The sequence below is a fragment of the Chlorogloea sp. CCALA 695 genome, from assembly GCF_003003885.1.
Classification (GTDB): Bacteria; Cyanobacteriota; Cyanobacteriia; order Cyanobacteriales; family Chroococcidiopsidaceae; genus Aliterella.
The window spans coordinates 1-45,364 of sequence record NZ_PVWN01000035.1; the positions used below are offsets into that span (position 1 = coordinate 1).

Genomic DNA, 45,364 nt, shown 5'->3' on the forward strand with positions numbered 1-45,364 from the left:
GCTAGACTTGGTAGTCTTGGCTGGGTTAGTTATGTACGGACTGTTTACCGTGATTCACTAACCAACGAATCGCACTCGTAGTCATTATTAAGGCGGCTTCCAACAAGGTTTGATTTTAGTATTCCCATTTAGAAACAACTAATTACTACACTCGTAAATTATTTTTGTGCTGCTTGAAATTTTGTGGATATGCGCCCTAGCAAAGTAAATTTTGGTGCTACCTTACGACTAATGCGATCGCACTTCACTATAATATGACTGCCCTTATCCTCAACTTAAGTCCCACAATTGAGCTAACCGACGAGCAGTTTTTCCAACTGTGTCAAAACAATCAAGAGTTGCGAATTGAACGCACAGCACAGGGAGAACTAATTATTATGCCTCCTGCAGGATGGGGAAGCGGAAGCCGGAATGCAAGACTAACCGCCCGTTTAGGTAATTGGACAGACATTAATGGGACAGGAATAGCTTTTGATTCTTCTACAGGATACAAGCTTCTTAATGGTGCAAACCGCTCTCCTGATGCTTCCTGGATTAGCCGAGAGCGCTTAGAAGCGTTAAACCCAGATCCAACGAGATTTATGCCTATGGCTCCCGATTTTGCTGTAGAGTTGCGCTCTGCAACCGATGGATTACGGGCGACACAACGAAAAATGCAAGAATATCTTGATTGTGGTGTGCGTTTATGTTGGCTTATCGATCCGCAAAATCAGCAAGTAGAAATTTATCGGTTAGGGCAAAATGTAGAGGTGCTAAAGTCGCCCTTAAGCTTATCAGGAGAGGATATATTACCGGGATTTGTGCTGGAGTTGACAGGAATTTTAGATTAGTTTTTTCTAAGGCAAATATTTCTGTACTACACTCCAACCCGTTACCGATACCCAAACTAGCCCAGCAAGTAAAGTAATATTTGTGCCAATGTGCAAACTCCATGCCCAAGGCTTGACATGAATCAAAGTCGCACTTGCGCCAGATAGCAACACTAGCGCCACAACTACTAACCCCGCTACATAATGGGACGAATGACCTAGAGAGCCAAAATGCCCTAAAGTCCCTACAATTCCAATCGCCAGGAGTAGTAAAACTAAACCAACTAAACTAGCACCGAGTATGTAGTGCAAAAACTTTAACCAACTAGGTTGAGCTATAGACTTGGTTCTAGTCCTAAACATCCAAACCCCTGTCACCGCTAATAGCAAATAAGCCAAAACAGAAAAGCCCATTGCCCAAGCGGCTATTTTCCACAACCAAATAAACGAAGGTAGGTTCAACCTTAATAACCCAATTAAAACTTAAGCGTAATGTACTCTAATAGCTACGTTACCTCACTTTTCAATTTTTTAAATTATCTAAAAGCAGGTTTTAAATTTAACAAACGGGCAGCTAACTCTAGCAACCCGCAAGTAATGGAATAAAGTTTCTCATTTTAGGTAATTTTTAAGAAACGGTAGTTAAATTCTCATGTTTTGCAGTAGCTAAACCTTCATTGGCGGCTTCTGTAGCTTGCCCATTTAATTGTTGGATAAAAGCGCTGCTGTCTTCTTCGTCCATCGCCAAGCGATCGCACGGAATATTATCTGATAAAATCGAACTTGCCATCATGCCTGTATGAATCTCTAATACTGCTTGGGATGGCGCTTCAAATACTAACCGTTGTCCAGGAAAAACTACCCGCTCAAAATACCAATTTCCTGTATTAGAACTACGAGCTATTTGGATCTTGCTTGTAGCATTCACGTAGCAGCAGACAATCCGATTTGATTCATCTGATGGTATGGGATCGATTATTTGAGCCATAACTGCTAACTAGCTTATACGCCGCTTCTTAAAATTACCTTTTTAAGCTAACACTCGCGATCCCCATCGACTGTAACCTCTACTACCAACTACCTCATATTTGGTAATCTACTTCTTAAGGTAGAGAGACAGAATATAAATATTATATTAAGCTTCTGCAAATTTATCTATAGGTAATTGACGAATTAAAGTATCGGTGTTAAGTGGTGAAGAAAAAGTTTGTTTTTTAGCAAATTCTTAGAAAAATTTAAACAAAATTCCCTCTCGCCTGAGTAAAGTAGATGTTATCGTAAAGTTATATGAATAAAATTCAGAAAACCTGTAAGTAAGTGATGTTTCATGAGCTTACAGAAGTGAAAGTATAAATTAAATCTGTAAACCAGCAGAGAAACATTTGGCAAAAAGGCAATCTGTCTGAAAAAGAGTGTGCTGCTGGCTGAAAATGGAAACTAGGACTAGATAGAAGTTAAAAACCACAATGGAAAACCGCATTCTCTACGTTCGCCTTCCGTGCAATCCTATCTTTCCGATTGGGGTTGTTTATTTAGCCGATGGCGTACATAAGCAATTTCCCGAAGTCCAGCAGCGTATTTTTGACTTGGGAGTTGTGCCACCACTGGATTTTAATACGGCTCTAGATGAGTGTGTAGATGAGTTTCAGCCAACGTTATTAGTATTTTCGTGGCGAGATATTCAAATCTACGCACCAGTGGGAGGACGCGGCGGAAATCCCTTACAAAACGCCTTTGAATTTTATTATGCCAGCAATCCTTTAATTAAATTACGAGGAGCTTTTGGCGGATTAAGACTTGCAGCTTCTTACTATACCGAACTGTGGCGCAATCAAGGCTTAATTTCCAGAGGATTAAAACGCGCTCGAAAGTATCATAAAGAAGCTCGTGCGGTAGTTGGTGGCGGTGCAATTAGCGTATTTTACGAACAGTTGGGTAACAAATTGCCCAAGGGAACAATTGTATCGGTAGGTGAAGGGGAAACGCTGTTAGAAAAGCTAATTAAAGGGGAAGACTTAAAAAGCGAAAGGTGCTATGTAGTAGGAGAAGACAAACCACGCGATCGCCTAATTCACGAACAACCCACCCCTATAGAGAAGACTGCCTGCAATTACGACTATATAGAAAGTATCTGGACAGAATTTCAATACTATTTGCAATCGTCAGACTTTTACATCGGTGTACAAACCAAGCGTGGCTGTCCTCATAACTGTTGTTACTGCGTTTATACTGTAGTTGAAGGCAAACAAGTACGCATTAACCCCGCCGATGAAGTTGTCGCCGAGATGCGGCAATTATACGATCGCGGTATTCGCAATTTTTGGTTTACAGACGCGCAATTTATCCCGGCTAGACGTTACATAGATGATGCGGTAGAATTGCTCCAAAAAATTGTCGATTCTGGCATGAATGATATTCACTGGGCGGCTTACATTCGCGCCGACAACTTAACCCCCCAGCTATGCGAATTGATGGCTAAAACCGGGATGAATTACTTTGAAATCGGTATTACTAGCGGTTCTCAAGAGCTAGTGCGTAAAATGCGGATGGGCTATAATCTACGGACAGTTTTAGAAAACTGCCGCGATCTGAAAACCGCAGGCTTCAACGATTTAGTATCTGTTAATTACTCTTTTAACGTTATTGATGAGCGTCCCGAAACCATCCGCCAAACAATAGCTTATCACCGAGAATTAGAAAAAATCTTTGGTGCGGATAAAGTAGAGCCAGCAATATTCTTTATTGGACTTCAACCCCATACTCATTTAGAAGACTACGCCCTTAAAAAAGGTGTACTTGAGCCAGGGTACGATCCTATGAGCTTAATGCCTTGGACAGCCAAAAAACTCTTGTGGAATCCCGAACCATTAGGATCGTTCTTTGGTGAAGTTTGCTTGCAAGCATGGAGGCAAAACCCGAATGACTTCGGACGCGAAGTTATGAATATACTAGAAGCTAAACTAGGCAAATCCGAGCTAGAAGAAGCTCTCAGCGCTCCGATAGCTAATGATAAACAGCTAGTTACAGCATCATAAATTTTTTGTTCTCGGCGGTTCGTTTAATAAATTCCCAATATGTTACAAGGTTCAATTTTACAAAAGTTAGCAGTAGCCCACGCTGAAAAAAGACCCCTGAATTTTGGGGTCTACTACAAAAACACTCTAGTTGCTTTGTGTCACGCTTTAGAAGATTGTATTTTAAGCTGTAGTGAGCCTCCCTTAGTAATTACAGCTTTTCAACGGGGCAAATGGTATCTCCAAGAAGCAGATAGATACAACGAATTAGCTCAAAAATCCCGGCAAGTAGCAATAATGGCGGCTCCCGACGCGGGATTTACTGAACATCCTACAAGCCAGTTAGCAAATGTAGATGTATTAGGAATAGACCCCAGTGACCCTGTAGCGCAAGAATGGCACTTAATGATTTTGGGTTCTAGCTATACAGCAATGGTACTGTGTCAAGAATTATCTGAGGCAGACTACGGTACAGCCGGAAAACCAGCTACAGATTTAGAACGAAAATTCTATGGTTTTTGGACATTTGAGCCTGTATTGGTGCAAGAAACGGTGGAAATTGCGATCGCGCATATGCAAACTTACAACCCCGAACTCGCTCAAAAACTAACTAACCAAGTAAAAGAAATAGTCGCCGCCGCGCCAAATACAGAACAAGAGGACTTAGGCTCGATTGTTTCCTGCGTCGTTGATTATTTACAGACCAGTGAAGCTGATAGTACAGGGAAGCACCAACAAGCTCTAGATAACAACTTAGTTTCTAACGAACTTCAGGCATTTTTACGTTTAGCGCAACTAATAGATAATGCCGATACCAATAACCAAATGACCACCGCCGAAGTAGCTGCTTTAGCTGAGACTGTCGGGCAAATGATGGATTTACCAGCTTGGCAGCTAAAACGCTTGCGTCTTGCAGGATTGCTGCATAGGGTCGCACCTTGTACAGTGAGCGTTGAGTATGGAGAAGCGCCTAGTTGCCCTTTAATGCCCGCCGCGCAGATATTGCGGACAATGCCCCGGATGAGTGCGATCGCTCGTATTATCACCCATCAAAACGAATTGTGGAACGGTACAGGACAACCAGGCGGCTACGCAGGTGAGGAAATTCCTTTAGAATCAAGGATTTTAGGCTTAGTTACCGCTTTTCAAAAGCGCGTCACCGACTTACAAGCAGCGCACCATAGCGGCGATTCGGTACTAATGCAGGTATTAGCAGAGTTTAGAGCCAAGCAAGGAGAACATTGGGAGCCAAAGCTTGTAGATACTTTAGAACTGTTAGTGATGGGACTGCAACAAGGTTTAAATTTACCCGTCGTTTTACCAAAAATCAGCGCTGGGATGTGGTTAATTGATGCTCAAGGTACGGATGTGCCAAATTTCAATGATAAGAGAGTAAAAAGCAGTGGATATTGAAGCCATCCGTAAAGGAAAAGTTGTACATTTACCAGGGGCTAATTTAGAGGACGAAGATTTCTCTAATTTGGACCTAACAGGGATAAACTTCGCTGGGGCAAATTTAGTTGGGGTCAATTTTTCTGGTTCAAAACTAGAAAGAGCGCGTTTAGACGGAGCAAATTTACTGGGAAGTCAGTTTTTAGGAGCCGACTTGAGGGCAAATTTGTTAGGCGCAAATTTGATGCAAGCAGATTTGAGTGGTGCAGATTTGCGCGGTAGCAACTTAAGAGGTGCAAATTTGATGGGAGCGAAATTATCGCAAGCATCGTTTGCGGGAGCTTTTTTAAGTGGTGCAAACTTAATGAGTGTCAACTTGCAAGGTGTAGACTTTCGGGGCGCAGATTTGCGCGGAGTCAACCTTAGTGGGGCAAACTTACATGGAGCAAATCTCAGTGGGGCAGATTTGCAAGGGGCGTTACTCCAAGAAGCCAATTTAGAAGAAGCTGATTTACGCAATGCTAATTTATCCGGGGCAAATTTAACCGGAGCAAATTTGTTGTGTGCGGAGTTGGAAGGAACTAATTTAGCTGGAGTCAATTTTACAGGCGCTTGTTTAGTGGGGACGGTAGCTTAATTCGCGAATGCCGAGACAAAGCCTCGTTCGGCGAGCTTCGCAATATCAAAGGATATATAGGCGAAGTTCTTACATACATGATATATATGAGAAGTAGGTAAATTGTACAATTTGTACCTTCTGAAGGAAACTTTATCCCGCAACCGTTGCGCCCTATTCAAAGCATAAAAAGTAATCATATGATTAGAACTAATCTTAGTGAAGCTCGTGATAATCTGTCAGATTTAGTTAACCGTGTAGGTTATGGTCAAGAGCGAGTAATGCTTGAGCGACATGGAAAGCCAGTAGCAGTAATAGTTAGTCTTGAAGATATTAATCGCCTAGAAGCTTTTGAAGATGCTAGTGGCTCTGCGTTGCTTAAACTTAAGCAAGAAAAAGATGAACTTATGCTCTCGCTGTTTCTAGATTTGCTAATGGATAAGGCTTTACAAAATTCTGAGGAATTGGAAAGTTACACAGAAGCTATGGCATCTGAAGATGATGAATTGATGGCAGGAGTGGTGCTTGATTCGTAATGAGTGGCAGATTTACTTCATTAAACGGCTATTTGGCAAACAACGCCGTGATTTACAAGCAGAAGTTCGCCACTTGAAACAGACTTTGCCTTCTGAAGACTACTTGAGTCACAGCCAGGTAAAACTTTACACAGCGATTATGGTTTCCATCAAAGAAAGAATTCCTGAAGACCCTTTCGCTGAATATTTTGCTTTATCTGGTCCACTCAAGAAGTACGGGCGAGTCAAAAAAATGGGATTGCCTAAGCGCTACCGCCTTTTCTTTCGTGCTTTGCAAACTCCAAATCACAAAGCAATCTTCATTCTCTGGCTAGGCTACCCCCGTAAAGCTGGAGATAAAAACGATTGCTATAGAGCATTTACCAAAATGGTTGAGCGAGGCGACTATCCAGAGTCCCTTGACGAGTTGCTACTGTTGAGCGACGAAGATTAACTGAAGCAGATGTATCATTGATGGTGAGATGCGCTACTTCCTAATTATCCCAGCCATAATACTTAAAAAGCCTATCCCTACTAATCCAGCTAAGGGATTTTGATTAACTCCTGTAACCCAGTCGGGGACTTGCCCAGAATACTTAATCAATTGACCGACGTTGATAATATAGTAGCCCCAAATTAAACCGCCATGAATGCCAATCGATAAGCCTAAGCGGTTTTGACAACGGCGTTTTGCCAAAACTAGCATTAATCCCAATAACAATAAACCGGGAAATTGCGGCGCTGTGCGTATCATTTCTGATAGGGGTTTAATAAAATGCAAGCAGGCAAATATTGAAGCATTTACCCAAATTGCCGCTTTTGCGTAATCGCGCTGTAATTCATCGAGCAGCCAACCGCGAAATAATAATTCTTCTGCAAAACCAGTTGCGATCGCAACTAACAATCCTTCTAAAACTATTTTTACTTGTATCCCTTGCTGCCAATGCAACCAACCTAACAATCCTTCTAAACTAAACAAGCTCAAAACTGTTATTAAGCCAATTCCCAACCCTACTAATAACTCTTTACCATTAGCCCTGCTGCCTACTAACCCGTAATAACGCAATAGTTGAGGTTGACGATAAACGTACTTTCCCCACAGTTTCAGCAGTAAAATAAACTCAGCATACAATAACACAATTGTCAAGATACTAGCCAAATTGCGATCGCCTACATAAGCGTAGATAGGTAAAGCAAAGGGCAACCATAACAGCAGTAACCCTAGTACAAATATACCCAACCTTAGCGGGGCTGGGTAAGAGGCGATCGCAACAATGTTAATTTGCTTCAACCTTACTCGTCTGGCTCAATGGTGCTTTGTAAACCGTGATTATTCATAGTTTCACAGTAAAACTCCGCGTGTTCTTGAGCGCAAGTAATAACCAAAGCAATGCCATTACTATGAGCTTCCATCATAATACTGACTGCTTGAGGCTGAGTAATGCTGCTTACAGTCTCCATTAAGACTTTTACTACGAATTCCATGCTATTAAAGTCGTCGTTATGCAATAAAACGCGATACCGAGGCGCTATTTTACGGACAGTTGAAGGCTTTAGTATGGTTTCAACAGACACAGGTTTCTACTCTTTTGTTACTTAATTACAACTAAATAGTTGTCAAGCTGTAGCTCAACACTCATTAACTTATTTTATAGCGTATCTATAGCAATGGGCGATCGCACCGTAAATAAAGGCAGAAAAATCTAGAATAAAGCAAGTGACCCAAGCCTGTCACTACGAGGAAGAATTAAAGATGAACTCTAAAACTAATTTTCAACCGTTACAAATTGTTTGTTTAGAACATCTTACTGCTTGTTTATATGCCGAAGTTATCCAAGTTGTAGAATCGCGTCAAGTTTGCTGGGTGCGTCCTTTACTTCTAATACAACATTCCACCGGGGATCAATCCGTTATAGACTTGCGCTCAACAATCGACTTGCTTTGGTCTTTAGCTTCTTTTCGCCCTGCCTTAGACACAGAAATTTTACCCTTTTTAGCTAATATATTTACCTCAGCACCGCCGCTACAGTCAAGCGCTCATGCCCGCCAACAGCTAAACTCTTTTGTACAACAGCTTTGGCAATCACAAAAAAACGAATCTCAACACAATAAACTATCTTCCGTTGACCAGTCCTAAAAAAAACTCCAAATATTCCCCCCCTTTTTGACCAATCTCAAAAAGAATTTTCAGATATTTTCCCCCTTTTTCAAGGGGAGACAAAAAGCGGTGTAGCTATGCTTCCCGCTTTATTGTCGTGGGTTAGGGAGGATATCTATTTTAAACCACCTCTTCCGAGTAACGAATCCCCGCATCTTTCATGCGCTTAATTGCCTCGTGCATCCGCTCATCGGGTACAGTAAGAGCAATGCGGAAAAAGCCCTCTCCTGACTCGCCGTAGCCATTACCAGGGGGGACAATAATCCCGCACTTGTCTAATAACAAAGTTACAAAATCTGTAGAAGTATATCCTTGGGGAACTTTAGCCCATACATACAACGTAGCTTTAGGCGCTTCAATATCCCAGCCTAAACTCTGCAATCCTTGGACAATGATATCACGCCGCTTTTGGTAAACTGACATCACCGCTTGCAATTCGGCTTCTGTAGTAGAGTAAGCTGCGATCGCGGCTTTTTGTACAGCCTTAAATACCCCAGAGTCTACATTTGTCTTTACTTGTCCTAAACCTTTAATCCCGTGACTAGAACCCACGACAAACCCCACTCGCCAGCCTGTCATATTATAGGATTTAGACAAGCTATGAAACTCAATTGCTATATCCTTTGCCCCAGGTACTTGTAAGACGCTAGGGGGCTTGTAGCCATCGTAAGCCATCTCTGAGTAGGCGTGATCGTGACATAGCAATATATCGTATTTTTTGCAATAAGCTACCAACTGTTCAAAAAATTCTAGTGTAGCCAATCCCCCTGTAGGATTATTGGGGTAATTTATCCACAACAACTTAGCTTTACGGGCTATTTCTTCGGGAATTGCGGCTAAATCTGGTAAAAACTTGGCGGATGGTAATAATGGCATCCGATAAAAATCGCCGCCAGCAAAAATTGTTGAAGTGCGATACACCGGATAGCCAGGATCAGGAATTAATGTATAGTCTCCAGGTTCTACAAAAGCCAAAAATGTATTGTGGATTGCTTCTTTAGAACCAATAGATGACACAACTTCGGTATTTGGATCTAATCCTGTAACCTTAAACCGCCGTTCCATCCATTTTACTACCGCTTCTCTAAATTCTTTTGTTCCTTGGTAGGGAGGATAGTTGTGCGTACTAGAGTCATCAATTGCCTCGTGCATCGCTTGGACAATGGGTTGTGGAGTAGGTTTATCTGGATCTCCTACTCCCATATTAATAATATCTACTCCTTTGGAAACCATTTCGTCGCGTTTACGGTCTATTTCAGCAAATAAATAAGGAGGTATTTTTTCTAAGCGTTTAGCGAACTGCATGGCGATTTAGCAACAAATTACTATAAAAAATACAAGCTTTTGGTATAAATAAGCATCAGTTTTGGCTTACTTTGTTTCTTCAAAGGCTGACGGGTTATAGCTGATGGCTACTAACCAGTGGAAGCACAATACCACAATTTACGCCTTGCTCGCTTTGGGGTTTAAGTTTCTGGGCGATCGCTTATATTAAGCCCACCACAACTAAAAGCAGTTCATACATCTATCTTTAGATAGACTTGTCTTTTCCTTATATCATGTATCTTTTGTCAAAAACCTACTAACATTACTTCGTTTACTTGAATAGCTCAAACAAGCCACTATAGACTAAGTCTACAAACATAATTGAAAATAAAAATAGGTGGAGAAACTTTAAATAAACTGTCCGATTTATGTATTCTTTATAACCTACACGGATTGTTGGTTTACCTCTAAAGATAGATTTAAACAGAAAATTTTCAGTGCTGTAAGCTTTTAAAACCTATGGTTTACCACATTCATATCACTTATAGACCTATGAAAAAGTTTTGTATAATTCCACACTTTTAACTTATGTAAAATTAGATAAACTATAGCAGTAAGTAGAAGGAAAAAACTCCAACTACTGGTCGATACTAAGATCGATTGCTTTTGGTGAAATAGAACTTATCTAATCAAGTAGTAAACCCACTAAATAAAAAATAATGTCAACGACAATTGCCTATCCGGAAATTACAGTTATTTGCCCTCATGGTGCTGTAAATGCGTCGAACGCCGGAGATTTTCAGCAAGAAATGACGAAAGCAGTCTTGCAAGATAAGGGTTCTAGCGTACTGGTAAACTTAGAGCAAGTAGAATCATTAGATAGTGCGGGTTTGATGGCATTGGTTTCAAGTCTTAAGTTAGCTCAGTCTTTAGGTTCGCGTTTTAGCTTGTGTGGTGTATCGCCAGCTATTCAGATTATTTTTGAACTAACCCAGTTAGACAGAGTATTTGAGATATTTGAAAACACTACCGCCTTTAAAAAAGCTTGTTCCTAAATTAACTAATGCTAAGGTAAAGCTAAATAGCTGAAATTAGCCAAAGTGGTTGCAGTTAAAGAATTATTAACCGATGGGATTCTCAAACCTGCTCGTTATTTAGGTAACGAGTTGGGATCAGTTCATAAAGATTGGGATAAAGCCGTAGTGCGTTGGGTGCTGACGTACCCAGAAGTGTACGAAGTCGGAGCGTCCAACCTTGGGCATATTATCTTATACAGCATTTTAAATGCTCAACCGCGTCAACTGTGCGATCGCGCTTATCTACCCGCGCCCGATTTATCAGCAAAGTTACGCGAAACTGGTACGCCTTTATTTGCGGTAGAGTCCAAGGAATATCTAACTAAGTTTGACATTTTAGGTTTTAGTTTGAGCTACGAACTAGGCGCAACCAACATTCTAGAGATGTTGGATTTGGCGGAAATTCCCCTGACGTGGCAAGAAAGACAGCAAAGCTCTTATCCGTTAATCTTTGCAGGTGGACAAACCGCAACTTCAAACCCCGAACCCTACGCAGATTTTTTTGACTTTATTGCCTTGGGTGATGGGGAAGAATTATTACCAGAAATTGGCTTAGTCTTAGAGCAAGGTAAGTTAACAAATTTAAGTAGAGTTGAATTACTGCTTGAATTAGCACAAGTACCAGGCGTGTACGTGCCACAGTTTTATAAAATGGCTGAAGATGGCTCAGTGCATCCCCTCCGCCCCGATGTCCCCGAAAGAATTTTGCGGCGTGTAGCAACTCCTATGCCTGCTTATTCGATTGGTTTAGTACCTTATGTCGAAACAGTACACGATCGCCTTACCGTAGAAATTAGACGCGGTTGTACTCGCGGTTGTCGTTTCTGTCAGCCAGGAATGCTCACCCGTCCGGCACGAGATGTAGAACCAGAGCAAGTAATAGAAGCAATTGAAGAAGGAATGCGGGCTACGGGATATAACGAATTTTCCTTGCTATCGCTCAGTTGCTCAGATTATTTAGCTTTACCCGCCGTTGGGGTAGAAATAAAAAATCGCCTTAAAGATGAAAATATATCCTTATCTTTACCGAGTCAAAGAGTAGACAGATTTGATGAAAATATTGCCAATATCTTAGGCGGTACTAGGAAAGGTGGACTGACTTTTGCCCCCGAAGCTGGTACTCAAAGGCTGCGGGATGTTGTTAATAAAGGCTTAACTAACGAAGAATTGCTCCGGGGTGTAAAAACGGCTGTAGAGCAAGGCTGGGACAAAATTAAGCTGTATTTTATGATCGGCTTACCTGGCGAAACTGATGAGGATGTATTGGGCATTGCGGAGACGGTGCGGTGGTTGCAACAAGAATGTCGAAATATAGAAAGAAAAGAAGTAACGGGGGATGATAAATCATCATCGCAGCGCCGCTCTGGGGGCGGTAGAAAGGCTTTAAGCATTAATTTGACAATTTCTAACTTTACGCCAAAACCCCATACGCCGTTTCAATGGCATTGCGTGACAGATGCGGAGTTTGAGCATAAAAAATGGCTATTAAGGTGCGAATTTCGCTCAATCAGAAATTTGAAGGCAAATTTTACCGACGTGCGGATATCGGCGATGGAGGATTTTGTTGGTAGAGGCGATCGCCGTCTTGCGCCTGTAATTCGTCGTGCTTGGGAATTGGGCGCAGGGATGGATTCATGGTTTGAAAGTGTCGATAAGGCTTTTGGGGCGTGGGAAAGAGCGATCACTGAGTCGGGTTTAGGATGGAAATATCGTCAAAAAGAAGAAGACGCGGCGACACCTCAAACTAATTTAGATCGGCGCTTACCTTGGGATCATATTAATACCGGAATTAGTAAAGAGTGGCTAAAAGCAGATTTAGAAAAAGCATTAGCCGCCGCTATCGTACCAGATTGCTCTTTTGATGAATGCTCTCATTGTGGCGTTTGTAGCGTAGATTTTGGTCACAATGTAGTTGTAGATGCTCTACCTATTCCCGAATTTGCCGGGGATTTTGTCCCAAATACCGATAGATTGCAACGAGTGCGATTGTGGTTTGGCAAGTTAGGAGATTTAGCTTTAATTAGTCACTTAGATTTGCTGCGCTTATTTGATCGCGTATTAAGACGAGCATCGCTACCAATTTCTTTTAGTGGCGGCTTTCACCCCAGCCCCCGCATGGCGATCGCTATGGCATTACCATTGGGAGTAACTAGCAGTGGCGAAGTTATCGACTTTGAACTAACTCAAAGTGTTGATTTAGAGGAGTTTAAACAAAAAATCAGCCAACAGTTGCCAGCGAATTTACCAATTTATAAAATAGCCGAAGTCGATTTAAAAGCACCGTCTTCAGCAAAATTACTAACCCAAGCGGAGTATTTGCTAACAGTAACAAGTACAAACCCAAGTCAATGGCAGCAATGGATAGAAGCAATTAAAACTACTGATGCTATTTGGTTAGAACATACTACCAAATCTGGGAAACTTCAGACGATTAATTTGCGAAGTCGCTTACTGGATCTAGCTTTAGTTTCCACAACTCCCGACGTATTACGTTATACAGGGGTTTGTCAAAATGACGGTACGCAACTAAAACCAGAACACGTAATATTTATGCTGGAGCAAGTAGCAAAGCAAGAATTTTCTTTACTGCACATCCACCGCGATCGCCTTGTGATAGAAAATTAGAGAAAAATATCCTTCGTACTACTTTCTTAATTGATTTTTGCCCTGCTTAGGCTAAACTTGTATCTATAGCAATTTTTAGCGCTCAATTTTCTGCTGTAGCTCATTGGGAGCAATCGGGGCGGAAGCAAAAATAATTGCAGAACAGTTCCAACAACTCTTTTGCATAAAAGTTAAGGCGAACTGAAAATTCTCTGTTATTTGTTGCTTTTGAGTAGCTTGGCGATCGCTATTGAGTGCCGTTAACTTTTTTAAAGGTCTTGAAGATTGTATTGCTGACTCCTAAAAGCCAGGATACTGCATAAAGATTAATTACAGATGCTCAATGCCCGTTGTTTACTATGGTAAGCAACTGTTGTGCAATAAGCCCCCACTTCAAAGGTAGTTAGCACTAATGTGTTATTTGCCTTTGACCTAAACCCCTAGTTAAATTCCAATTGCAATTATCAGCAGCATCAATATTCAGGCTTGTGAAAGCGAGACAATCTTCACGGCTATGAAACATCGCTGCTAAATTTGAGGAAATTGAATGCCAAAACAAATTATTATCGCCGAACAGCACCACATAGCTGCGGTTTTTAGCGAAGATCAAATTCAAGAACTTGTAGTAGCTACTGGTCATCATCAAATTAGTGATGTTTATTTAGGAGTAGTAGAAAATGTATTGCCGGGGATAGATGCGGCTTTTGTCAATATTGGCGACTCGGAGCGAAATGGATTTATTCATGTTACCGATTTAGGGCCATTACGACTCAAGCGGACAGCAGGAGCAATTACAGAACTATTAGCTCCCCAGCAAAAAGTATTAGTTCAAGTAATGAAAGAGCCAACGGGAAATAAAGGCCCAAGGCTGACTGGAAATATTACGCTCCCCGGTCGTTATGTCGTATTAATGCCCTTTAATCGCGGTGTAAACCTTTCAAGGAGAATTAGAACTGAGAACGAACGCAACCGTTTAAGAGCTTTAGCAATCCTCATCAAACCGTCGGGAATGGGTATGTTAGTGCGTACCGAAGCGGAGGGAAAGCCAGAGGAAGCAATTATTGAAGACTTAGAAATATTGCTCAAGCAGTGGGAGACAATTCAACAAGAAGCGCAATCGACACGAGCGCCAGCTTTACTAAAACGCGACGATGATTTTATTCAGCGCGTACTCAGGGATATGTATGGCGCAGATGTCAACCGGATTGTAGTAGATTCCAATCTAGGCTTAAAAAGAGTCAAGCAGGCTTTAGTTAATTGGAGTGGTGGGAGTGTTCCCCAAGGGTTGCTAATCGATCATCACCGCGATCGCACCTCCATATTAGAATACTTCCGCATCACTGCCGCAATTAAAGAAGCCCTGAAGCCACGAGTAGACTTGCCTTCGGGGGGTTATGTGATTATTGAACCTACCGAAGCTTTGACGGTGGTTGATGTCAATTCTGGCTCGTTTACGCGCTCGGCTACCGCTAGAGAAACCGTACTATGGACAAACTGCGAAGCGGCGACAGAAATAGCTAGACAACTGCGGATGCGGAATATAGCAGGAGTAATTATTGTTGATTTTATCGACATGGACTCCCAAAAAGACCAACTCCAAGTATTAGAACACTTTAATAAAGCGCTCAAAGCTGATAAAGCAAGACCCCAAATAGCCCAGTTATCAGAATTAGGTTTAGTCGAACTTACCCGCAAGCGCCAAGGACAAAACATCTACGAATTGTTTGGTAGCACCTGTCCAACTTGTGGCGGCTTAGGGCATATAGAACATTTACCAGGAGAAGCCGACAATCGAGAAAAGGAAGTAGTTACAACTCCAATTAGAGAAAGAATATCTTTAGCTGAAATTCCAGAGAGATCGCCTATAGTCATCCCGGCAACAAATCGGGAGTTTCGCACACCTACCCCCAAGCTACCAGAACCAAGAGAAAATTATCTAGATACCGCCGAAGCTTTCACCAGCAGCGAGCGCCCTTCTGTAGTTAATATTAGCGATCGCTCTAGCTTTCAAGAAGATAATGAAAGCGATCGCCGTACTCACCGCCGTCGCAATAGTCGGATTGAAGCAGAGGAAGCCCAAGAAAATAGTTTAAATTTGGTTAACGATATCGAACCAGAAATAGACATTGAGGAGCAAGAAGAAGCTCAAAGCGATCCTGAAACAACGTCTATTACAAGTAAAGTTAGTTGGATTGAAAGAGCCGAGCGCACTAAGCCTGTAAAACCAGAGCCAATCAAACCTATCGTTACACCGCCGGAAATTGTGACTGTAGAAATGAGTCCAGAACAGCAAGATATTTATGCACTCATGGGAGTGTCGCCCTTGGTGCTATTAAATCGTCAAGTAAAAAACTCCAAAAGTGCGATCATTAACGTTATTTTGCCAGGACAAACGGTAAAATCTGCGGTGGTTGAAACCCAGGACGCAACAGATATCTTAGCACCAGAAGTAGTGATTGAATCAGATAGCGATCGCATAGAGCAGTTAGTTCTACCAATTACACCCAGCTTAGAACCTGCGATCATTGCTCCAGAAATTGCCCAAATTCCCACTATAGAAGCAGTGGAGGATTACCCGATACAGGAAGACGTTAATAATTCGGTAGAGGAGACTGTCAGCACAGAACCTCTAGTAGAAGAACCACCCCGTCGCCGCCGTCGCCGTTCTTCAGCTACAGAATAGCTAGAAGCAAATAGCTGTTACCCAAGTGCTAGCAGCTATTTTATGAAAATTATGAAACGAGCATTTATCGGGTTAGAATTTGATACGGAGCTCGCCCTTAGCTTAGATGGAGAAAGTTTAGTTGTTGCTGGTGTAGATGAAGTAGGTAGAGGGGCTTTATTTGGCCCAGTGGTAGCCGCCGCCGTCATATTGCCTACCTCTGTTTTATCAGAACTTGTGGAGGCAAAAATTAGAGATAGCAAACAATTATCTGCTTACCGTCGAGAAGAATTAGCCAAGAAAATTTGTAACTGTGCTTTAGCTTGGGGTGTTGATTCAGCTTCTAGCGCCGAAATTGACCAAATCAATATTTTACAAGCCTCCCTATTAGCGATGAAACGGGCGGTACTCAAGCTAAAGGTAAAGCCGCAATTGTGCTTAGTTGACGGCAATCATGCTATCAAAGACTTATCAATTCCTCAGCAAACCTTAGTTAAAGGAGATGAAAAGTCTATAGTTATTGCCTCAGCGAGTATTGTTGCCAAAGTTTGGCGAGATGACTTGATAACTCAATTGGCTAAAAAGTATCCTATATACGATCTAGCCGCAAATAAAGGTTACGGTACAGCACGTCATCTCCAAGCCCTTAAAGAGTACGGAGCCTCACCCTTGCATCGGAGGTCTTTTCGTCCGTGTCAGGTAGAAGGGGCGGCATTGGGGGGCAAAAGCGGCGCTTGATGTGTGTCAGCTTGCTCGACTTGGGCGTTTACCCAATTTCGGTAGTCAGCTAAAAGTTGATGTAGCAATCGCTGCTTAATTGTTAATAAAACACTTTTAAGTAAACCGTTACCTGTTGCTTCTACTAACGAGCTAGGCATCATTGATAAAGGCATGGGCAATTCAACCTCTACCTTCAAATCCGCCTTACCTCTAAGCCGAGTTTCGCCGTTGATTTGCTCCGGCGATAGGTATCCTTGTAAGTCCAAATTAAAACGCTGGTTGATATACTCAACTCCTCTAATCTCGCAACCTACAGACTGTAAATGAATAGTTCCGTTAGCTGTCGCCCAAACTTTGAGGTCTACCGTTGGCTGAATACTCAGCATCATAAAACTTAAGGGACGCATTTTGAGCCGATAATGGTCTGCTCCTAATGTTTCTATCCGACTAGGCTCAACAAGAGTAGAAACTAAGCGTTGAGGTTGGCGCAAATAATGATGAATTGCTACAGGCTGTTCTGGAACTACAATTTCCACGCACAAAGAGGCAGTAAACCGAGTAGGCATAAGTAGATATAAAGGCTTGTTAACTTATTTTAGGTTTTTTTAAGAAATTAATCCCAATTTCTACCAATAATTATTTATTGATTAAAAATTGTGTTGATATTGCTTCTCAGCATAAAAGGAAAATTAACAAAGTTCAATATCTTAGGAGAGATTCATTAACTCAATTTTGCCTTGTTTGGCAGCCCAATTTTTCTTAGCATTACTATTACTAAGGCATAAGTAGGTTTTTTTGCCTAAAAAATCGAAATTAAGCGATCGCACCTTTAATTAATTTACTTGCTGCTAATACTTCTTGTCTTGCCCATGTGTCGGCGGCGATAATGTCGTCTAGAGAAGGATCGGGGCGATTATCAACATCAAAGACTTCGCATACTCGCTCGATACATCTAGGAATATCTAAAAATTCAATTTTTTCATCTAAAAATAAGGCTACGGCTTGCTCGTTGGCGGCATTTAACACCGCAGGCATTGAACCCCCCGCTCTCCCGGCGGCGTAAGCTAACTGCATACATGGGTATTTGTGATGATCGGGGGCTTTGAAGGTCAAATTACCAGCTTTAACTAAATCTAACGGTTCCCAATCAGTATGAATGCGATCGGGGTAAGATAAAGCGTAAAGCAACGGTAAACGCATATCTGCCCAACCCAACTGAGCTAAAACCGATGTATCAAGCAATTCAATCAGCGAGTGAATAATACTTTGGGGATGAATAACAATTTCAATGCGATCGTAGTCTAAACCAAACAGAAAATGAGCTTCAATTACTTCTAACCCTTTATTCATTAATGTAGCGGAGTCGATAGTAATTTTCCGTCCCATTGACCAATTGGGATGTTTGAGCGCGTCAGCAACCTTTACTGTAGCTAGTTTCTCTACAGGCAAATCTCGAAAAGCGCCTCCAGATGCCGTCAGGATAATTCGCCGCAATCCACCTTCGGGGACGGCTTGGAGGCATTGAAATATAGCTGAATGCTCGGAATCTGCGGGTAATAGTTTCACACCATGTTTTTTTACTAAAGGTAAAACTACAGGCGCACCAGCAATTAATGTTTCTTTGTTGGCTAAAGCTATATCTTTTCCCGCTTCAATTGCTGCAATAGTCGGTAACAAACCTGCACAGCCAACTATACCTGTAACTACAGTTTGGGCTTCGCCGTAACGAGCAACTTCAATTACTCCCGCTTCGGTAGCTAGAAGGATGGGTTTATAGTCGAAAGATGCGATCGCACTTTTCAATTCTGGTAACTTTGTCTCATCGCAAATCGCAACTATTTTTGGGCGAAATTGCTTAATCTGCGCCGCCAACATTTCTACATTTCGCCCCGCAGCCAAACCCACAATCTCGAATAAATCCGGATTTTGAGCCACAATATCTAATGTTTGAGTCCCGATAGAGCCAGTAGAACCTAATAAAGTAATCGCTTTCACAATGTTATCCGCTTGCAGCAACTACTACTATAAAATTCTTCGGACTCTTTAGATAGTGATATGGATAGATTGACCCTACTCATTGCACATAATTGATTTATTTGCAAGTCTAATAGCATACAAATACTTTAATTTATGTCAAGATTTGATGAAGTTAGTGGCTTAAGGCGTTAGAATCGCAAGTAACTGGCTTGATATTAAGAGTGTGAGAGTTCCTAGGAATTTAAAGCTAGTGAATTAACGATCGCAAATAAATCAGGAGTTGTACTGCAATGACACAAGAAAACGCTGCTCGATTTTTTAAGTCCGTACAGCAAGACCAAGGATTAAAGGCAAAACTTAAAGCAATTGACGATCCAGAAACATTTTTGCAGATTGCCGAAGGGCGTGGTTATCAATTCACGCTGGCGGACTTAGACGCGGCGATTTCTAATTTGTCTCATGAAGAAATGGCATCGGTGATTAATCCAGGTATATCACCTAGACGACATTTAACCCCAAGGTAGGTTATTAAAAGAGATCGCATAATTTAAATTATGCGATCTCTTTTTGAGTAGATGGGACTTACGCAAAACAAACTCCCAAACGCCTTAAAAAGAGACGTTGCATTGCAACGTCTCTACACAAAATTTATACATTCAATCAGCAACGCTCTTTATTTTTCCCCCTTTTTAAGGGGAGGCAAAAAGCGGTGTAGCTGCACCTGACCGCTTTATTGCCGTGGGTTAGGGGGATCGTATCTACACCAATTCCGAAGATGTTTCTACACTGGGCTGCATTTGGGGCTGGAACTGGAACAACGAGTAGACGACGTTGCGGTAAATATTCGTCATCATATCTAGGAACAGTTCGTAACCTTCGCTCTTGTATTCAACTAGGGGGTCTTTTTGACCGTAGCCACGTAACCCAACAGACTCACGCAAGGCATCCATTTGTTGCAAGTGTTCGCGCCAAAGAGTATCAATTTGCTGCAAAATAAAAAATCGCTCGGCTTGGCGCATTAGTCCCGGCTGAACTTGGTCAACTTGAGACTCTTTGAGGTCGTAGGCAATTCTAACTTGCTCATGCAAGAAAGTTTTGATTTCGTTTACCGATAAATCCTCTAGCTGATTTGGTTCCAAATCTGCCAACAAGTAAACAAATTCTTGAATTTTGCCGACTAGGTTAGCTAAGTCCCAATCTTCTGAAGGTAAATCGGGGTTAATGTAGTAATCAACAATGTCATCCATCGTTTTTTCGGCATACTTGATTACTTGCTCTTTCAAGTCTTGTCCTTCCAAAACTCGGCGACGTTCGGCGTAAATAGCGCGACGCTGGTTGTTCATGACTTCATCGTACTCAAACACCTGTTTGCGGATGTCGTAGTAATAAGTTTCTACCTTTTTCTGAGCGCCTTCTAAGCTGCGGGTAAGCATTCCCGACTCAATAGGCATATCTTCTTCAACCCTGAACATATCCATTAGCTTGCCAACGCGATCACCTCCAAAAATCCGCAATAAGCTATCTTGTAAGCTAAGAAAAAAGCGTGTAGAACCAGGGTCGCCTTGTCTTCCCGCCCGTCCGCGCAACTGGTTGTCAATCCGCCGCGATTCGTGACGTTCAGTACCAATTACGTGCAAACCGCCTAGTTGAATTACCTCTTGGTGTTCGGTATCAGTAAACTGTTCGTACTCTTGCTTGATTTGTTTATAAGCTGCTCGTAAGCGCCCAATTACGGGGTCTTGAGTAGGTGCTTTTTCTGCCGCTACTGCAACTAAGTCCTCTGCCTCTAATTCAGGCATACTCCGCTCTCCGTAGTGCTGTACGGCAAATTCTACAGCTTGCTTAAGTAGTTGCTCAGTTTCTTGAGATAGCTGAGTGGGGAAAATTTGCGGAGATGCTTTCCAAGTTTTGACTTTTTTGCCTGGGACAAAACCTTGACCGCCACCACTACTGCTTGCAGGCAATCCCGAAGCTTGAGTTATACCAAAAATATCTTCATCGTCTGGTACAACAATGCGGGGCATAAAGTATTCTCTTAACTTCAACCGCGCCATGTATTCAGAGTTTCCACCCAGAATAATGTCTGTACCTCTACCCGCCATGTTAGTTGCGATCGTTAATGCGCCTTTACGTCCAGCTTGGGCGATAATTTCTGATTCTCGTTCGACGTTTTCGGGTCTGGCGTTGAGTAAGTTGTAGGGAATTTCTAACTGATTTAATAACGTGCTGAGATACTCAGATTTTTCGACGCTAGTTGTCCCGACAAGTACCGGACGACCCATTTCGTGCATTTGGGCGCATTCTTGGGCGATCGCATTCCATTTTCCATCTTCACTTTTAAATACCACATCCGACAAGTCTTGACGGCTGCGGGGTCTATTGGTGGGAACAATGGTTACTTCTAATTTATAAATTTTTTCAAATTCTGATTCCTCTGTCTTCGCCGTTCCAGTCATTCCGGCTAATTTATCGTAAAGCAAAAACAGATTTTGATAAGTAATTGTTGCTAAAGTTTGTGTTTCTGGTTGAATTTCTACCCCTTCTTTGGCTTCAATTGCCTGGTGGAGTCCGTCACTCCAACGCCTTCCCGGTAATACTCGCCCAGTAAATTCATCAACAATTACTACTTCATCATTGCGGACAATGTAGTTGACATCGGCGATAAATAATTCTTTAGCTTTTAAAGCATTAAAAATGTAGTGCGCCCAAGGATCTTCAGGATTGAATAAGTCGGTAACTTCTAGCAATCTTTCAGCTTCGGCGAAACCTTCGTCAGTTAGCAGCACATTACGAGCTTTTTCATCTACCTCATAATGTTCGTCTTCTCCTGTCCTCAATACTGCGGCTATTTGGGCGGCTTGGACGTACTTTTCGGTAGGACGTTCTACTTGACCAGAAATAATTAAGGGTGTCCGGGCTTCGTCTACGAGAATAGAGTCTACTTCGTCAATTACGCAATAGTGCAAAGGACGCTGTACGACATCGACTATTGATGTCGCCATGTTGTCGCGTAAGTAGTCAAAGCCTACTTCGCTATTAGTTACATAGGTGATATCGCAGTCATAATTTTTTTTACGTTCGGCTGGGCCCATTCCTTGCTGAATTAAACCAACACTCAATCCCAAAAAGCGGTGTACTTGTCCCATCCATTCGGCATCTCGGCGGGCTAGGTAGTCGTTGACGGTGACAACATGAACTCCTTTACCTGTAAGCGCATTTAGGTAGGCGGGAAGGGTAGAAACTAATGTTTTTCCTTCTCCGGTTTTCATCTCCGCAATTTGTCCTTTATGCAGAATAGTTCCGCCTAATATTTGCACCTCAAAATGTCGCAATCCTAGTACGCGCTTTCCCGCTTCTCTAACTACGGCAAAAGCTTCAGGAAGTAAATCTTCTAAACTTTCACCTTTAGCAAGGCGTTGTTTAAATTCAACAGTCTTACCAGTTAGTTGCTCATCAGAAAGGATTGAAATCTCCTCTTCTAAAAGGTTAACTTCTTTAGCTGCTGGTTGAAATTTTTTGAGCTTACGAGCGTTAGGGTCGCCCAGCAAGGTTTTTAGCATGGTAGGTAAATATTTAGAATATATGTTTATTTGTGTGGAGTTATCAAAACTCGCAAGTTGTAAAGCGTGTTAAGGCGGCGTTGGCTGGAACTTCATTCCTCCATGTAGAAGCTAACTTATTCCAAATTATGAAACTATATTAATCGTATCATTTCGACCCTAGCTAGGACTGTAGAGAGATGCGATTACTTTTGGTAGTAATTACTGCCATTCAGCACTTAATTTGCGGAAATTGTACTCGTTTGCGCCTATGTGACAGCCAGCACAGCTACTTAATTCTAGGGGACGGGGTAGTTTTACTTGGGGATGCAATGCTTTAAAGTATCGAGATTCGCTGATTCTGTAAGGTATTTCTTCTTCCTTTAGTTGCGATCGCGAAAAAACTTGTAAGTATTGCCATACTATTAACCGCGCAGGATCAATTAAAGGTTTAATAGTTACGCCGTAGTGTTGGGAATCTTGGATTACTCTTTGCCAGGTTTGCGTAGGTAGTACCGCCGGGGGTATACCACTATGACACCTAGCACAGTTTTCTAAATATAGTTCTTGTCCTAACTGGTAGCGTTCTGGAACTACATCTACTGTGCCGATTTCCTCGGTTGGGACTGGTTGGGCGTTAGTTATAGTTGCAAGTCCCCAACCCATTGCTAAACTCCATAGCAAAATTAGTAATAGCAAGAAAAAAGGTGATCGCGTTTGACGATTTGAGCGGCGTTTTAATTTAATTTTATTTCTCATACTTATAGGTGTTGCTGACTACTAGCATTTGTAGACTACCATTACCTGAAATCACTTAATATCTAGACAAGTGTCTAGACTAATTTTAAGTATACTTAGTTGTGTAAGTGCAAAAAACAGTTATGACAACTAAAACTGCTTATATCAACAGATTAAATCCCTTAGAGATTCGGCAAAGCTTGGGATTGTCGCAAGAACGCATGAGCTATCTATTGCACATTAGTACAAAAACTTTGGGGCGTTGGGAAAAAAGCGAGACGCTACCCAATGCGGAAGCTAAACAATACTTAGCAAAACTCAAAGAGATAGCGGATTTAGCTCATAGGGTTTATACACCTTCTGGAGTTTACGAGTTTCTGTCAACTCCAATGGCAGTTTTCGGCGGTTATACAGCTTTAGATTTAATTCGCCTTAATCAGCACGAGCGAGTAATTGCCCAATTAGCGGCAGATTATGAAGGGCTTGGTTATTAGTGCTTCAGCCTTTTATTAAATCGTGGTCAGGTTATGGAGTCCGTCACATTCCTGATGGAGATTACGATATTTATGATTTCAGTCGTGCAGGTTTGGCTACAGACAATCGCTGGAATATACAGGGAGATAGTACGCTGTACTTAGCTAGTGAAAAAGATGTAGCTTTAGGAGAATGGTCGCGTCACTTGCAAGTTGAGCGCTCTGTTGGATTAGTTAAGAAGGTAAAAAGAAGGAAAGTTTATCGATTTGAAGTCAAGCTTACTTCTACAATAGATTTATGCGATCGCAATGTTTGGCAAGTTCTATCACTGCAAGATGCTCGTAATTGTTTTCTTAATAAAGACACCGCAAGAGCTATAGCTGGATTTATTCGTCACACAACTCAGGTGGAGGCGATATTTGTACCTTCTGTAGTGTTTTTAGATTGCCCTGATAAGTGGGTGCTGGTAGTTTTTCTGGAGAAGCTGTCTACAAATCCTTATGAGTTTTTGCCTAGTTGCGTTGAGGATGGATATTTTGCAGTAGATTCGTAGGTTTTAGTTTATAAAATCTTCCGTACCAGACTTTACCGACGACTGGGCAATTAATAGGGAACTACAATCAACCCATTTTCTTGAGCAACTTTTCTAATCTCCGTCCTCAAAGTCTTATGGTTTAAAGGCATCACGTCACTAGGGGAACAACTTAAGGCATCTTTAGCTCTTTCATACAAAGCCAGAGATAGGTCTCCATTGTGGGCATTGTGATAAATAATCCCGTCAACTTTGGTGTAGATATTGTAATTATCGTAGAAGTAGCGCGACCAATCTTGGCTTAAATCTCTTTCTGAAACGCCTGAAAGCGCATAAACTGTTCCATTTGCCATTGCTGGAGTTCCACACAAATCGAGCAAACTTAAAGGGCGCTTAAGCTGCACTGATGCAACGCAGTAGTTACCAACTTCTATAGTTCTTTTGTCTCCAAAAACTTCTACTAAACAGCAAGATAATGTAAAACCTGCGTAGTAAATCCCTCGTTTTTCATCAGTTGAGGGCGCATCCCTAGAATATTGTTGATGGTCAAACCTTTCTAGCGGACCATAATAGCGAAACGATAAAGCATTAGTATTGTGTCTTGTAGGATCGAATATCCTCGCAAGACACTCACCTTTGTCGATGGAAGATAAAGCAGGCTCAATAGGTAGTATTTTAGGAGGCGGTGGCGCAATCTCTACCAACTACCAAGCCCCCAAAGCGATCGCTTCTGTAAGAACCTTTGCTTTTTGACCTTGCTTTAGAGCCTCTACAGGAGTGAGACTATTTAAATAAGGATTCGGTGAAGTCAGCCAATTAAGCTTAGTAAATTCTGACCCTCCAAGAGCTTTTAAAACCTCTGGTAAGCCGTCAATTACTCCATCCGCGCCGGACGAGTTGAATTGCCATGAAGGAAACTTCCATACACCATTATCTTTGACGGCTAGGAGTGATTTATTATTGATGCGATCATGAGGAGTTTGGCGAGTTGTACGTAATAACTCTGCGACTTTAGTAGCTGTTAAAGAATCTTTCAGTAACTCCTTTCTTTTATCGAAGGATCTCATTAAAGAAGTTATCTCTAAAACTACGGCTTCTTGATTGCTATACTGTCGCCCCGTAAGTTTGAGTGCCAGCGTTGATTCCTCCTCAGAGACATCTGAGGTATCCAAAACCATGTTTATCGCTTTAACCATAGTTTCAATTTCTAAATCATCAAGCTCTCCGGCTATACCTTTAATTAGCCTTACAAGAGCCTCCATTGCTGCAAGTCGCCGATCAACTTTTCCTTTATCTACAGAAGGTTTTGCTCTAATTCGATCTTTGCGCTCTTTAACTGTCATACTCCAACCTCTTTGTAAGAGATGTGAATATCTTAGCAAAACTGTAAGAGATGTCAAACATCTTTGGAGTTAAAGACACTTTCAAGCTAAGGAATAGAAACTTGGCGTAATAATTTCTCAACTACAGTTTTGGCTTTACGTCCCCCGGATGGAATTAGGCGATGACTTAGTACATGAGGTGCGAGTAATTTAATATCATCGGGAATAGCATAAGTGCGATCGCTCAAAAAAGCCAAAGCCTGAGTTGCTCTTTGTAAGGCGATCGTCCCGCGAGGACTAACACCAAGGGCAATTTCTTCATCTTCTCGCGTCGCCCGAACTAAATCAAGAATATATTGTTGTAAAGAAGTTTCAACTTTAACTTGGCTACATAGTTTGCGTAATTCTTGCACCTCATCCAAACTAATACAAGGTTGTAAATCTTCCACTTTTACACCCGCTTGTAAACGTTGCAACATTTGCAGTTCTTCGTTTTGGCTGGGATAACCCAAAGTTAAGGATAAAATAAACCGATCCATTTGCGCCTCTGGAAGCGGAAATGTACCTTGATATTCAATGGGATTTTGAGTTGCAATCACAAAAAATGGCGTGGGAACTTTGCGAGAAACACCGTCAACGGTTACTTGCTGTTCTTCCATCACTTCTAGCAAAGCCGATTGAGTGCGGGGTGTAGCGCGGTTGATTTCGTCTACTAATAAGATATTTGCAAATACGGGCCCAGGGAGATATTCAAATTCGCCGTTTTTGGGATTCCAAATATTTGTCCCTGTAATATCTGTAGGAAGTAAATCCGGGGTACATTGCAGGCGTTGAAATTTGCCATCTATAGAACGCGCTAAAGACTTTGCAAGTAGGGTTTTTCCTACCCCAGGGACATCTTCTAACAAAGCATGACCGCCACTAAGCAAGGCTACTAAAACTAGGCGTATAGCTTCTGATTTGCCGACAATAGTACGACCGAGATTTTGAGTTAAGGTGTCGAGAAGCTGTCTCACAGTAAGGGTGAAGTCTCCAATGTGGCTTTTGCGCGATCGCAATCTATCTTAATCTGGTTTTTCAAAGCGTCCAAAGACTCAAATTTTTGTTCTGGGCGTAAAAACTGTTCTAGTTCCACCGTCAGGATTTTTCCATACAAATCCCCAGACCAATCTATCAAATATACCTCTACTGATTGATTTGCCCCATTTACTGTCGGACGATTGCCAATATTCATTACTCCAGCAATCGGTAATTTATCCTCAGCAATGTAAACTTTGACAGCATAAACACCGTTGCTAGGTAAAAACTTCTCCATTGGTAGGTCAATATTTGCCGTCGGGAAACCGATAGTTCTACCTAACTGTTTGCCTTTAACTACTGTACCAACTAGACTATAAGCCCGTCCTAAGAGGAGTTTGGCGCGATTTAAGTTTCCTTGTTCTAAAGCTTGACGAATGGCAGAACTACTAATTCTTTCGCCTTCACAATTATGTAAAGGTACAATTGTTGTCGGGATGTTATAGTTTGAGGCGATCGCTTTTAAATCTGTAACAGTACCCGTACGTCCTTTACCAAAGCAAAAATCTTGTCCGACGCTGATAGAGTGCGATCGCAATTGTTGTACTAAAATCTTTTCAACAAACTCTTGCGGACTTAAGCAAGCGAGTTCGCGATCAAAAGGCAACAATACTAATTGTTCTACTCCTAATCTCTCTAACTGTTCCACCTTCTCACTTTGAGGAGTTAGCAAACTGCGACGTTTTCCGGTAAAAAACTCTTGAGGATGGGGATTAAAAGTTACAACCGTAGCAATTCCCCCCGGATTTTTTAAGACAGGTTGAATTACCTGCTGATGCCCGCGATGTACGCCGTCAAAATTCCCCAGGGCAACAGCAGTAGGTTTTAAAGCTTTAATTAGAGAAGAAGTAACCCACACCTTTACATCTTGCCATAAATAAAGAAATGTAACGACAATTATTGACAAGGAAAATCAAATTTCTTGCTTGCCAGTTGCTTTAAACCAGAAACATAAGTCAGGTTATATTGCAAGGGCGTAATAGTAATATAGTTATTGGCAATCGCCTCGACATCTGTAGGCACATCCATAGGTAAATTTAACCCCGGTTCAGCTTCCACTTCTTCTAAAAGTTCGCCAGCTAACCAATAGTAAGTTTTACCACGAGGATCGACACGCTTTTCAAATACATCAATATAGCGGCGAATCCCCTGACGAGTAATTAAAACTCCAGTAATTTCCGATGCAGGTATAGCGGGAACATTGACATTAAGTAGCATTGAACCTAAAGGAGAAGTTTCTAGTTGTTTTAGCAAACTAACGGCAAAATCCGCCGCAGACTGAAACTGTTGGCTACTGAAGCTAGTAAGACTAATTGCAATGCTAGGAATTCCCTCGATTGTACCTTCCATTGCTGCCGATACCGTACCAGAATAGAGAACATCTGTACCTAAATTGCTACCTTGATTGATGCCCGAAACGACAAAATCCGGGGGACTATCCAGCAATGCCCATAGCGCCAGCTTAACGCAATCTGAAGGAGTACCAGAACAAGCCCAAGCTTTGATATTGGGGTGAAAAATCCCCGTTACAATGTCCGCGCGGATGGGTTGATGCAAAGTTAAACCGTGTCCTGTCGCCGATCGCTCTCTGTCGGGACAAACTACAGTAACATCATGATTGGCAGCAGCTAAAGTATTGGCTAAACTACGAATTCCTGGGGCAAAAATACCGTCATCGTTACTAATTAACAGTTTCATTTAGAGTAAAAATTATAAGACTATGAGCAATTTAGAAGCACAGTTAGAAACACTACGACAAACAGCCAAAAGTGCGATTTCTACTGCCGATACTTTAGAACGAATCGAAGAACTTAGATTAGTTTACCTTGGGAAGAAAGGGGAACTATCGTTAGTATTGCGGGAAATGGGTAAGTTAAGCGCTGAAGAACGCCCCGTAGTAGGTGCGATCGCAAATACTGTTAAAGAAGCGGTGCAAAAGGATTTAGAACAGCGCCGAAACGAGTTACAAGCCGATTTAATTGCAGCGCAATTAGCCGCAGAAACAATAGATGTAACAATGCCAGCCGTTTACAGCCCTCTAGGGCGCGTTCATCCCCTAAACAGTACAATCGACCGCGTACTCGATATATTCGTAGGCATGGGTTATACAGTAGCCGATGGGCCAGAAATGGAGACGGACTACTACAACTTTGAAGCGTTAAATTTCTTACCCGATCACCCAGCGCGGGATATGCAAGATACTTTGTATTTGCCCGATGGTAATTTATTGCGAACTCACACTTCAAACGTTCAAGTTCGCTACATGGAAGATAACGATCCGCCGATGAGAATTGCTGTACCGGGAAAATGCTACAGGCGCGATACCGTAGATGCGAGTCACGCAGCAGTATTCCATCAAATTGAAATTTTAGCAATCGATGAAGGGCTAACTTTTACTGACCTAAAAGGGACAGTTAAAGAGTTTTTGCAACAAATGTTTGGAGATGTACCGATTCGGTTTCGGGCGAGTTATTTCCCCTTTACTGAACCTTCGGCGGAGGTAGATATGGAGTGGAACGGGCGATGGTTAGAAGTAATGGGTTGCGGAATGGTCGATCCAAACGTACTTAAAGCTGTAGGTTACGATCCTGAAGTGTATACCGGATTTGCTGCGGGTATGGGTGTCGAACGCTTGACAATGGTATTGCACCAAATTGATGATATTCGCCGCTTTTATGCCAGCGATTTGCGCTTTTTGCAACAATTTTAAAGGCAATTCTAGCGGCAATTATCGCAGTGTCCGCAGTGCATATTTAATGCCTCAGTTGTAAAACCAAAGGCGTTTAACAGATATTGCCAACGACATTGTTTAGTTGTCAGATATTTAACCATTTGTTGAATGGCGGGAAATTGCACAGGAGGCTGAATTTTTACGGGTGGATGGATTTGGTAATGAAATGGATCTAAAAAGTCTAATTGATTAGCACTAGAAAGTAGAGATAGCGCGATCGCATTTTCTGAATTAACTTCTCCTTGAATGGGTATTTTTTGGGCAAGTTTTTGGGCGCTGGAATAGTGCGATCGCATTTTTTCGATAAAAAACCTCTGTCTTTGCTTATCCTCTGGATCTAGCCACCCTGTAGGTTCGCTAATCAGCATTAAAGCGATACTATCTTCCCCATCTCGTCCCGCGCGTCCAATTTCCTGCACGTACTCCGATAGCAACAAGGGTGCGTGAAAATGCACCACCCAACGGACGTGAGGCTGATTTATTCCCATCCCAAAGGCTGAAGTACAAACAACGAAAGGTATTTTGCTACTTAGCCAGCTATTTTCGATTTCTCTACGTTCTTCGGGACTTAAACCTGCATGATAAGCGGCGGTTTTATAACCTAAATTAGTCAACCATTCGGCTAATTTTTCGCTATCTCGGCGGGTTCGCACATATATTAAGCCTGTTTGTTCTGGTTTACCTCTAATAACATCTAATAGCTGTTGTTTGCGTCCTTTGGGAGTCCAAGCTATTTGTACTTTTAGGTGGAGATTTTGCCTATAAGGATTTTGTTTAAAGGTTGTGGGTTTTTGGAGTTGTAAGACTTGGGTAATAGTTTTCTGGGCTTCAATATCGGCGGTGGCTGTAAAAGCTGCGATCGCAATTTTTGTTCCTTGAGGCTTACACTTTAATAAAGCTGGTCGTACTGTCCCCAAACGCCTGTAAGTTGGTCTAAAAGTATCTCCCCACTGCACTAAACAATGTGCCTCATCAAGAATTATGCCGTTAATTTGTAATTGTGGATGGCATAATTTCTCCCATACTTTCGGACTGAGTAATGTTTCCGGGGATAAGTAAAGTAATCTTAGCTGTTGCCTATCTAATAGTTGTAAAGTTTGCCATTTTTGTTGGCTTGGTAATTCGCTGTGTAATAAAGCTGCGGGTAAATTGCGAGCGCGTAATTCTTTTACTTGATTTTCCATCAATGCAACTAACGGAGAAATTACTAGAGTTAATCCCGTTTGCATTAAGGCGGGAAGCTGAAAGCAAATTGATTTACCTCCGCCTGTAGGCATTATTACCAAAGCATCTTGCTTGGATAGGAGACTACTAATAACTTCTTCTTGAGGCGGGCGAAAGTCATCATAGCCCCAGATTTCTTTTAATGCAGTATGAGCTTCTTTCCAAAATATTTTTTCAGTATAATTCATAACAATACGTATATTATTGACAGATTATTGTGTGTATATTTTATACAAAATACATTTTTTAAACTACAGAAATTAATTAGTATGATGAATTATGTATATTTTTTAATAGTGAGCATTCCCAAGGCGATGCTTGAAATTTTTTGTTTATTATCGTAGTTAAAGGTTTAACTCAACTGAAAGGTGTGTTTATGGGACTTAACTTTAATTTGTTCTCTATATCTGGGTTTGAAGCTAATATTCTTTCGGTAACATACAAACACGCAAACAAAACTTTTTTATGGCTACTGTTAAAACCCTGGTATGTATTTGCTATCGTTACTACTATTACTGCATTATCTAACACAGAGACATTCCCAGCGCACAACTCACTCCAGGCGCTCAAAAGTTTGTTCGGAGGTCAAATACTAGGTTTTGTGTTTGAATTTAAAAATATTATTACTGGATTATTAGCCCTATTGTTTTTCGTTGCAGGAGTTAGGTTCACTAATAGATTAATTGAAAATTATGATTATCATAATGGTCTACCATTACCTATTTATTTTTTATCGCAACTAAGAGAATAATATTCAGATGATCCTTGGTCTTTAAGAGAGTTTCGACTTCTTGAACTTTACATTTATCCCTCTGCGCTTTATATCAACTACCTAATAATAGCTACACCAAACTTCCCAAAATTGTACCAAATGATTACAAGTGAACAACCTATGACAGTTCTTGCAATTGGCTTTCCATTGTTGTTATTAATCATGAGTGTGTTTATATACACAGCTAAAAAAATTGAGCGTTTCTTACTTTTAGATCTGTAAAGTTAAACAAGTTGAGTAACTATTACAATAAGTTACTATAAAAATTTTTTATAGTAGAGACAGCTAATTAATAGCAGATAGATAATTTCGCAATAGTATTCGTGCAGAGAAATCTAAATAACTATTTAGTCGCTACTACAGCTAAGTTCCAAGCAAAACGTTTCATCAAAGGAAACTTTTTCAAAATTACGTCCAATTTTTCTAGACGCTGATATTGCGATCGCAATCTAGCTTGTTCGATAATAATTTTCTTCCAATACCGTTCTTCATTAGGATTTACTTTCTCGATTAGATAGAATTGCAGGAAAATCCACAAGGTTGCTAACCAAAAGGTATCGCAAGTAGTTTGAGTAAACTTTGATTCTACAAACTTAACTATATTAATATCCAACGGTGTCTCGTCTTCAGTTCTAACAGAAGTAGCCATGCGACGATAGACATTGATAATCGGATTATGCTTCAAAGGTTCCCAAAAACAAGCCTTTCCACCCGGCTTTAGGACACGGTGCATTTCTTTAATTACAGCTTTAGGATCGGGCAAATGATGCAGCAAATTGGCAGCATAAACGATATCAAAGGTGTTGTCAGGACAATCGAGAGCGATCGCATTCATAGTTCTACCTTCGATCTCGACACTGTTAGTCGCCGCTAATTGCATAGCAACTTCTACCATCCCCGGCGAATAGTCAGAAGCAACACATAGCGCTCCTTTTTTGGCAAAATAGACGCTATTTTCTCCCGCACCGCAACCTAAATCTAATAATTTCTTGCCGCGAACATCCCCCAGATGGCTTAATATAAAGCGATTTTCGGGGGCTGTACAAGCCTCAAAGTAATCTTTAACGTTAATTCCGTCTACATCAATTGTGGCTGCCCACTGGTCGTGAAATTGCCTTTCTTTTGCAAATACATCATCACCCATATTTTTATATTCGTTTGATAATCTGAGTAATGTAGACGCACTGAAATTAATTAAAATATTCCCCCCCCCTTTTTAAGGGGGGTTAGGGGGGATCTCTTATACTTCCTGTGCCATTTGACTGCGTTTTTCTTGTTTCAATGAGCCATACAATCTATTTAAGGCGTTTACATAAGCCTGAGCAGAGGCGACAATAATATCTGTATTGGCTGCATGACCAGAAAATACCCGATCTTCGTAGCGTAACCGAATTGTAACTTCCCCAATTGCATCAATTCCCGCCGTCACTGATTGCACCGAAAACTCAATTAATTCATTGGGGACATTAATTACCCGATTAATTGCCTTGTATACCGCATCTACTGGCCCCGTACCGATCGCAGCATCAGTTAATTCTTTGCCTTCAGGAGTACGCAATGTTACTGTAGCCGTAGGTGTAGAGCGATCGCCGCAGGAAACCTGTACAAGTTCCACTCGGAACATTTCGGGACTTGATTGGATTTCGTCGTTAGCGATCGCTTCTAAATCCCAATCAGAAATATCTTTTTTCTTATCTGCTAAATCTTTAAACTTCAAAAAGGCTTTATTTAGCTCATCTTCTGGCAAATCAAAGCCCAATTCTTTTAGTCTAGTCCGAAAAGCATTGCGCCCGGAATGTTTGCCTAAAACAATTTGATTATTGGTAAGCCCAATCGATTCCGCATCCATAATCTCATAGGTGAGCTTATTTTTGAGAATGCCGTCTTGGTGAATCCCCGATTCGTGAGCAAAAGCATTTGCACCAACAATCGCTTTATTTGGCTGTACTAGCATTCCCGTCAAAGTCGAAACTAGGCGAGAAGTTTTATAAATTTGGCGAGTGTCGATATTTGTAAGTGGCGCTTCTGATTCGGCGCTTCTACCCACAAAAGGGTTAAAATACTGCCTTCGCACGTGCAACGCCATCACAACTTCCTCTAAGGCTGTATTTCCGGCACGTTCGCCAATGCCATTAATCGCGCATTCTAGTTGTCTTGCACCATTTTTCACAGCTTCTAGGAAATTAGCAACCCCTAAGCCAATGTCATTATGTCCGTGAACGGAAATAATTGCTTGATCGATATTTGGGACATTTTCTTTAATCCCTTTAATTAACGCGCCAAATTCGCTAGGAGTTGTATAGCCTACCGTATCTGGAATATTAACCGTTGTTGCCCCCGCCGCGATCGCTCTTTCTAATACTTGATACAAATATTCTGGATCAGTGCGCGTAGCGTCCATTGTCGAAAACTCCACGTCATCCATGAAGGATTTAGCGTAAGCTACCATTTCCCCAGCAATTTCCAACACCTCAGCTTTAGTTTTTTTCAACTGATACTCTAAATGAATATCGGAGGTAGAAATAAATGTATGTATTCTGCCTTTTGCGGCTGGTTTTAAGGATTCGGCGGCGGCTTTGATGTCGTTTTTGATTGCTCTTGCTAGAGAACAAATCACTGGGCCATTTTCTGTACCTACAGCTTCAGCAACTTTTTTTACCGCCTCAAAGTCTCCTGGACTTGCGTAAGCAAACCCGGCTTCAATTACATCTACTCCTAACCTCGCTAGTTGCTTGGCAATTAATAGCTTCTCGTCTACATTTAGCGTTGCTCCGGGACATTGTTCGCCATCACGCAATGTCGTATCAAAAATAATTATTTTGTCTTGTTCTTGGCTCATTTGTTCGTACTCTCCTTAAGTTTATATTTTAGTTTTTATTTATAAGTCTAGCTTTTCAATATATTCTCGAATATCGTTCAAATCTATATATCTATCCGTAACGTTACGCAACTCCCTAGCAATCATCCCCTCCGTTGATACAACTGTTATATGCGTACTTTTCGATCTTAATAGTTCAATTGCTCTTTCAAAATCACCGTCTCCGCTAAATAATACTACTCGGTCATATTGTTCTACAGTATTAAACATATCTATGACTATCTCTATATCTAAGTTTGCTTTTTGCGAGTATCTCCCCGATGTATCGTCGTAATATTCTTTAAGTATTTTTGTTCTTACTGTATAGCCTAAACTAATTAAAGCGTCTCTAAAACCTCGTTGATCTTGAGCATCTTTTAATCCGGTATACCAAAAAGCATTAATTAATTCTGTATTGAGTTTTTCTTTTCTTAAATATTCTAATACTCGCCTCGGATCGAAAAACCACCCATTTTTTTGTTGAGCATAAAACATATTGTTGCCGTCTACAAAAATAGACAGCCGATTCATTAAACACGACATAAAAAATACACCTAATAATTTTTTTTAAACTTAAGTTGAGTAACAGGTTATAGCAACATTAGAGACGGAGAATTTTTATAAAAGTCCCCGTCTATTTTTAATTAATTGTTTAATAAAAATATATCTATATTGCCTAATCCTGAAACAATAAAAATAAGTTTAATTGATAAGTTATGTTAAGTAAGAGCATAATATAGTTATTACTTTATCTAAAATTTACCAATAAATTGACTAAATTTACAGGTTTTGGCAACTTTTAACGATCCTCCCCGATCTTGGTATAGACGTTAAAGGCAAGGAAATCAAGCATTTTGCCATAAATTAACATCTAGTAAGAATCAATAGGCGTTTTATTTACCAACTAATAAGTAGCTGCACCAATCGCTCCAGCTACCAACATAAAGGGCAGAAGTATCAATTCCTGCTAAATGTAAAGACAATAAATTAACGCAAGCAGTAACCCCAGAACCACAATAGACAATAATTTCCTGCCCTTGTAGTTGTTGCCAATGTTGAAGCTCTTGAGGAGAATACAAGTATCCATCGGTACTAGAAACATCTTGCCAAGGATAATTAACCGCTCCTGGAATATGCCCAGCAATCGGATCGATAGGTTCACTTTCGCCGAGATAGCGGGGAATTTCTCTGGAATCAACTAGCACTACTCCGGGCAAATCCTTACGGGCTTTAACGTCGGCGATATCTACTCGAAGTGATGGTTGCAAGTAACAAGTAAATTGTTTGGGTGTCTTTGGACTAATAGCGTCTGTAACGGGCAATTTCAGGCGTTGCCAAGCTTTAAACCCTCCATCTAGTACGGCAACGCGATCGTGTCCCAAATAGCGTAGCAGCCACCACAAACGGGCAGCAAAAGCAAAACGCGAATCGTCGTAAGCGACAACCAAAGTTTGAGCATCTATACCCATTGTTGATAACTTTTGGGCAAAAACATCAAAATCCGGGAGAGGATGCCTCCCGCCATGTTGCTGCACGGGGCTAGAAAGGTCTTTGTTGAGGTCAAAATAACTAGCGCCCGGAATGTGGCTAATGTTGTACTGTTGCTGCCCTAATTCCGAATCTGCTAGGGAAAAACGACAATCAGCGATCGCAATATGCGCCTCCCCAATATGTTCATAAAGCCAATCAGCAGATACTACGGTTGGTGTACTCATAATAGTTGGTATGACTTGCGACTTATTTTTACCACAATTGACCGCCGATAACTCCTACACTTTCTATTGCCAAGAATTTGGAGAGACTTTTCATAGCCAACAGGGAGCAAAAACAGAAGCTGAACACAAGTTTGTTGCGCCAACTAGATTAAACATCAAAGCGCATCAACCAGTAGTTAGGATATTAGATATTTGTTATGGGTTAGGATACAACACGGCGGCGGCTTTAGCTACAATTTGGGCTGTTAATCCCGATTGTTTGGTAGAAGTCATTGCCTTAGAATCTAATGCTGATATCCCCAATAGTGCGATTAATCATAATTTACTCGATAGTTGGGAGCCAAATATTCGCCAAGTTTTAACGCTCTTGGCTAGTAATCATCAAGTAAAAACAGCGCAATGTCAGGGAACTTTACTATTAGGTGACGCTAGACAAACAATTAAACTAATTTCCTCTAGCTTTACCGCCGATGCAATTTTTCTAGATCCCTTCTCACCACCCAAATGTCCGCAATTATGGACTGTAGAATTTATTAACTTAGTGGCTAAGTGTTTAAACGATGAGGGGATACTCGCAACTTATTCGGCGGCGGCGGCGGTGAGAACCGCATTGCAAGCGGCGGGGCTGTATATTGGCAATACAATTTCCCTTGGGAGGCGATCGCCTAGTACCATCGCAACTAAGTATAAGTTACCTCCCTTATCTACCATCGGGCAAGAACATTTACTTACTCGTGCCGCAATTCCCTACCGCGATCCAACTTTACAGGACGATACAGAGGTAATTTTGCACAGAAGGCAACAAGAACAACAAACTAGCCTTTTAGAACCTACCGCCCGTTGGCATCGGCGTACTCGCAGAAGCTTTAAAAAAGATCCGTAAAATAACTGATTACTAGCTAAATCGATTATCGATACTATAAATATACCAACTCAATAAATCTTAGATTTCTGCGCTTAATTAGTATATTTTTAAGTGGCGATCACTAAATTTTACCAATTCTTTAAGCGTGCCTAAGACTCTAAGTTTAAAGTTTAGCTGCTAACTTATTTGATATTTATCTCTAAAAAATGTACTAACATATACAGAAATTTTATTGAAGAGCAAAGAAAAGACTGCCGCGTTTATACTTAATAATAATAAGATAATTTTTTGGTAAAATTAATTATTTTTAAGATAATTAAATTTAATTAGCAATTTGTAAACACCTACCTGTGTAGATTGGATTGGTAAGGCAATGGTTTCTACTTTCAAAACAAAAAAAACATTAGCACCGGATATTGATTTAGCTCCAGCCAAAATCTTAGTAGTTGACGACTATCCAGCTAATCGAATGACAGCAATGGCACTTTTGTCTTTAGAAGGCTACGAAGTTTTTGATGCTGAAAGTGGGGCGATCGCTCTGGAAAAGGTCATAAAAATTCAGCCAGACTTGATATTGCTAGATGTGATGATGCCAGAAATGGACGGGTTTGAAGTATGTCAGCAACTCAAACAAGACGAACAAACTAGGCTAATTCCAGTAATTTTTATCACCGCATTAAACGATAAACAGTCAAGAATTCGCGGGATAGAAGCTGGGGGAGATGACTTTTTAACTAAACCCTTCGATCGCCCCGAACTATCGGCGCGGGTCAAATCCTTAGTGCGACAAAAGCGACTCAACGAAGACTTGGATCACACCGAACAAGTTTTATTTTCTATAGCCAGAGCCGTAGAAAGCCGCGATCCTAATACGGGAGATCACTGCGAACGCTTGGTAGGCTTGGGAGAAACTTTTGGACAATTTTTAAATTTGTCCCGCCCCCAAATGCGAAATTTACAATGGGGAGGTTACTTGCACGATATTGGTAAAGTTGGCATTCCTGACGCTGTACTGCTTAAGCAAGGAAAGCTAACTCCCGAAGAATGGGAGATTATGCAGCAGCACGTTATCATTGGCGAGAAAATTTGTCAGCCGTTACGAACAATGCACGGAGTAATCCCAATTATTCGTCATCATCACGAGCGTTGGAATGGTACAGGCTACCCCTATGGATTGCTAGAGGATGAAATTCCTTATTTAGCTCAAGTATTTCAGATGATTGATATTTACGACGCGCTCTCCAGCGATCGCCCTTACAAACGCGCCTTCACGCCCAAAGAAGCCTTAGAAATCCTCGCTCAAGAGAGAGATTTGGGATGGCGTAGCCCTAAATTAGTAGAGCAGTTTACAAAATTTATTCACACCCAACAATCAACTTAAAGACTCAATAATTGCCATGGGCGTTCGGCACTCAGCTATTATCTAAACTGACACCTGATAGCTAATACTTAAGAATGGTAGCAGTAGCAATTTTAGCGGCGGGACGCGGAACTCGAATGAAATCCAAATTACCTAAAGTTTTACACTCTTTGGGTGGGCAGAGTTTGGTCGAAAGAGTATTGGATAGTTTGCAGACCATTTCTCCGCAACGACGGATGATAATTGTGGGTTATCAAGCCCAAGAAGTAAAAACAGTTTTGCAGGAAAAACCCACCTCTCACCTTTTCCCAGAGTTGGAGTTTATCGAGCAGACAAAACAATTAGGTACAGGTCATGCTATTCAACAGGTAATTCCTCATTTAGAAGGGTTCATGGGGGATTTGCTGGTTTTAAATGGCGATGTACCACTTTTAAGACCTCAAACTATTAAACAGTTGTTAGAGGCTCATCAAGAGCATCAAAACGCCGCGACAATTCTTACCGCCCAATTGCCCAATCCTCAAGGCTACGGACGGGTATTTTGCAATGAACAAAATATCATTAAAGAAATTGTTGAAGATCGAGACTGTACCGCCGCCCAAAAACAAAATCGTCGCATTAATGCTGGAGTTTATTGTTTTAACTGGTCAAAATTGATGGAAGTGTTGCCGCACTTGCAAGCAAATAACGATCAGCAAGAATATTACTTGACTGATGCTGTAAATCAGTTAGAGCAAGTAATGGCGGTGGATGTGGCAGATTATCAAGAAATGCTCGGTATCAACGATCGCGAACAACTAGCCGCCGCCTACGAGATTTTGCAAGAACGAGTGAAATCAAAATGGATGAAGGCAGGGGTGACAATGGTAGATCCCCAAAGCATTACGATTGATGACACTGTAAAATTGCACGCTGACGTAATTATTGAACCGCAAACTCATTTGCGGGGTAATACAGAAATTAAGTCTGGCTGTAAAATTGGACCTGGAAGTTTAATTGAAAATAGTCTAATTAGTGAAAATGTAACCGTTTTGTATTCGGTAGTTGTCAATAGTATTGTTAATGCTGATAGTCAAATTGGCCCCTATACTCATTTGCGTACCGAAGTTGAAGTTGGTGCTGGCTGCCGATTAGGAAATTTTGTAGAATTGAAAAAAACAAAATTAGGAAATCGCACTAATGTCGCTCATTTGTCTTATTTGGGCGATGCCACTGTAGGAGAGAAAGTTAATATCGGTGCGGGGACAATTACTGCTAACTATGATGGCGTAAACAAGCACCCGACTAAAATAGGAAATCGCACTAAAACAGGGGTAAATAGCGTTTTAGTCGCACCATTAAATATTGGCTCTGATGCTTATATTGCCGCAGGTTCCACTGTTACCGAAGATGTACCGGATGATTGCTTAGTTATCGGGCGCAGTCGGCAGGTAATTAAACCTGGTTGGCGGTTGAAAAAAAAGCTTGATGACGCAGAAGTTTAGAGAACAAAGGATGGAGTTATGCTTCATCCTTCAACGCAACCTGTAAGCGTCCCTTCATCGTCCAAAGTATCGCCAATTTTTTCGCCATCGTGGAAAGCAGCTAGTAATACTTCACTGGTTTTTCCCCAAGCGATCGCTCCTGTCCTGTCTAGAGCGATCGCCCCTAAATCTCTTTGATTTTTGTGGGCTTCAGCAAAAGTACGCTTCATCGCCTCGTGTAAAGAAAACCCATCAGTGACGCGCACGACAATTCGGGCGGCTAAACATTCATCGATGATATCTTCACCGATTCCCGTACAGCTAACGGCGGCGTGCATGGTGGCGTAATTTCCCGCAGGCATTGCCGAATCGCTTACTCTACCTATACGTTCAAACCCTTTACCCCCTGTTGATGTGCCTACTGCCAAATTTCCCTGGCTGTCGAGGACGACAACGCCAATTGTACCGCGTCCGGCATTTTCGACTAATTCTGGTTCGGCGACTACTCCTGCCATCGTTTTCACAAAATTTTCTTGGCGCTCCCGCATCCATTCTTCTAGGCGTAGTTCGGTGAGAGGATTGTAGAGGGGTATTTGTAATTCCCTGAGCAATTCGGCGGAGCCATAATCAGATAAAACGCGATCAGGAGAATTTTGTAAGTAGGACGCTAAATCAATGGGGTGTTGTACCCTTGATACATTAATAGCACCGCTAAAGCGCTGACTTGTTCCATCCATTAAGGCGGCGCTCATGCGGATTTGTCCATCAGATTGCAGTACCGAACCCGTCCCGGCATTGAAGCGGGGATCGTCTTCTAATAACCGACAACCCAACACCACTGCATCGCTGGCTTTTGCTCCCGACTTCAACAGGGCATACACTTGTTCGATAACTTGGTTAAGGCTGCGTCTAACAGATTCTACTCCGCCTTTTCCTTTTAATGAACTCCCCGCCCCACCATGAATAATTAACTTAGGCTGCACCTTTGAACTCCAGACGTTTGCTTGCAAGTATACTAAATTGCGCTCTTACTGCGAAGTGCTTTTACGACGGCGACAGCGTTCCGAGCAGTATTTCACATCATCCCAGCAATCAGCCCATTTTTTGCGCCAAGTAAAAGGACGCTGACATACAGGACAAATTTTTGTCGGTAAATCAGATTTAGAGTAGGGCATAGCAATTTTAATCATACATCTTCTTTAATTTTACAAATGTTTACGAAAGCACAGAAACTAGCATCGGTACGAATTGTTTTAGTAGAACCTGCGGGCGATCGCAATATCGGCGCGATTTCTAGAGTAATGAAAAATTTTGGTTTACAGCACCTAGTTTTAGTCAATCCACAGTGCGATCCCCAGTCGGAAGAAGCGCGACGTGCGGCGGTTCACGCGGGAGAAGTTTTAGCAGCACAGCAGGTAGTACCAACGCTAAAAGATGCTTTACAGGGGTGCGTACGGGCGATCGCTACTACAGCGCGCGATCGCGAGAAATCGCCTCTTGAACACCCCCATACAGCTTTACCCTGGCTACTAGAAACACCTCTTGAGCAACCCTCCGCCCTAATTTTTGGCCCTGAATGTAGAGGATTGAGCAATCAAGAATTAAACTATGCTCAACGCTTTGTTCGCATTCCCTCTAACCCCGATTATTCGTCGCTTAACTTGGCGCAGGCTGTGGCTGTTTGCTGTTACGAACTAACACAATCGGTAGACTTTTCAACGGGCGATCGCCCCCTACCCCTCGACTATGCTGCAATTGATGAATTAGAAGGCTATTACCAGCACTTGCAAGCAGTTTTGCTTACCATTGGCTATGTTTATCCTCACACCGCCGCTAGTCGGATGGAGAAATTTCGCCAAATTTTTAACCGCGCTCATCTTGACAAAGCCGAACTAAGTATGCTAAGGGGTATCTTAACTCAAATGCAGTGGGCATTACAGAAAAAGGCTGAAAGCTTAGAAGATAAGTTATAAGTTTGGCAGTGCTAAAACTTTTTATCAGCAGATCGCCGCATCAGGGTTTTTAGATGGTAATAACATTTAGTAGTTTGTGGCTCTAGCTTGTGCTACTAATTGAGCATTTAAAGTTAAGCATCAAGTATTTTTTAAAGATTTATTGTCAATTATTAGGTGTGAGGAGTTAGGCGTGGAACAGCCGTCAGTAAAAAACAAATCGCTGGGATCGCAATTTAATGCTTATTTTTTCAGAAATGAAGGGAGTAAAACCGCCCAAAGTATCAGTCAAGATATTAAAATTCTTTATAAGAATGAAAATTTGCAGCTAACAGCCGCAAGGGATACCTCAAATCCTAAAGTAGAGCTAGGTAGGCAAACTAAGGTTGAAAGAGCAGCAATGAAGGGCAAATCGCGATCACGTCCAGTACATTTACCAGCAAAAGCGGCGCTCAATAACCAACGGGCAAATCCATCGCCGCCAACTACCACACAGAAAAAAGTAGCACCACCGCCAGCAACTAAACGTCCCGTAAAGCGCAAGAAACCTCCGGGATTAGTAGTGTATGCTTTGCGCCTACTAATTTTTGGCATGGGAACTTGGGTACTTGCTGGGACTTTGTTATCAGCGCTAAATCCGGCAACTCGGATGAATCAACAAGCAAAAGAAAAGAGCGCTCGACCTATTGCTAAAGCAGAGCCGATTGTAGCCCTACCTCCAGCAATCAAGCTAAATCAAGAAATTATCCCTTTAAAAACTGCTGTACAGCAATTAGGAGCGAAGAATAAGGGACTAACACCGGGAGCTTTCTTTATCGATCTCGATACCCATAATTATCTAGATTGGAATGGATCGCTACCTTTTGCCGCCGCTAGTACGATCAAAGTTCCTGTACTCGTAGCATTTTTTCAAGATGTAGATGCGGGGAAAATTCGTTTAGATGAAAAGCTTACCCTGCAAAAAAAGCTAATTGGTAGCGGTTCTGGGGGAATGCAGTATCAACCGCTAGGTACAAAGTTTACCGCTTTGAACACGGCAACCCAAATGATTGTCATTAGCGATAATACTGCTACAAATATGCTAATTGACCGAATGGGCGGGATCGCTAAGTTAAATGAACGCTTCCAATCTTGGGGTTTAGTATCGACAAAAATTAATAACCCATTGCCCGATTTGACCGGGACAAATATCACCACCCCCAAGGATATGGGGGAATTAATGAGTTTGGTAGATCGGGGGGAATTAATGTCTTTAAGATCCCGCGATCGCCTGTTAGAAATTATGCGCCGTACCAAAACAAGAACTTTACTCCCCCCAGGGTTAGGAGAGGGAGCAATTATCGCTCACAAAACTGGCGATATTGGCTCAATGGTAGGAGATGTAGGTTTAGTAGATATGCCTAATGGCAAGCGCTATATTGCGGTAGCAATGGTCAAGCGCCCCCATAATGATAGTCGCGCTCAAGAATTAATCCGCCAAATTTCTCGCACTACTTACCAACATTTTACAAAACCCCCCGCACTCCAAGTAACGCCTAGCCCCACACCATTTATTATTACTAGCCCCCAAGCCGTAGAGGAGGGTCAAAGCCCTAGGTAAGCGACAGTGCAGCCTCACGGATTGCTTTTTGACTGTCTATAGTTGCCCAGATAGTTTGCAACAACTCATTTAAGCCTTGATGACTGACGGCGGAAATTAGAAATATAGTGCCTTCACTAAAATCTCTAAGCTGTCGGATAATTTCTTCAGTAGTTTCTTCATCTACAGCATCGGCTTTGTTAATTGCCACAATTTGTGGGCGATCGCTCAATCCTCGTCCGTAAGCTTGTAATTCTGCTTGAATTATTTGATAGTCGGCGATGGGATCAGGTGCTGTACCATCAACTAAGTGCAGTAGTACGCGGGTGCGCTCGATATGGCGCAAAAAATCGTGACCTAAACCTGCTCCTTGATGAGCGCCGGAAATCAAACCAGGAATATCGGCAAATACTGTACCGTCTCCTGTAGGCTTGCGGACTACTCCCAAATTCGGCACTAAGGTAGTAAACGGATAATCAGCTATTTTCGGTCGGGCGGAAGACAAAGCCGAAATTAAAGTTGATTTACCCGCATTAGGTAAGCCAATAATTCCCACCTCAGCTAAAAGCTTCAACTCTAAATTTAGCAGCCTAGTTTCTCCGGGTAATCCTGGCAAAGCGTATTCTGGGGCGCGGTTGCTATTGCTCAAAAAGTGCTTATTTCCCAAGCCTCCTTTACCACCCTTGGCAACTTGGAGAGTTTGATCTTTTTCGGTTAAGTCGCCAATTAATTCCCCCGTTTCCGCATCATAAATAATCGTCCCACAAGGAACTTCAACTACTAGATCCTCTCCCGAAGCCCCCGTACAATTATTTGTTCCACCGCGATCGCCATCTTCGGCTTTAAAACGATGTCTGTATCGGAAGTCCAGCAAAGTTTGCAAGTTTTCTACGCTTTTAAAAATTACCGAACCACCACCACCGCCTTTACCTCCTGATGGGCCTCCGGCGGGGACGTACTTTTCTCTGCGGAAGCAGACCATGCCGTCGCCGCCCTTTCCTGATTCAACTTCTATTTCGGCTCGATCGATAAATTGCATAATGTTTTAGCTGTTAGCTACTAGGTAGATAGGCGTGAAATTTGTAGAACGCAGTTAATATCTGTTTCTACTACCTTTTCTCCTAAGCTCTTGTTATTCCATGCTAATGCTTAAACGCTAACAATAATTTGAGACATCTTCTTGACATTCATCCGCTAGGTACGATAAGGCACGAAAGCGTAAACCTACCAGTTGCTCGTAAACCGGGTTAATTTTGCACATCGCCGGAATGTGAACAATTTTGCGTCCAAACAACTTAACATCTCGCTCGAAGGGACATTGGGCGGGGATCATTTTGCACAAAAACCTGGCAACTTTAGGATCGTGAATTTTTAGCTCGTCTAACCAGTTGCGGACAGGGCGCAAGGCATGGCTATCAATCTGGGTAAATAAATAATAGTTGGGGATCATGCCTTCTTTTTCTTCTTTTTGGTCATAAAGGGTAGTTCGCAAGCTGTTTAGAGCTGTTTCTGATAGCCCTAAAGCTTGGCAAAATTCGTGTAAAACATTAGCTTCGCTGACAGAATAAACTCCATCGGCGATCGCTACCATTACGGCGGTGCGTAAAAAATTCTCGGCGGCGGCGCTGTCGTCGCTCTTAAAAGCCGCCGCAAGTTCGGTGGGTGTAATCGGCTCTATTGCTTCCCATTGGCTGCTATCGCCCTTTAGCGCCAAAGCTGCAATTAATTTTTGTTCATCATCATCAAAGTTGCCGTCTGCCCAAGCAATTGTTAACAGTCCGCGCAGCCAAGCTGAGATTTGTTCGTCGGTACAGGGAGTCATCACACTGGTCACATCGCACGGTTTTACAATTCGACGCATTGATTCTAACTCTAGTTTCATCATTACTGACGTAAACTACGAAACCAAAAGACTGATTTTCGATAAAGGTTTTGTAAAAATATGCCACTTAAATATATTGTTTGTACATCGATCTTAGCTAGGTCGATTTAGCACCCGCCGGGGTAAGACAGGGGAGAAATCGCTACTTTTTGAGTGTAGATTTTGGCACTCTCTAGTTTTTTAGCGCGATCGCCTAAAATTTTTGCTTTCTTAGTTTGGTTACACCCTATTTTGCTCTACCTAAGCTTTTAAGGGGTTTGGGGTTAAAATAACAAATATTGGTATTAATATTTGCTATTGTTTACTCAGTAATTGTTGAGCTTTGATTTTCCTGGCAACTTGCTCTTCCCTTGGTTTGGGAGCTATCTATGCTTAGAGCGTGTCTGTAAAGTATTGGCAATAATCAGAACAACGACCGAGTTGTACCTATAGCCGATGAAACGCAAACCTTATCCCACGGATTTGACTAATGA

44 protein-coding genes are annotated in these 45,364 nt (G+C 41.7%); 21 read left to right on the forward strand and 23 right to left on the reverse strand.

All coding sequences use genetic code 11. From position 1 onward, the window contains the following. Positions 1-254: 254 nt before the first annotated feature. Positions 255-830 carry a Uma2 family endonuclease gene (locus C7B70_RS16230; RefSeq protein ID WP_106370055.1) on the forward strand — a complete coding sequence of 192 codons (576 nt, stop codon included), beginning with the start codon at positions 255-257 and terminating at the stop codon, positions 828-830. Between the two features lie 6 nt (positions 831-836). Here the strand turns inward: C7B70_RS16230 and C7B70_RS16235 are convergent, their stop codons facing one another. Next, on the reverse strand, positions 837-1,271 hold the full coding sequence (locus tag C7B70_RS16235; RefSeq protein ID WP_106370056.1) for a DUF4079 domain-containing protein: 435 nt from the start codon (positions 1,269-1,271) through the stop codon (positions 837-839). Positions 1,272-1,437: 166 nt separating this feature from the next. Then, entirely contained in the window at positions 1,438-1,797 is a 360-nt protein-coding gene (locus tag C7B70_RS16240) for a DUF1830 domain-containing protein (RefSeq protein ID WP_106370057.1), read from the reverse strand. 478 nt (positions 1,798-2,275) lie between these two features. Here C7B70_RS16240 and C7B70_RS16245 point away from each other — a divergent pair, with 478 nt between their 5' ends. The 5 genes from C7B70_RS16245 to C7B70_RS16265 all read left to right on the forward strand — a co-directional run bounded on the left by C7B70_RS16245 (position 2,276) and on the right by C7B70_RS16265 (position 6,800). Continuing rightward, positions 2,276-3,844, forward strand: a complete 1,569-nt coding sequence (locus C7B70_RS16245) for a photosystem II high light acclimation radical SAM protein (RefSeq protein ID WP_106370058.1) — start codon at positions 2,276-2,278, stop codon at positions 3,842-3,844. A 39-nt stretch (positions 3,845-3,883) separates the two neighbouring features. After that, entirely contained in the window at positions 3,884-5,236 is a 1,353-nt protein-coding gene (locus tag C7B70_RS16250; protein ID WP_106370059.1) for a DICT sensory domain-containing protein, read from the forward strand. Further along, on the forward strand, positions 5,226-5,852 hold the full coding sequence (locus C7B70_RS16255; RefSeq protein ID WP_106370060.1) for a pentapeptide repeat-containing protein: 627 nt from the start codon (positions 5,226-5,228) through the stop codon (positions 5,850-5,852). The genes C7B70_RS16250 and C7B70_RS16255 overlap by 11 nt, the downstream gene beginning before the upstream one ends. 179 nt (positions 5,853-6,031) lie before the next feature. Further along, complete coding sequence (locus tag C7B70_RS16260; RefSeq protein WP_106370061.1) at positions 6,032-6,367, forward strand: type II toxin-antitoxin system Phd/YefM family antitoxin; 336 nt, start codon at positions 6,032-6,034, stop codon at positions 6,365-6,367. Then, positions 6,357-6,800, forward strand: coding sequence for a type II toxin-antitoxin system YhaV family toxin (locus C7B70_RS16265; RefSeq protein ID WP_106370062.1), 444 nt, complete (start codon positions 6,357-6,359; stop codon positions 6,798-6,800). Before C7B70_RS16260 ends, C7B70_RS16265 begins: the two co-directional genes overlap by 11 nt. A gap of 33 nt (positions 6,801-6,833) precedes the next feature. Here the strand turns inward: C7B70_RS16265 and C7B70_RS16270 are convergent, their stop codons facing one another. Beyond that, positions 6,834-7,637: a CPBP family intramembrane glutamic endopeptidase gene (locus C7B70_RS16270; protein WP_106370063.1), complete on the reverse strand. Its 804-nt coding sequence runs from the start codon at positions 7,635-7,637 to the stop codon at positions 6,834-6,836. 2 nt (positions 7,638-7,639) lie between these two features. Next, a complete protein-coding gene (gene clpS / locus C7B70_RS16275) occupies positions 7,640-7,921 on the reverse strand; it encodes an ATP-dependent Clp protease adapter ClpS (RefSeq protein WP_106370064.1) in 282 nt (93 codons plus the stop codon). 142 nt (positions 7,922-8,063) lie between these two features. Between clpS and C7B70_RS16280 the strand changes: the two genes are divergently transcribed. Further along, positions 8,064-8,483, forward strand: coding sequence for a hypothetical protein (locus tag C7B70_RS16280; protein ID WP_233220963.1), 420 nt, complete (start codon positions 8,064-8,066; stop codon positions 8,481-8,483). 141 nt (positions 8,484-8,624) lie between these two features. Here C7B70_RS16280 and C7B70_RS16285 read toward each other — a convergent pair whose 3' ends face one another. Beyond that, positions 8,625-9,809 carry a pyridoxal phosphate-dependent aminotransferase gene (locus C7B70_RS16285; protein WP_106370066.1) on the reverse strand — a complete coding sequence of 395 codons (1,185 nt, stop codon included), beginning with the start codon at positions 9,807-9,809 and terminating at the stop codon, positions 8,625-8,627. 680 nt (positions 9,810-10,489) lie between these two features. On the opposite strand from C7B70_RS16285, the gene C7B70_RS16290 reads away from it, so the two are divergent. The 4 genes from C7B70_RS16290 to C7B70_RS16305 all read left to right on the forward strand — a co-directional run bounded on the left by C7B70_RS16290 (position 10,490) and on the right by C7B70_RS16305 (position 16,850). After that, positions 10,490-10,825 carry an STAS domain-containing protein gene (locus C7B70_RS16290; RefSeq protein WP_106370067.1) on the forward strand — a complete coding sequence of 112 codons (336 nt, stop codon included), beginning with the start codon at positions 10,490-10,492 and terminating at the stop codon, positions 10,823-10,825. A gap of 45 nt (positions 10,826-10,870) precedes the next feature. Then, positions 10,871-13,471: a TIGR03960 family B12-binding radical SAM protein gene (locus C7B70_RS16295; RefSeq protein ID WP_106370068.1), complete on the forward strand. Its 2,601-nt coding sequence runs from the start codon at positions 10,871-10,873 to the stop codon at positions 13,469-13,471. A gap of 526 nt (positions 13,472-13,997) precedes the next feature. After that, positions 13,998-16,133, forward strand: a complete 2,136-nt coding sequence (locus C7B70_RS16300; RefSeq protein WP_106370069.1) for an Rne/Rng family ribonuclease — start codon at positions 13,998-14,000, stop codon at positions 16,131-16,133. A gap of 51 nt (positions 16,134-16,184) precedes the next feature. Then, positions 16,185-16,850 carry a ribonuclease HII gene (locus tag C7B70_RS16305; RefSeq protein WP_106370093.1) on the forward strand — a complete coding sequence of 222 codons (666 nt, stop codon included), beginning with the start codon at positions 16,185-16,187 and terminating at the stop codon, positions 16,848-16,850. Here C7B70_RS16305 and C7B70_RS16310 read toward each other — a convergent pair. Both C7B70_RS16310 and dxr read right to left on the reverse strand, forming a co-directional pair. Continuing rightward, positions 16,808-17,398: a DUF1997 domain-containing protein gene (locus tag C7B70_RS16310; protein WP_106370070.1), complete on the reverse strand. Its 591-nt coding sequence runs from the start codon at positions 17,396-17,398 to the stop codon at positions 16,808-16,810. The two genes, C7B70_RS16305 and C7B70_RS16310, sit on opposite strands and share 43 nt — an antisense overlap. Before the next feature lie 247 nt (positions 17,399-17,645). Beyond that, complete coding sequence (gene dxr, locus C7B70_RS16315) at positions 17,646-18,827, reverse strand: 1-deoxy-D-xylulose-5-phosphate reductoisomerase (protein WP_106370094.1); 1,182 nt, start codon at positions 18,825-18,827, stop codon at positions 17,646-17,648. 272 nt (positions 18,828-19,099) lie between these two features. Between dxr and C7B70_RS16320 the strand changes: the two genes are divergently transcribed. Further along, complete coding sequence (locus C7B70_RS16320) at positions 19,100-19,333, forward strand: Nif11-like leader peptide family natural product precursor (RefSeq protein ID WP_106370071.1); 234 nt, start codon at positions 19,100-19,102, stop codon at positions 19,331-19,333. A gap of 234 nt (positions 19,334-19,567) precedes the next feature. Here the strand turns inward: C7B70_RS16320 and secA are convergent, their stop codons facing one another. Together secA and C7B70_RS16330 are read right to left on the reverse strand one after the other, a co-directional pair. After that, positions 19,568-22,369, reverse strand: coding sequence for a preprotein translocase subunit SecA (gene secA, locus C7B70_RS16325; protein ID WP_106370072.1), 2,802 nt, complete (start codon positions 22,367-22,369; stop codon positions 19,568-19,570). 201 nt (positions 22,370-22,570) lie between these two features. Then, on the reverse strand, positions 22,571-23,107 hold the full coding sequence (locus C7B70_RS16330) for a cytochrome C (protein ID WP_106370073.1): 537 nt from the start codon (positions 23,105-23,107) through the stop codon (positions 22,571-22,573). Positions 23,108-23,229: 122 nt separating this feature from the next. Here C7B70_RS16330 and C7B70_RS16335 point away from each other — a divergent pair, with 122 nt between their 5' ends. Together C7B70_RS16335 and C7B70_RS16340 are read left to right on the forward strand one after the other, a co-directional pair. Continuing rightward, positions 23,230-23,580, forward strand: coding sequence for a DNA-binding transcriptional regulator (locus C7B70_RS16335; protein WP_106370074.1), 351 nt, complete (start codon positions 23,230-23,232; stop codon positions 23,578-23,580). Further along, positions 23,580-24,113, forward strand: a complete 534-nt coding sequence (locus tag C7B70_RS16340) for an RES family NAD+ phosphorylase (protein ID WP_106370075.1) — start codon at positions 23,580-23,582, stop codon at positions 24,111-24,113. The genes C7B70_RS16335 and C7B70_RS16340 overlap by 1 nt, the downstream gene beginning before the upstream one ends. Positions 24,114-24,163: 50 nt before the next feature. Here the strand turns inward: C7B70_RS16340 and C7B70_RS16345 are convergent, their stop codons facing one another. From C7B70_RS16345 to surE, 5 genes are all read right to left on the reverse strand, one after another. Continuing rightward, complete coding sequence (locus tag C7B70_RS16345) at positions 24,164-24,796, reverse strand: RES family NAD+ phosphorylase (protein WP_106370076.1); 633 nt, start codon at positions 24,794-24,796, stop codon at positions 24,164-24,166. Then, positions 24,797-25,435 (reverse strand): hypothetical protein, encoded by a 639-nt coding sequence (locus C7B70_RS16350; protein ID WP_106370077.1) that lies wholly within the window; start codon positions 25,433-25,435, stop codon positions 24,797-24,799. Positions 25,436-25,521: 86 nt separating this feature from the next. Then, positions 25,522-26,430 carry a MoxR family ATPase gene (locus C7B70_RS16355; protein WP_106370078.1) on the reverse strand — a complete coding sequence of 303 codons (909 nt, stop codon included), beginning with the start codon at positions 26,428-26,430 and terminating at the stop codon, positions 25,522-25,524. After that, positions 26,427-27,350, reverse strand: coding sequence for a bifunctional riboflavin kinase/FAD synthetase (locus tag C7B70_RS16360; protein ID WP_106370095.1), 924 nt, complete (start codon positions 27,348-27,350; stop codon positions 26,427-26,429). Before C7B70_RS16360 ends, C7B70_RS16355 begins: the two co-directional genes overlap by 4 nt. Positions 27,351-27,388: 38 nt before the next feature. After that, positions 27,389-28,189, reverse strand: a complete 801-nt coding sequence (surE, locus tag C7B70_RS16365) for a 5'/3'-nucleotidase SurE (protein WP_106370079.1) — start codon at positions 28,187-28,189, stop codon at positions 27,389-27,391. A gap of 22 nt (positions 28,190-28,211) precedes the next feature. On the opposite strand from surE, the gene pheS reads away from it, so the two are divergent. Then, complete coding sequence (pheS, locus tag C7B70_RS16370) at positions 28,212-29,201, forward strand: phenylalanine--tRNA ligase subunit alpha (RefSeq protein ID WP_106370080.1); 990 nt, start codon at positions 28,212-28,214, stop codon at positions 29,199-29,201. Positions 29,202-29,209: 8 nt separating this feature from the next. On the opposite strand, the gene C7B70_RS16375 is transcribed toward pheS, so the two are convergent. Further along, positions 29,210-30,634 carry an ATP-dependent DNA helicase RecQ gene (locus C7B70_RS16375; RefSeq protein ID WP_106370081.1) on the reverse strand — a complete coding sequence of 475 codons (1,425 nt, stop codon included), beginning with the start codon at positions 30,632-30,634 and terminating at the stop codon, positions 29,210-29,212. 140 nt (positions 30,635-30,774) lie between these two features. On the opposite strand from C7B70_RS16375, the gene C7B70_RS16380 reads away from it, so the two are divergent. Beyond that, positions 30,775-31,197 (forward strand): hypothetical protein, encoded by a 423-nt coding sequence (locus C7B70_RS16380; protein ID WP_106370082.1) that lies wholly within the window; start codon positions 30,775-30,777, stop codon positions 31,195-31,197. Positions 31,198-31,561: 364 nt separating this feature from the next. On the opposite strand, the gene C7B70_RS16385 is transcribed toward C7B70_RS16380, so the two are convergent. The 4 genes from C7B70_RS16385 to C7B70_RS16400 all read right to left on the reverse strand — a co-directional run bounded on the left by C7B70_RS16385 (position 31,562) and on the right by C7B70_RS16400 (position 35,790). Beyond that, a complete protein-coding gene (locus C7B70_RS16385) occupies positions 31,562-32,362 on the reverse strand; it encodes a class I SAM-dependent methyltransferase (RefSeq protein WP_106370083.1) in 801 nt (266 codons plus the stop codon). 96 nt (positions 32,363-32,458) lie between these two features. After that, positions 32,459-34,057 (reverse strand): 2-isopropylmalate synthase, encoded by a 1,599-nt coding sequence (locus C7B70_RS16390; protein WP_106370084.1) that lies wholly within the window; start codon positions 34,055-34,057, stop codon positions 32,459-32,461. A 39-nt stretch (positions 34,058-34,096) separates the two neighbouring features. After that, on the reverse strand, positions 34,097-34,618 hold the full coding sequence (locus tag C7B70_RS16395) for an NYN domain-containing protein (RefSeq protein WP_009633828.1): 522 nt from the start codon (positions 34,616-34,618) through the stop codon (positions 34,097-34,099). A 350-nt stretch (positions 34,619-34,968) separates the two neighbouring features. Beyond that, entirely contained in the window at positions 34,969-35,790 is an 822-nt protein-coding gene (locus C7B70_RS16400; RefSeq protein ID WP_106370085.1) for a sulfurtransferase, read from the reverse strand. A gap of 10 nt (positions 35,791-35,800) precedes the next feature. Here C7B70_RS16400 and C7B70_RS16405 point away from each other — a divergent pair, with 10 nt between their 5' ends. The 3 genes from C7B70_RS16405 (at position 35,801) to glmU (ending at position 39,499) form a co-directional block, all read left to right on the forward strand. Beyond that, positions 35,801-36,673, forward strand: coding sequence for a tRNA (5-methylaminomethyl-2-thiouridine)(34)-methyltransferase MnmD (locus C7B70_RS16405; protein ID WP_106370086.1), 873 nt, complete (start codon positions 35,801-35,803; stop codon positions 36,671-36,673). A gap of 355 nt (positions 36,674-37,028) precedes the next feature. Next, positions 37,029-38,036 (forward strand): two-component system response regulator, encoded by a 1,008-nt coding sequence (locus C7B70_RS16410; protein ID WP_106370087.1) that lies wholly within the window; start codon positions 37,029-37,031, stop codon positions 38,034-38,036. A 74-nt stretch (positions 38,037-38,110) separates the two neighbouring features. Next, positions 38,111-39,499: a bifunctional UDP-N-acetylglucosamine diphosphorylase/glucosamine-1-phosphate N-acetyltransferase GlmU gene (gene glmU, locus C7B70_RS16415; protein ID WP_106370088.1), complete on the forward strand. Its 1,389-nt coding sequence runs from the start codon at positions 38,111-38,113 to the stop codon at positions 39,497-39,499. Positions 39,500-39,522: 23 nt separating this feature from the next. Here glmU and C7B70_RS16420 read toward each other — a convergent pair whose 3' ends face one another. Further along, positions 39,523-40,461: an isoaspartyl peptidase/L-asparaginase gene (locus C7B70_RS16420; protein WP_199192308.1), complete on the reverse strand. Its 939-nt coding sequence runs from the start codon at positions 40,459-40,461 to the stop codon at positions 39,523-39,525. A 45-nt stretch (positions 40,462-40,506) separates the two neighbouring features. Further along, complete coding sequence (locus tag C7B70_RS16425) at positions 40,507-40,659, reverse strand: DUF2256 domain-containing protein (RefSeq protein ID WP_106370096.1); 153 nt, start codon at positions 40,657-40,659, stop codon at positions 40,507-40,509. Positions 40,660-40,689: 30 nt separating this feature from the next. On the opposite strand from C7B70_RS16425, the gene C7B70_RS16430 reads away from it, so the two are divergent. Both C7B70_RS16430 and C7B70_RS16435 read left to right on the forward strand, forming a co-directional pair. Then, positions 40,690-41,451, forward strand: a complete 762-nt coding sequence (locus C7B70_RS16430; RefSeq protein WP_106370090.1) for an RNA methyltransferase — start codon at positions 40,690-40,692, stop codon at positions 41,449-41,451. A 379-nt stretch (positions 41,452-41,830) separates the two neighbouring features. Continuing rightward, positions 41,831-43,030 carry a serine hydrolase gene (locus C7B70_RS16435; RefSeq protein WP_199192311.1) on the forward strand — a complete coding sequence of 400 codons (1,200 nt, stop codon included), beginning with the start codon at positions 41,831-41,833 and terminating at the stop codon, positions 43,028-43,030. Here C7B70_RS16435 and obgE read toward each other — a convergent pair. Further along, entirely contained in the window at positions 43,023-44,048 is a 1,026-nt protein-coding gene (gene obgE / locus C7B70_RS16440) for a GTPase ObgE (RefSeq protein WP_106370092.1), read from the reverse strand. The two genes, C7B70_RS16435 and obgE, sit on opposite strands and share 8 nt — an antisense overlap. Before the next feature lie 117 nt (positions 44,049-44,165). Beyond that, positions 44,166-44,870, reverse strand: a complete 705-nt coding sequence (locus C7B70_RS16445) for a Mo-dependent nitrogenase C-terminal domain-containing protein (RefSeq protein WP_199192309.1) — start codon at positions 44,868-44,870, stop codon at positions 44,166-44,168. Between the last annotated feature and the right edge of the window lie 494 nt (positions 44,871-45,364).

Excerpts from the sequence above, each read along its gene's own strand:
- C7B70_RS16230 (WP_106370055.1), top strand. The coding sequence starts at position 255 with ATGACTGCCCTTATCCTCAACTTAAGTCCCACAATTGAGCTAACCGAC.
- C7B70_RS16240 (WP_106370057.1), bottom strand. The coding sequence starts at position 1,797 with ATGGCTCAAATAATCGATCCCATACCATCAGATGAATCAAATCGGATT.
- C7B70_RS16245 (WP_106370058.1), top strand. The coding sequence starts at position 2,276 with ATGGAAAACCGCATTCTCTACGTTCGCCTTCCGTGCAATCCTATCTTT.
- C7B70_RS16250 (WP_106370059.1), top strand. The coding sequence starts at position 3,884 with ATGTTACAAGGTTCAATTTTACAAAAGTTAGCAGTAGCCCACGCTGAA.
- C7B70_RS16260 (WP_106370061.1), top strand. The coding sequence starts at position 6,032 with ATGATTAGAACTAATCTTAGTGAAGCTCGTGATAATCTGTCAGATTTA.
- C7B70_RS16285 (WP_106370066.1), bottom strand. The coding sequence starts at position 9,809 with ATGCAGTTCGCTAAACGCTTAGAAAAAATACCTCCTTATTTATTTGCT.
- C7B70_RS16290 (WP_106370067.1), top strand. The coding sequence starts at position 10,490 with ATGTCAACGACAATTGCCTATCCGGAAATTACAGTTATTTGCCCTCAT.
- C7B70_RS16300 (WP_106370069.1), top strand. The coding sequence starts at position 13,998 with ATGCCAAAACAAATTATTATCGCCGAACAGCACCACATAGCTGCGGTT.
- C7B70_RS16305 (WP_106370093.1), top strand. The coding sequence starts at position 16,185 with ATGAAACGAGCATTTATCGGGTTAGAATTTGATACGGAGCTCGCCCTT.
- C7B70_RS16310 (WP_106370070.1), bottom strand. The coding sequence starts at position 17,398 with ATGCCTACTCGGTTTACTGCCTCTTTGTGCGTGGAAATTGTAGTTCCA.
- C7B70_RS16320 (WP_106370071.1), top strand. The coding sequence starts at position 19,100 with ATGACACAAGAAAACGCTGCTCGATTTTTTAAGTCCGTACAGCAAGAC.
- secA (WP_106370072.1), bottom strand. The coding sequence starts at position 22,369 with ATGCTAAAAACCTTGCTGGGCGACCCTAACGCTCGTAAGCTCAAAAAA.
- C7B70_RS16330 (WP_106370073.1), bottom strand. The coding sequence starts at position 23,107 with ATGAGAAATAAAATTAAATTAAAACGCCGCTCAAATCGTCAAACGCGA.
- C7B70_RS16335 (WP_106370074.1), top strand. The coding sequence starts at position 23,230 with ATGACAACTAAAACTGCTTATATCAACAGATTAAATCCCTTAGAGATT.
- C7B70_RS16350 (WP_106370077.1), bottom strand. The coding sequence starts at position 25,435 with ATGACAGTTAAAGAGCGCAAAGATCGAATTAGAGCAAAACCTTCTGTA.
- surE (WP_106370079.1), bottom strand. The coding sequence starts at position 28,189 with ATGAAACTGTTAATTAGTAACGATGACGGTATTTTTGCCCCAGGAATT.
- pheS (WP_106370080.1), top strand. The coding sequence starts at position 28,212 with ATGAGCAATTTAGAAGCACAGTTAGAAACACTACGACAAACAGCCAAA.
- C7B70_RS16375 (WP_106370081.1), bottom strand. The coding sequence starts at position 30,634 with ATGAATTATACTGAAAAAATATTTTGGAAAGAAGCTCATACTGCATTA.
- C7B70_RS16385 (WP_106370083.1), bottom strand. The coding sequence starts at position 32,362 with ATGGGTGATGATGTATTTGCAAAAGAAAGGCAATTTCACGACCAGTGG.
- C7B70_RS16390 (WP_106370084.1), bottom strand. The coding sequence starts at position 34,057 with ATGAGCCAAGAACAAGACAAAATAATTATTTTTGATACGACATTGCGT.
- C7B70_RS16395 (WP_009633828.1), bottom strand. The coding sequence starts at position 34,618 with ATGTCGTGTTTAATGAATCGGCTGTCTATTTTTGTAGACGGCAACAAT.
- C7B70_RS16400 (WP_106370085.1), bottom strand. The coding sequence starts at position 35,790 with ATGAGTACACCAACCGTAGTATCTGCTGATTGGCTTTATGAACATATT.
- C7B70_RS16405 (WP_106370086.1), top strand. The coding sequence starts at position 35,801 with ATGACTTGCGACTTATTTTTACCACAATTGACCGCCGATAACTCCTAC.
- C7B70_RS16410 (WP_106370087.1), top strand. The coding sequence starts at position 37,029 with ATGGTTTCTACTTTCAAAACAAAAAAAACATTAGCACCGGATATTGAT.
- glmU (WP_106370088.1), top strand. The coding sequence starts at position 38,111 with ATGGTAGCAGTAGCAATTTTAGCGGCGGGACGCGGAACTCGAATGAAA.
- C7B70_RS16430 (WP_106370090.1), top strand. The coding sequence starts at position 40,690 with ATGTTTACGAAAGCACAGAAACTAGCATCGGTACGAATTGTTTTAGTA.
- C7B70_RS16435 (WP_199192311.1), top strand. The coding sequence starts at position 41,831 with ATGAAGGGCAAATCGCGATCACGTCCAGTACATTTACCAGCAAAAGCG.
- obgE (WP_106370092.1), bottom strand. The coding sequence starts at position 44,048 with ATGCAATTTATCGATCGAGCCGAAATAGAAGTTGAATCAGGAAAGGGC.
- C7B70_RS16445 (WP_199192309.1), bottom strand. The coding sequence starts at position 44,870 with ATGCGTCGAATTGTAAAACCGTGCGATGTGACCAGTGTGATGACTCCC.